We start from the raw sequence: 55,865 nt of genomic DNA, 5'->3' as shown, positions 1-55,865 counted from the left end.
GGGCGACGAGATACATGGCTTCGAGATCGTCGGCGAAACGCTTGCGCACGCCGGGACGGATCACCTTGATCGCCACCTTGCGCCGTTCCCCGTCACGGGTCTCGACCTCGCCGGGATGCACCTGGGCAATGGAGGCTGCGGCGATGGGCGCGCCAAACTGGGTGAACAGCTCGCCTACGGGCCGGCCGAGCGATCCTTCGATGCACGCCTTTGCCGCCTCAGGCGGGAAGAAGGACATCCGGTCCTGCAGCGCGGAGAGGTCCAGCGCAAATTCGGTGCCGACGACGTCGGGTCGGGTGGCCAGGAACTGGCCGATCTTCACATAGGACGGTCCGAGCCGCGCCACGGCCTTGGCCAGCCGATCGGAGCGCTCGCGGTCGAGCGCCTTCTGGCGGGCGAACAGGCCGGCAAAGGACTTTGCCATGCGAATGGCGGGCGGCAGGTCGTCTGCCGGCAGGGCGGAGATGACGCCTTCGCGCACCAGAACCCAGCCCACCTGCGCCAGGCGGAAATATGCGCCGATCGTGCTCATGCGATCAGATTTTCCAACCGGAATGCAGCGCGGCGATCCCGCCGGTATAGTTGGTGAAGGTCACACGGGAGAAGCCGGCCTCTGAGATCATGGTGGCAAAATCGCGCTGGTTGGGGAACTTGCGGATCGATTCCACCAGATACTGATAGGGTTCGCTGTCGCCGGTGATCATCTTGCCGAAGCGAGGGATGGCGTTGAACGACCACTGGTCATAAAACCGGTCCAGCAACGGCATTTCCACTTCGGAAAACTCCAGAACCAGCAGCCGTCCGCCGCGCTTCAGCACCCGGTGGGCTTCCTTCAGCGCCACATCGATGCGCGGCACATTGCGGATGCCGAAGGCGATCGTATAGGCGTCGAAACTGTTTGCGTCGAAGGGCAGGTCTTCCGCATTGGCCTCCACGAAGGTCAGATTGGGCGACAGGCCCTTCTTCTCGGCCCGTTCAGCGCCAACGCCCAGCATCGAGCCGTTGATGTCGAGCACGGTCGCATGCGCCTGGCGACCCGAAGCCTCGACGATCCTGAAAGCGATATCGCCGGTGCCGCCAGCCACATCGAGAACGCGATAGGCCGGATCCTTGCGCGGGTTGAGCGCCGCGACCATCGCGTCCTTCCAGACCCGGTGCAGCCCCGCCGACATCACGTCGTTCATGATGTCGTAGCGTTTGGCGACCTTATGGAAAACCTCGTTGACGAGACCCTGCTTTTCCCCTTCCGGGACATCACGGAACCCGTAAGAGGTTTCCATGCCGCCTTGGGCTGACGTGCGGCTTTCGGCCATTGGGGTACTCCATTGTCTGGCTTGGTCGAATTGACCATAGCGAAATCGTTCGCGGCGCGCTATCTCTGCCGCCGGAATGCCGGCTGCGGCACCTTGGCGCTGCTCTATAGAACAGATCGGCCGGTGCATAGAAAGAAAGATAGGCACGGAAACGCCTGATGCCAGAGTTGCCCGAAGTAGAAACAGTCCGGCGAGGACTGACGCCCGCCATGGAAGGCGCCTTCGTGACGCGGCTGGAATTGCGACGGCCCGACCTGCGCTTTCCCTTGCCGCAAGATTTCGCCGAGAGCGTGCAGGGGCGCCGCATTCTCGGTCTGGGACGCCGTGCCAAATATCTGCTGATCGACCTGGACGATGGCGCCACCATCATAGCCCATCTCGGCATGTCCGGCTCGTTCCGCATCGAGGATGCGGATGCGGCTGAGACGCCCGGTGTCTTCCATATGGAACGCTCGAAGGACGGCAAGCACGATCACGTGGTCTTTCATTTGGAGGACGAACGTGGGCAGCGGCGGGTGGTCTATAATGATCCCCGTCGGTTCGGCTTCATGCTCTTGGCCGCGCGCCGGGACCTCGACTCTCATCCATCCCTGATGGGGCTTGGCCCGGAGCCGGTGGGCAACAGCCTGAGCGCCGATCTGTTGGCGGAACGCTTTGCCGGCAAGAGCCAGGGCCTGAAGCAGGCCCTGCTCGATCAGCGCAACATCGCGGGCCTCGGCAATATATATGTCTGCGAGGCCTTGTGGAGGGCGCGGCTCTCCCCGACGCGACCGGCTGCAACCGTCGTGACGCCGACGGGGCGCCCTAGGAAGGAACTGAGCCTGCTGACCTCAGCCATCCGCGAGGTGATCGCCGAGGCGATCGAGGCGGGCGGCTCCTCCCTGCGCGACCATATCCAGGCGGACGGCACGCTCGGCTATTTCCAGCATCGCTTCAGCGTCTATGACCGCGAGGGCGAACCCTGCCCGGCCTGCGGCACGCCAATCCTTCGGGCAGTCCACGGCGGGCGATCATCTTTTTACTGTGATATATGCCAGAGATAGAGCTGGTGAGTGAGCATGGGAGCGACACATGAGCTATGAAACCCTTCTCTTGGAAACCCGCGATGCCGTGGCGATCATCACCCTGAACCGGCCGCAGGCGTTGAATGCGCTGAATGCCAAGGTCCTGACGGAACTGCGCGCGGTGCTGTCGGCGCTTCAGGCGGATGCCGCCATCGGCGCCGTGGTTCTGACCGGCTCGGAAAAGGCCTTCGCCGCCGGTGCCGACATCAAGGAAATGCAAGAACTCGATTTCGTCGATATGTATATGGGCGACTTCATCGGCGGCTGGGACGAGGTCGCAGCCTTCCGCAAACCCATGATCGCGGCCGTTTCCGGCTTTGCGCTGGGCGGCGGCTGCGAGCTTGCCATGATGTGCGATTTCATCATCGCCTCGACGACCGCCAAGTTCGGCCAGCCGGAGATTACGCTCGGCGTCATTCCCGGCATGGGCGGCACCCAGCGGCTGACGCGCGCCGTCGGAAAGGCCAAGGCGATGGATCTCTGCATGACGGGCCGGATGATGTCTGCGGAAGAAGCGGAACGCTCGGGCCTCGTCGCGCGCGTGGTTGCGCCCGAGACGTTGATCGATGAGGCGGTGGGGGCCGCGGCCAAGATCGCCTCCTTCTCGCAGCCGGCCGTGCGCATGATCAAGGAAAGCGTGTCGCGATCCCACGAGCTGACGCTCGCGGAGGGCATGCGCTTCGAGCGGCGACTGTTTCACTCCCTCTTCGCCACTGAGGACCAGAAGGAGGGGATGGCGGCCTTTGTCGAGAAGCGCAAACCGGCCTTCAAGAACCGCTGAGACTGGCAAAGGGATTCCGCAGAATCTGCGTTGACGGCTCCGTCAATTCCCGCTATATGCCCGCCCACAGTCAGGGAAGCCGATGGCTTCTCGAAATTTGCTCCCGCATCGCTGGTGGAACAGGTCGCATGACTTGGCGCGGCAGGTGAGGGTTTTGGATCGAATTGAAGAGAGGCATAAATGGCCAATACATCCTCGGCTAAGAAGGCGACCCGCAAGATCGCTGGCCGGACTGCAGTCAACAAGATGCGCCGTTCGCGCGTGCGCGGCTTCATCCGCAAGGTTGAAGAAGCCATCGCATCGGGCGATGCTGCACTGGCAAAGGATGCCCTGACGGCGGCTCAGCCGGAACTGCATCGCGCAGCCACCAAGGGCGTGATGCACGCCAACACCGTATCGCGTAAGATCTCGCGTCTGGCGCATCGTGTGAAGGCTCTCTCGGCCTAATTTTTAACATATTTGTTAAGACTAATGAGCCTGGTCGCTTGACCGGGCTTTTTTGCGTTTTCATTCTATCCGCTGGACAAGCCGTTCTCGTTTGACATTTACGTGTCATTGCAATGACAGATTTTATCTTTTGATTTCAATGGGTTATTGGAGGACCCCGAGGGCGGGCAAGCTTCACTTAACGGCAGGTGGCGCTGGTTTTGAGTCAAGCGGATTTTTATTTTTTTTGTTCGCCTGGGAGTTCCATAGCCTGCTTTTTGCAAAACCCTTGATTCAAAACGGATTCTTTTTTCCATTTTTGTGACATGCAAAATGGGCCTCCGGAGTCAACGGGCATCCCTTAATTTTGCGTAAAATTCATTGTTGATCTTGGCTTTTGATCCTGCCTAAATGACCTCCAGCAAGGGGCGCGGGAACGGGACAACCGGAACCTAAGAACTCTTGGGAGAAGTCGGATCGCCACTCCGTTCAGGGGAGGTTTGGTTCGGTTTCGCTTTTTTCAGACAGCGTTTGAGGTTGAGCCGGAATCCATCAAGATTTCCGGGACGGTGACTTTTTGATGTTGGCGGCAACTTTCGGGTTCTGCGTCAGTTTGGAAGGAGAGGTAGGATCTGTCGTCATGACGAGGATGACGAGGGAGCCGAGCAGGGTGAGCAATGGAGTGATCCGGTGTTGAAGCCGGATATGGGAATTGCATCGTGATGCCACGTTACGAGGACGGGGCATCGGATGGGGCGGTCAGTGATCAGCTGGCGGCCGAAAGAATGAAATTTTGGAAGGCGGCAAAATGCAATTGAATGTCAAGAATACCGGTGCTGTGGCTGAGGGTCACGGGCATCAGGTGCTCAATGCCGTTTGTTCTGGAGCGGCAGGGGAAAAATCCGAAATGAACAGCGATGCTTTGTTTGAGCGTTTCAGCGCGCGGCTGAGGGCTCAGGTGGGCCCTGACGTTTTTTCCAGCTGGTTCGGGCGGCTGAAGCTGCATTCGGCCTCGAAGAGCGTGGTCCGCCTGACGGTTCCGACGACGTTCCTGAAATCGTGGATCAACAACCGTTATCTTGATCTGATCACCAGCATTTTCCAGGACGAGGATCCCTCGATCCTGAAGGTTGAGATCCTTGTCCGCAGCGCCAGCCGCGCGGGTCGGTCGACACCGGCTGACGATGCGCCACAGGTGGTCGAGCCGACATTGCCGGTTGCTCCCGCCCGCAAGACCGCACCCCAGTCCATTGGCCAGATGGTCCAGCCATCCGCGGCGCCGACCGGTCGTGCAGCGCCTGCAGGCCCCTTCTTCGGCTCGCCGCTCGATTCCCGCTACACCTTCGATGCGTTTGTCGAAGGCGCATCCAACCGGGTTGCCCTCGCTGCGGCCAAGACCATTGCCGAGGCCGGTGCCGGCGCGGTTCGCTTCAACCCGCTGTTCATCCATTCGTCCGTCGGCCAGGGCAAGACCCATCTGCTGCAGGCGATCGCCAATGCGGCTGTCGAAAGCCCGCGGGCACCGCGCGTGGTCTATCTCACCGCCGAATATTTCATGTGGCGCTTTGCCACCGCCATTCGCGACAACGACGCCCTGACGCTGAAGGACACGCTGCGCAACATCGATCTGCTGATCATCGACGACATGCAGTTCCTGCAGGGCAAGATGATCCAGCACGAGTTCTGCCATCTCCTCAACATGCTGCTCGACAGCGCCAAGCAGGTGGTCGTTGCTGCCGACCGCGCGCCGTGGGAGCTGGAATCGCTGGATCCGCGGGTGCGGTCGCGCCTCCAGGGCGGTGTTGCCATCGAGATGGAAGCCCCCGATTTCGACATGCGCCTTGATATGCTCAAGAGCCGCCTTGATGTCGCCCGCAAGGAAGATCCGAGCCTGGAGATCCCGGAAGAGATCCTGGCCCATGTGGCTCGCAACGTGACCAGCAGCGGCCGCGATCTGGAAGGTGCCTTCAACCAGCTGATCTTCCGTCGCTCGTTCGAGCCGTCGCTGTCCATCGAACGTGTCGATGAATTGCTGGCCCATCTGGTCGGCGCGTCCGAGCAGAAGCGCGTTCGCATTGAAGATATCCAGCGGGTCGTGGCACGCCACTACAATGTGTCGCGGCAGGAACTGGTCTCCAACCGCCGCACGCGCGTCATCGTCAAGCCGCGCCAGATTGCTATGTATCTGTCGAAGACCATGACGCCGCGCTCCTTCCCGGAAATCGGCCGCAGGTTCGGCGGACGCGATCACACCACGGTGCTGCATGCGGTCCGCAAGATCGAGGAACTGATCGGCGGCGACACCAAGCTCAGCCATGAGATCGAGTTGCTCAAGCGCTTGATCAACGAGAACAATGCCTGATTTGGCGCAGTCGATCTGCTGATGATGCCCTGAAAGCCCGTGCCCAGCGCGGGCTTTTGTCTGTTAAGCCCTCGGGGAGTGCAGGAGACACAGATGCCAGCAGGACCAGATGCGACTTTGCAATTCTACGCGGGAGAGGCGCAGACCTATGCCCGTCGCGGCCGCAAAGCCCAACTCAAGCGCCTCATGCCCTTCTGCGACCGGTTGCCGGCGGGAGGCCGCATCCTCGAACTCGGCTGTGGTGCCGGCGAGGATGGCGAGGCCATGCTGAAGCTCGGCTTCGATGTGTCGCCGACGGATGGCACGCCGGAATTGGCCGCACTGGCGCAGCAGCGCCTGGGTCGGCCTGTGCGGGTCCTGCGGTTCGAAGATATCAGCGAGATCGAGGCCTATGATGGCGTCTGGGCCTGTGCCTGCCTTCTCCACGTGCCCCGCGCCGACCTGTCTGGCGTTCTCGCGCTGGTCCGCCGGGCGCTGAGGCCGGCCGGCTGGGAGGATGTCGCAATCGATCGGGAGCAGGGCTCCGGCTATGACGGCGAACCCACGGATTGGCTGCATGTGACGGCGGTGAAGTAGCCCTGCTCAGCAGGCAAGATCCGCGACCACGGCGTCGAGGATCAGCATGCCCGCTGGCGTGCAGCGCAGACGGGAATTGCCGAGCCTTTCGATGAAGCCATGATCCAGCAGAACCTGCTCGCGCGCCGGATCCGGGTCCCGGCCCGACAGCTGCTGCCAGCGGGCGAGATCGACCCCCTCGCGCAGCCGAAGACCCATCAGCAACAATTCGTCGGCCTGTTCCTCGTAGCCGAGCAGGTCCTCGGTGACCATGCCATGGCCGTGGGTCTCGACCGCTTCCAGCCAGCGTTCCGGGTGGCGCTCGGTCGCCGTCGCCAGCTTGTCGCGTCCGCGTGTGAGCCGGCCATGGGCGCCCGGACCGATGCCGGCATAATCGCCATAGCGCCAATAGGTCAGATTGTGCCGACTTTCGGCACCGGGCCGGGCGTGGTTGGAAACCTCATAGGCCGGCAGCCCCTCGCTGGCGGTGATCGCCTGGGTGGCTTCGTATAGTTGCGCCGCCTGCTCCTCATCTAGCATCGGCAGCTTTCCAGCCTTGTGCAGGCCGTAGAAAGGCGTGCCTTCCTCGATCGTCAACTGATAGAGCGAGAGGTGATCGACCGCATAGGAGATCGCCTCGCGCAGTTCCCGGTCCCAGGCATCGATGGTCTGGCCGGGCCGCGCATAAATGAGGTCGAAGGACATGCGGGGAAAGATGTCACGGGCGAGCCGGATGGCCTTCAGCGCGTCCGCCACGTCATGCAGGCGGCCGAGGAATTTCAGATCCTTGTCGTTCAGGGCCTGCACCCCAAGGGAGACACGGTTGACGCCAGCGGCCCGGTAGCCATGAAAGCGCGTGGCTTCCACGCTGGAGGGATTGGCCTCCATGGTGATCTCGATCCCATCAGGCACATGCCAGCAGGCCGCGATGCCCTCCAGAATGGCGCCGATGGTTTCGGGCTGCATCAGGGATGGCGTGCCGCCACCGACGAACACACTGGTCACGGTCCGGGGGCCGCTCAACTGCCGCATGCGGCCCATTTCCCGGAGGAATGCCGTGGCAAAGCGCTCCTGGTCCACCTGATGGTGGCGCACATGGCTGTTGAAATCGCAATAGGGGCACTTGGCCGCGCAAAACGGCCAATGGATGTAAACGCCGAAACCCGGCTCCCCGGTATCCGGCAGAAGGAGCGGCGAGGCGTTGAGCATCGTGGTCTAGGCCTCCAGGCAGGTTTCGACGAACAGTTTGAAGGCGCGGGCGCGATGGGAGAGCGCTTGGCGGTCCCCCGGCTTCCATCCGTGCTTCTGTTGTGCCGTCATTTCCCCGAATGTGGTGTCGTGGCCCTCGGGTTTGAAGACCGGGTCATAGCCGAAGCCGCTGGTGCCGCGCGGCGGCCAGACGATATGGCCTTCGACCTCGCCGCGGAACAGCTCGGTATGGCCATCCGGCCAGGCCAGGCAGAGCACGCTGACGAAACGGGCTGTCCGCTGCTCCGTCGTTGTCGCGCCCTTTTCGGCGAGCGCCTTCTCGACCTTTTCCATGGCCATGGGGAAATCGCGGCTGCCATCCGCGCGCTCCGCCCAGTTTGCCGTATAGACGCCGGGCGCGCCATCAAGCGCATCGATGACCAGCCCGGAATCGTCGGACAGGGATGGCAGGCCGGAGGCTCGCGCCGAGGCCAGCGCCTTGATTGCAGCGTTTTCCTCAAAGGTCGTGCCGGTTTCGTCAGGCTCGGCAAAATTCAGTTCGGCGGCCGATTTCGCCGAAAAACCCAGCGGTCCGATCAGATCCGCGATCTCGGCAATCTTGCCGGCATTGTGGCTGGCGACGACAATCGTCTTGGTATCGAGCTTGCGCATGGCAGTTCCTGTCAAAGGTCCCAAAGGGCCGGTTCGGCGCATTCAAGGCTATTGCCGGCTGGGTCGCGAAAATAAATGGAGCGGGCGCCGTTCGGCCAGCGAAAATCCGACTCGATAGCGATGGCATGCTCGCCAAGGCGGCGCACGATATCGTCGAGCTGGGCGGGTTCGACACGAAAACAGGCATGCCCCGCGCCGGAGGTGCCATGGGTCGGAACCGGAAGGCTCCCCTGATGCGGCGGCTCCGAGGTCGCGGCCGGATTGAAGATCAGCAGCACGCCGGCCCCGCAGCGGAAGAAGACATGGCGACCGGGCACCGCAGTGATCTTGGATAGACCAAGCACGCCGTCATAGAAGGCCTCTGCCGCCTCGAGATCGGCCGCATAGAGGGCGGTTTCCATGATGCCGCGGATCGGGGTCTCCATGTCTGATGCCTCCGTCAGGCGATCGCCTGCTTCTGCAGGGCCACCAGGTCGGCAATGCCGGATTTTGCCAGCCGCAGCAGCGTCAGGAATTCTTCTTCACTGAAAGGCGCGCCTTCGGCCGTGCCCTGCACTTCGACGATCGCCCCGGAGCCGGTCATGACGAAATTGGCGTCTGTCTCGGCCGCCGAGTCCTCCAGGTAATCGAGGTCGATGACCGACTGCTTGGCAAAGACGCCGCAGGAAATGGCGGCCACATGATCCTTGAGAACCTTCTCGACCTTGATCATGTTGCGCGTTTCCATCCATTTCAGGCAGTCGTGCAGCGCAATCCAGGCGCCTGTTATCGACGCCGTGCGGGTGCCGCCATCGGCCTGGATCACATCGCAGTCGATCGTGATCTGTCGCTCGCCGAGCGCCTCCAGGTCCACGACGGCGCGCAGCGAGCGGCCGATCAGGCGCTGGATTTCCTGCGTGCGTCCGCCCTGCTTGCCGGCTGCGGCCTCACGCTTCATGCGCTCGCCCGTGGCCCGCGGCAGCATGCCATATTCGGCCGTGACCCAGCCCTTGCCGGTATTGCGCAGCCATGGCGGCGTCTTTTCTTCCAGGCTCGCCGTGCACAGCACATGGGTGTCACCGAACTTGACGAGGCATGAGCCCTCGGCGTGCTTGGAAAAGTTACGCTCGAACGAGACCTTCCGCATCTGCTCGGTTTTTCTGCCTGATGGTCGCATGGTGCTCTCCCGGATATCTCTTCAATCTCGCCTTGGTCGGCCTGGACCCGCTTGAACCTGGCGATTCTGCGGGCCTTCCATTGGCTCTAGGGGGCACGCGCGCGTTTTGCAAAGGAAAAGCGGGTAAAAGCCCGACGCCACGCCGTCTAAATTCTCTTTTGCGATTGCGGTGGAATGACTATATTCATGTCAAAGGCAATGAACGGGCGTAATCGCGCGGCATGGAGTTTCAGACGGCAAGCATCAGTGACGCATCGGGCACCTTGGACGAACGCTCGCGGGAGATCTTTCGACGTATCGTCGAAAGCTACCTGGAATCGGGCGAGCCGGTGGGTTCCCGCAACCTGTCGCGGCTCCTGCCGATGTCCCTGTCGCCGGCATCGGTCCGCAATGTCATGAGCGACCTGGAGGACCTGGGGCTGATCTACTCGCCCCATGTCAGCGCCGGCCGCATGCCAACCCAGATAGGACTGCGTTTTTTCGTTGATGCCTTCATGCAGGTCGGCGATCTCTCGGCCACCGAGCGCGACGCCATCGACCGGCAAATCCGCCCCTCAAGCCCCGACCAGCCGATGGAAAGCCTCCTGACCGAGGCAAGCCGTATGCTGTCGGGCCTGTCGCGCGGTGCTGGCTTGGTGATCGCGGCGAAGAGCGATCCGGTGCTGAAGCATGTCGAATTCATCCGGCTGGAACCGACCAAGGCCCTCGCGGTGCTCGTCGGAGAGCACAACCAGGTCGAAAACCGCATCATCGATTTGCCGGCCGGCATCACCGCATCCCAGCTGACCGAAGCCGCCAATTTCTTGAACGCGCATATGGCCGGGCAGACTCTGGGCGAGTTGCGCGGCCAGATCCTGAAGCTTAAGCAGCAGGTCGCCAGCGAGCTCGATACCCTGTCCCGCGATCTCGTGGAGCGGGGGCTGGCCATCTGGTCCGGCGGTTTGGATGAGCAGAAGCCGACGCGCCTGATCGTGCGCGGCCGGGCAAACCTGTTGGAAGGATTGGCCGGTTCGGACGATATCGACCGGCTGCGGCTCCTGTTCGATGACCTCGAGCGCAAGGAGAGCCTGGTCGAGATCCTGAACCTAGCCGAGAGCGGTCCCGGGGTTCGGATCTTTATCGGCTCCGAGAACAAGCTGTTCTCGCTGTCCGGATCCTCGCTGATCGTCGCACCTTATCGCGACGACGAGGACCGCATCGTCGGCGCCGTCGGCGTCATCGGTCCTACCCGTCTCAATTACTCCCGGATCGTACCCATGGTCGATTACACAGCGCAACTGATGGCGCGGTTGTCTCGTCGCACGCGATGAGCGGGTTTGACCCGCAGCGACGCGCGGCGCACTCTTCTTTGCCGCGCAAGCCTTGATTTTTTCACGCAAAACCATGATATCGGGCTCGGTTTTCAATATCACTTGGAGAACGTCATGACCGACGAGGCAAACAAGAACGGACCTGACGCTGAGGCCACCGAACAGCTCAACGACGCCGCGTCAGCGGGAGAGGACACAACGATGTCACCGCAGGAAGACGACGCGCTGGAAGCGTTGAGGGCCGAGAACAGCGATCTTCGCGACCGCTTTCTCCGTCTGGCCGCCGAGATGGACAATCTGCGCCGCCGCACAGAGCGCGAACTGAAGGACGCCAAGAGCTACGCCATCGCCAACTTCGCCCGCGATATGCTGGCCGTATCCGACAATCTGCGTCGTGCCATTGATGCTGTGCCGGCTGAAGCTCGTGCTGCCGCGGAAGCTGGCCTCACGGCCCTGATCGAAGGTGTCGAAATGACCGAGCGCGGCATGCTGTCGACCCTGGAACGCCATGGCGTTCACAAGATCGACGCCGAGGGCCAGAAGTTCGATCCGAATTTCCATCAGGCCATGTTCGAAATTCCCAACCCGACCGTGCCCAACAATACCGTCATGCAGGTCGTGCAGCCGGGCTATCGCATCGGCGAACGGGTCTTGCGTCCGGCCATGGTGGGCGTGGCAAAGGGCGGCCAGAAGCTCGACACCGTCGAGCCGGGTACAGCCCCGGTCAACGAGCGCGACGCCTGAAAATGGTCATCTTCTGAAGATTGATATCTGACGCCGCCGATTTTGCGGCCTTTTCCCTTGGGATGAAAGGCTTTAGGCGGCGTTGGAGGCCTGCTCCTCATTGAGGAAGGCATAAATGGCCGTGGCGGAATCTGTCGCGCGCAGCTTCGCCACCAGGTCCTGATCCCGCAACACGCGGGCGATCCTGGACAGCGCTTTCAAATGGTCTGCACCGGCCCCTTCGGGTGCCAGGAGCATGAAGATCAGGTCCACAGGCTCGTCGTCCAGGGCCTCGAAATCGATCGGCGCTTCAAGGCGCGCGAATATCCCGACAATCTTCGGCAGGTTCACAAGCTTGCCATGGGGTATGGCGATGCCATGACCGACGCCGGTAGACCCCAGCCGTTCACGCTGCAAGATGACGTCGAATATCTCCCGCTCGGAATGCCCTGTCAGCTTCGCGGCCTTACCAGCGAGTTCCTGGAGTAACTGCTTCTTGGAATTCACTCGCAGGGCGGGAAATATCGCATCTTGTTGCAGCAAATCTGCCAAGGCCATCGTAAAATCCTTTATGCCGCCTGGACCAGGGTGAGGGAAGCGACGGCTTGCGTCGCCTCCCAAGGCCACTCAGCCCTTGATATTGGCGGAATCGATCCAGCCGATATTGCCGTCCGTGCGGCGATACACAATATTCAACTCTTCGGTGCCCGGGCTGCGGAACAGCAGGATGGGCTCGTCTGTCATGTCGAGAGCCATGACGGCATTGGCGACCGACATGGTGCGAAGCTTCTTGGTGCTTTCCGCCACGATGGTGGGCGCAAAGTCCTCTGGAACTTCGTCATGCTCTTCAGCAACACTGTCCATGACCGTGTAGGCAACTTCCGCATGGGCATTGCCGTGGCCGTTCGTATGGTGGTCCTTCAGCTTGCGCTTGTAGCGGCGAAGACGCTTTTCGATGCGCTCGGCTGCCATGTCGAACGCAACCTGCGGATCGGTGGCTTCGCCCGCGGCGTGGAGATTGACCCCGCTATCCAGGTGGATGGCGCAATCTGCCGAAAAACGCGACGCCGACTTCGTCACCGTGGTCTGGCCCGAATACCCCCCGTCAAAGTACTTCGTGACCGCCTCTGCAATCCGCCCCTCGATCCGCTGCCGGAACGAGTCGCCGATTTCCATATGTTTGCCGGATACACGCACACTCATGGAGTTTCCCTTCTTATCGTGATTTGCGGGTATCAGTTTACGCCAAGCCAAGCGCGCATCCAAGCTTTTCAAGCGCCAATCGTGAACGATCACTTATGTACCGGCGGCAAGCTGGAAAATACCGGCCGGTCACCCGGTGATCCGCAAATTGACCATCGGGCGCGGCGCGGCTTCTAGCCCCCGTGCCCGGGAAAGTCAACTTACCCTCACCATTCTACCACGGATCAAGGGCACCACGTGCCTGTCAAGGCCTCATACTTTGGGAGGATGGATCAATTGGCGGCGGCCTTGGCGACGGCGCGTTTTTCCCGGCGGCGCTGGACGGACGAGGGTATGTTCATGGCTTCGCGGTACTTGGCAACGGTGCGGCGGGCGAGGTCCACGCCACCATCCTTCAGGGTGTTGACGATGTCATCGTCGGAAAGCACCGCATCGGGCGATTCCTGCGCGATCAGGGCACGGATGCGATGGCGAACCGCCTCTGCCGAATGGTTATCCCCACCTTCCGCCGAGCCGATCGAGACGCTGAAGAAATATTTGAGTTCGAACAGGCCGCGGGGGGTCAGCATGTATTTGTTCGAAGTCACGCGGCTGACGGTGGATTCGTGCATCTTGATGGCATCCGCCACCGTCCTGAGGTTCAGCGGCCTGAGGTGATCGACGCCATGGCGCAGAAAGGCATCCTGCTGGCGAACGATCTCGGTGGCGACCTTCATGATCGTCTTGGCGCGCTGATCGAGGCTCCGCGTCAGCCAGTTCGCATTCTGCAGGCACTCGGACAGGAAGGCCTGGTCGCCATCGCGGCTTGTGCCGTTCTTCGTCACCGAGGCGTAATAGGTCTGGTTCACCAGCACCCGCGGCAGGATGTCCGGGTTGAGCTCCACGATCCAGTTTCCATCGCTTGAGCTGCGGACCATGATATCGGGAACAACGGCCTCACTGGGGCTGTGCTCAAAGCCTGCACCCGGCTTGGGATTGAGCTTCCGGATCTCCGAGAGCATGTCGAGCAGGTCTTCCTCGTCCACGCCGCAGAGCTTTTTGAGGGTGCTGAAGTCCCGCTTGGCCAGCAATTCCAGATTCTGCACCAGCGCGGCCATGGCCGGATCAAGCCGGTCGCGTTGTGCCAGCTGGATCCCCAGGCATTCGCTAAGCGAGCGGGCAAAGACGCCGGGCGGATCGAGCGTCTGCAGCGTTACGAGAATCCGATCCATCGCCGCCGCGTCCTTGCCGAACCGGTTGGCGACCTCCTCCAGGTCAGCCCGCAGATAGCCGGCTTCATCCAGCTGGTCGATCAGCGACAGCGCTATCAGGCGATCTCCGGGATCCGCCAGTGCAAACGGGATTTGCTGGTTCAGATGGTCGCGGAGACTGGTCTGCCCGGCCACGAAATCATCGAGGTCGTAGGACTCGCCGGTGTCGCCACCGCTGCCCGGCATCGACTTCCACTGTCCCAGCAATTCAGGCGCATCGGCGCGGGGCGGCGGTGCATCATCGCCAAACACGCTGTCGAAATTCGCGTCCAGCCGATCCCCGAGGCCGTCTCCCTGCGCGGCCTCATACCAGTCGCTGGCAAGGCCGTTTGCCGAGGTCTCGCTTGTCCCGCCTTCACCCTCGCCGGAATCGGCATGGCCCGCATCCTCGATCCGCGGCGCATCTGTGCCCAAATCGCCATCATCTGATGACAATTCAAGCAGCGGATTTTTCTCTACTTCCTGCGCGATAAACTGGATCAGCTCAAAATGCGTCATCTGAAGCAGCTGAATCGACTGCATCAGCTGGGGTGTCATGACCAAAGACTGGTTCTGGCGCAGGAAAAGATTGGCGGACAGTGCCATGGCGGACGCGAAACTCCCCTTCGATTCCCCTTGGAGGCGAGCCCGCATGTCTGAATTCGGGCCAAATTCCAATTGGCCCAAAAATTGCTTTTTTAGAGAGTTTGGTCAAGCCGTCCCGTGTTGCCGGGCCGAATTTCTTGTTACGCCGCGCTTACAGGCTGAACTTGTCGCCGAGATAGAGACGCCGGACATCCGCATTGTTGACGATGTCGTTGGCACGGCCGTGTGTCAACACTTCACCCGCATGGATGATATAGGCGCGGTCGATCAACCCCAGGGTCTCACGCACATTGTGGTCCGTGATGAGAACGCCGATGCCGCGGGCCGTGAGGTGGCGTACGAGATTCTGGATATCGGACACCGAGATCGGGTCGACGCCGGCGAATGGCTCGTCCAGCAGCATGAATGTCGGATTGGTCGCGAGCGCGCGGGCAATTTCCAGTCGGCGGCGCTCGCCGCCTGACAGCGCGACGGCCGGCGATTTCCGGAGCTTTTCGATGTGGAACTCGGCCAGCAGCGAATCGAGCTGATGCTCGCGCTCGGCCTTGTTCTTGTAGTGAACCTCCAGCACCGCGGTAATGTTCTGCTCCACCGTCAGCCCGCGAAAGATCGAGGCTTCCTGCGGCAGGTAGCCGACGCCAAGACGGGCCCGCCGATACATCGGCAAGGCAGTCACGTCGTTTCCATCAAGCGCGATGGTGCCGAGATCGACGGGCACAAGGCCGGTGATCATGTAAAAGCACGTGGTCTTGCCCGCACCGTTTGGCCCGAGCAGCCCGACGGCCTCTCCGCGCCGGACGACAAGCGAAACGCCGTTCACCACCCGCCGCGTATTATAGGTCTTGGTCAGGCCATGGGCGATCAGCGTGCCGTCATAGCGCGCCTTATCAAGCGGTTTGTCGGCGTTGGGCGCAGGCTGCGCGCCAAATCGCTCGGTGATCTTCGAAACAAAGGGAAGTTTCACGTTGATGCCGGTCTTTATGGCTTGCGCTGCGACTTGGGGTCCAACTGGATCTGGACCCGCTTGCCGCAGCTTTCGAGTTTAGCCTGCCCGGTCTCCATTTGGACGGTAAGCCGACATCCGACGAACACGTTCTGCCCCTCAGACAGCACGACCTGCTTGCCCTCCAGCACGAAGGTCTGGCTGGTCATGTCGAAGTGCCCGGTATCGGCGGTTGCCTGCTGGGTTTCGGTCGACAGGAAAACCTTGTCGAGCACGTCGATCGTGTCGATGTCGGTATTGCCTCCTGATACGGACGAGCCTTCGCCCTTGTAATGCACGATCATGCGCCCGGCACGAAGCTGCGTTGTGCCCTGGACTGCCTTCACATTGCCCGTGAATTCGGCCACCTTCTCCTGCTCGCGGATCTGCAACTCGTTGCTTTCAATCTGGATCGGCTCGTCTCCGGACAGCTTCAAGCCGTTCATGCTTGTCGATGTGGAGGACTGCGCATATGCGGCGGACAATGCGCCCGCGGAGAGAGCAAAAACCACGGCGAAGACGCCGGCCTGCAGTGTCGTGTATCGATTGAGCATGGTCATGACGGGTCCGGCGTTTTCGTGTCTTGCTTGCGGATGGTCGAGGGGTTCGCATTCATGCGGACATTACCCGCAAAGGTGATGATCCGCCCCTTATCTGTCATCTTCAACGACTGCGCAACAATCGACATGCTTTCGTTGGAAATAGCGACGGGGGTATCCGCTATGAGATTCCCACCTTTGATATCGAGATGCGCTGACTGAAACTTTGCCTCAAGGCCGCTGCTCATCCGGACGGTGAAGGGCTTGTCGAGATCAAGCTTGTCGGTGGCGCGGTCGAATATGCCGCTGAGCGCCTCGACGCGGGCGATGAGCTTGTCATTGACCGGGACGGCGGCGTTGATGTCCTCAAGCGAAATGATGTTCGGGTTCTTGATGTCCTGCAGCGCCCGCTCGGCCCGCATCGAATAATTGATGCCGTCTGAGTTTCGTCCCGACACGGCCGGCTTTTCCATCACCACCTTGCCGTTTTCGATTCGTGCAGATTCGATCTTCAGGTTCTCGGGCAGGAAGGCCCGAACCGCGGAAACGGCAATGAACGACATGGAAATGGCCAACGCGGCAACGGGCAAGAGCACCTTCAGCCGACGCACACGCGCCGAATGGGCCAGCGCCTTTTTATAGGCGTCTTGCACACGCGGCCTGGCCGAGCCGGCCCTATCGTCGACAACGCTGTTGGACATTAAGCTCCCTTTGATTCCCGGTATCCGGCAGGCGCCAGACCTAGCGCTGCCCCGGTCCGTCCATACGGCCATAGCAGGCCGAAGCCGAACATACCGGTAGCCAATATGGAGATTAACCGGGCGCGAACAAGGCGGGCAACAGGTTTTTACATCACGAGCGCGTTGCTGGCGCTCTTTTGTAAGAGGCGCGGTATTCAAGATTGATTATTCGATGCTCTTGTGATGTTTTACGCCTTTATCGGAAGGCCTTGATAGCCTTCAATCAATCTCGGCTGCCCAATTTGTGACGGTGGCCACCACAAGAAAACTGTCAGGGGGCGATCGTGATCAAGTCCGAACTGGTGCAGATTGTTGCGGCGAGAAATCCGCATCTCTACCATCGTGATGTCGAGAACATCGTGAATGCCGTGCTGGACGAGATCACGGATGCCCTGGCTGCAGGCAACCGGGTCGAGTTGCGCGGCTTCGGCGCCTTCTCGGTCAAGAACCGCCCATCGCGTTCGGGACGGAACCCCCGCACCGGCGAAACCGTTTTCGTCGAGGAAAAATGGGTGCCCTTCTTCAAGACGGGCAAGGAATTGCGCGAACGTCTCAATCCGGGCATGGAAGACGAGCCCGACGAATAACGCTGCAGGATAGGCCGCAGGCGAAGATCCTGTAGTCGATCATTGGGCCGCCATCTAGAGTTTGGGCCCTTCGTGCAGGCAGGGCAAGGAGACACGCTATGCTGAAAAAACTGGTCAATCTGCTGTTCGTGGTGCCGCTTGCGATCATCCTGATCGTGCTGTCGGTGGCCAATCGCCAAAGCGTGACCCTGGCGTTCAACCCGTTCCAGCCCGCCGATAGCGTTCTCTCGCTCACGGCGCCGTTCTTCGTCTTCCTTTTCCTGTCCGTCGCTTTCGGCATTCTGATCGGCTCTGCCGTGACCTGGTGGTCGCAGGGCAAGTATCGCAAGCGTGCACGCAACGAAGCCCGCTCTGCCATCAAGTGGCAGTCCGAGGCCGATCGGCTGAAGGCGCGCGCCGAACCGGCAGCGCCGGAAGGGCTCGCACGCCTCTCTGCAAAGTGACTTGCCGGCTGCCCGCCTTACATGACGCCTTCAAAACAGCTTTTCCCGCTGCCGGGGGAATGCTAAGGGCTGGCGCTTGAGCCATACTGACAATGCGGGACATGAACGTGAAGGACAAACAGCGCCGGCCGGCGCCGCCCGCGGGCAGGCGTGACGACAAACCCGGACGCAAGCCATCTGCGGCGACCGGCAAGCCGCGCTCGCAGGGTCAGAAATCTGTCCCCAAGGCGATCGATCGGCCGGTAATTACCCCGGAGCCTGGCCCCGTCACGGAGCGCGTGCTGACTCTGCGCAGCGGCGAGCGCCCGGCTGAACGCGTGCCGCTCATTCTGCATTCCGACGGGGCAGGCGACTTCCACCTGGTCGACAGCGGCAACGGCCTCAAGCTGGAGCAATACGGTCCCTATCGCATCGTGCGGCCGGAGGCCCAGGCGCTGTGGCCGCGTGCCTTGCCCGACCACGTCTGGGAGGCGGCCGACGCGATCTTCACCGGCGATACCGAGGAAGATGGCATGGGGCGCTGGCGCTTTCCGCGCCACGCGCTCGGCGAAACCTGGCCGCTTTCGCTGCTGGACGTCGATTTCCACGGGCGCTTTACCGCATTCCGCCATGTCGGCGTTTTCCCTGAGCAGATCGCCCACTGGGCCTGGATGAAACAGGCCGTCGAGCAGGCCGGGCGACCGATCAAGGTCCTGAACCTCTTTGGCTATACGGGCGTGGCGTCGCTGGTCGCCGCCGCCGCTGGCGCCGAGGTCACCCATGTCGATGCATCGAAGAAGGCGATCGGCTGGGCTCGGGAGAACCAGTCGCTCAGCCGCCTGGACAAGGCCCCGATCCGCTGGATCTGCGAGGACGCGATGAAATTCATCCAGCGGGAGGAGCGCCGTGGCCATCGCTACGACATCATCCTCACCGACCCGCCGAAATTCGGCCGCGGCCCCGCCGGCGAAGTCTGGCAGTTGTTCGACCACCTGCCCGCCATGCTCGACATTTGCCGTGAATTGCTGGCGCCAAAGGCGATTGGATTGGTGCTGACGGCCTATTCCATCCGGGCGAGCTTCTATTCCATTCACGAGTTGATGCGCGAAACCATGCGCGGCAAGGGCGGACTTGTGGAATCGGGTGAACTGGTCATCCGCGAAGCCGGTCTGGATGGCAAGACGCCGGGCCGTGCGCTCTCTACTTCCTTGTTCAGCCGCTGGGTGCCGAAATGACGAATCACGATACCAGGCAGGACGGTGCGCGGCGCGTGGGGCAGGTCAAGGAAGTGACCAGCCTTGCCAATCCCATCGTCAAGGACATCAAGGCGCTGTCCCAGAAGAAGGCGCGCGACGAGGCCGGCACCTTCCTCGCGGAAGGCCTGAAGCTCATCATCGATGCGCTCGATCTGGGCTGGACTATCCGCACCCTCATCTATTCCAAGGCGGCCAAGGGCAAGCCTCTGGTGGAGCAGGTCGCGGCCCGCACGGTCGCCGCCGGTGGCCTGGTGCTGGAGGTCAGCGAAAAGGTCATGGGCTCGATCGTGCGTCGCGACAATCCGCAGATGGTCGCCGGCGTTTTCGACCAGCGCTGGAAGCCGTTGAAGGATGTATCGCTCAAAGCTGGAGAGACCTGGGTTGCGCTGGACCGGGTGCGCGATCCCGGCAATCTCGGAACGATCATCCGCACGGCCGATGCCGCAGGCGCATCCGGCGTGATGCTGGTGGACGAATGCACGGATCCCTATTCGATGGAGACGGTGCGCGCCACCATGGGCTCCATGTTCAACATTCCGCTGGTGCGGACGACCTCGCAGGCCTTTCGCGAGTGGAAGAAGTCCTCGGGCGTGCAACTCGTGGCGACGCACCTGGCGGGCGCCGTGGATTATCGCAAGATCGACTACGCAAGAGCGCCGGTCGTGCTGCTGATGGGCAACGAACAGTCCGGCCTGCCGGAGGATCTGGCCAAGGCAGCCGATCGCCTGGCCCGGATTCCGCAGCAGGGGCGCGCCGATTCGCTCAATCTCGCAATCGCCACCGGCATCATGCTGTTTGAGGCGCGACGCCACCTGCTGGTATTGGACGAGGCTCGATGACGGAAACCCGCGCATTGTTTTCCCGGCCGGGTGCGGCCCTGGCACTCATCCTCGTGGCGCTGGTTCTCGACCAGGTCATCAAGGCGGCTGTGGAGGCCTACCTGCCTTTGCAGGAACCCGTGCATGTCATCCCGATGCTGGCGCTCTACCGGACGCATAATCTCGGCGTCGCCTTTTCCATGCTGTCAGGCATGGATGGCTGGTTTATCGTCGGCATGCGGCTGGCGATCGTGGCGCTAGTGCTGTGGCTGTGGCGTAGTACCGATGTGACGCGGCATTTCGCCCATCTCGGCTATTCGCTGGTCATTGCCGGCGCCCTGGGCAACCTCGTGGACAGGTTCGTCTATGGCCACGTGATCGACTACATCCTGTTTTACACCGAGACATGGTCCTTCGCCGTCTTCAATCTGGCCGACAGCCTGATCACCGTCGGGGCTGGAGCCGTGATCCTCGATGAATTCATCATGTCGCGGCGGGCGAAGGCTTAAAATCTCGATACTGTTGGCTCAATTGGCTTTTTCGTATTACTTGGCAGGCGATGTTATGTCGCGCTTGTCACTCTCTTGTCGCACTTAAGTGTTTATTGGCCCTAATTTATTCGGTTTGGACGATTCTCATGACCCTGGAACTCTTGAATCGCGGCATTGTTCTGGATGGCGCAAGCCCGCTGTCTTCAGAGCAGACACCGGAAGAGAGTGGCTATCTCGGCCGCATCGGCATGCTGGAAACCCGGCTGGCACGCACCGAGCGCGAAATCGATGCCGCGCAGGCGGTGCGCTACCGCGTCTTTGTCGAGGAAATGCATGCGCAGCTGCCGCCTGATGTGGCCCGCCGCAAGCGCGATATCGACTCCTGGGACGCGATCTGCGACCACCTTCTGGTGCTCGATCGCTCCATCGAGGGCGACACCGAAGACCAGATCGTCGGCACCTACAGGCTGCTGCGGCAGGACGTAGCGACACAGAACGGTGGCTTCTATTCAGCTTCGGAATTTGCTCTCGGCGAGCTTCTGGAGCGTCACCCGGACAAGCGTTTCATGGAACTGGGCCGCTCCTGCGTGCTGCCGCAATACCGCACCAAGCGGACCGTGGAATTGCTGTGGCAGGGCTGCTGGGCCTATGCGCTAAAGCATGACATGAATGCCATGTTCGGCTGCGGCTCCTTCCCCGGCACTGTGCCGGAGGAGCATGCGCTGGCCCTGTCCTTCCTGCATCACAACGCGCTGGTGCGCGGAGAGTGGATGGTCAAAGCCCGTCCCGAGCTCTACCACACCATGGACCTGATGCCGGTGGAGGCGATCAACGCGCGCAAGGCGCTTACGGCACTGCCACCGCTCATCAAGGGCTATCTGCGTCTCGGCGCGATGGTCGGCAGCGGCGCCGTGATCGATCACGCCTTCAATACCACCGATGTGCTGATCGTCCTGCCGATATCGAGCATTTCAGATCGCTATATCAGCCACTTCGGTGCTGACGCCGGACGCTTCGCAAGCTAGCAGCAGGCAGACACCGTCGGCAGTTCGCGTGAAATCGATGCGGGCCGCACGGCGATGGCTGCCGAACGCTTCACGGAACGAGAGACCGGTGGGGTCGCCTCTGGTGGCACCACAAGATCTGCCAGTTCGTATGGGCTCATGCGGCTAATAGCCGGATGGGCCAGCGGGTCCTGCCGCCAGTTCGCCTGGTCGCAAGAACTCGGCTGCCGGCTCTGCACCCAATCCAAGAAAATCTTTAGCATGGCCTTATCCTTCCAAAGCGAAAAACCGCCGCGAATGGACGGATAATCAAACCGCTGACTCCCAAATTCAATTGAGATTATCGGTTGGCTCCTGTAGCTTTTCTATATGCGTAATCTCAATCAGGTGCATTTGAACGGCTTGCGTGCGGTGGAGGCGGTGGGTCGGCTTGGTTCGCTGCAGGCAGCCGCCGACGAGCTGGGCGTGTCGGTCGGCGCCGTCAGCCAGCAGGTGATCAAGGCGGAGCATCAACTGGGGCATCAGCTTTTCGAGCGGCAACCCAAGGGCATGGTACCGACAGAGCTCGGCCAATCGGCATTGCCCCGGTTTGCCGAAGCGTTCCGCCTGCTGTCGACTGCCGTCTCCGCCCTCAAATGCCGCGATGACAATGTCCTGACGATCTCGGTCGCCCCGGTCTTTGCCGCACGATGGCTGGTCTATCGGTTGTCGGAGTTTTCAGAGCGCTATCCCGACATCAACATCCGGCTCGACGCCACGACGCAACTGGTCGACCCGACAGGCTCCGATATCGACCTCTGCATTCGCGTCGGCAAAGGTCAGTGGCCCGGCGTGCGCTCGGAATTGCTGTTGCAGCAGAAAGTCTTCCCGGTTTGCGCACCGGCAATTGGCGAAAAGCTGAAGACGCCGGAAGACCTCTTGAACCTGCCGGCGGTTATCGACGGACGCGCCATGTTCAGCTGGGATGTCTGGCTGGGATCCGTCGGTCTTGCCGGTCGGGCCATCAAGGCGCGCCACGTCTTCAACGAGGCCTCGCTTTGCCTGGATGCCACCATCGCGGGGCAGGGCGTGATGCTGGCCTGGCAGATCGTCGCCTCCCATGCCATCCAGGCGGGCCAATTGGTGGCGCCCTTCGGCCCATGGGTGCCGACAGGTGACGGGCACTATTTCGTCACCGCGGAGGGAATGCGCGGCATACCCAAGGTCGAGGCCTTCAAGAGATGGATCAGGGAGGCCATGCAGGAAGACATGCAGCGGCTGGAGCAGGCGGCCTTGCGGCGTTAGGCGCCTTTTGTGAAACCGGCGAGAATGGCCTTAGTTCCGCCTGAAGTCGCGTCCGTATGATGTGTGAAACGTCTCGGAGCGATCATGCTGACTGCGCATCTTCCCTCAGGCTACTGCCTGGCACGTGCCATCTCGCGCAAAGTGCCCCATGTCTACCCGGCAGCACCGCTCGGCGCGATCTTCCCCGATTTCGACATGTTTTTCTTCCTGTTCGTCGACGGGCAGACGATCCATCATCACCGGTACTGGGTGCACATTCCGTCCTTCTGGATTGCTATATCAGTGCTCGCACTGCCGCTGCTCTATTATACGGGTTATCTGCGCACCGGGCTGGTGTTCTTTGCCGCGATCGCCATGCACCTAGTGCTGGACAGCATCTGCGGCGGCATCATGTGGCTTTGGCCGTGGAACGATCGCCTATACGAAATGGTGACCATTCCAGCGACCTACAGCAACTGGATCCTGTCATTTGTGCTGCACTGGACCTTCCTGCTGGAAATCGCAGTCTGGGTGACGGCCATCGTGCTGTGGCGAAACAGGACAAGCGGTTCAGGTCTCCGACCGGTCGCGCACCCGCCGGAGACCTGAGGCTTTCAGTCGCCGGCGTTGTAGGCTGCGATGGTCGCCATGTTGACGATATCGGTGTCCTTCGACCCCATTTGCGCGATCTGCACCGACTTTTCCAGGCCGACCAGCAAGGGGCCGATGACGGTGGAGCCGCCAAGTTCCTGCAGCATGCGGGTCGAGATCGCGGCGGAATGGATCGCCGGCATGACCAGCACATTGGCGGTGCTGGACAGGCGGCAGAAAGGATACTGCTCCATGCGGTGATGGTTGAGCGCCACGTCGGCCCCCATCTCGCCGTCATATTCGAAGTCCACCCGCCGCTTGTCGAGGATCTTCACCGCCTCGCGCACACGCTCGGAGCGTTCCCCGGTGGGATGGCCGAAGGTGGAATAGGCGAGGAGCGCCACGCGCGGCTCGTAGCCCATGCGGCGCGCAAGGCCTGCCGCTTCCTCGGCGATATCGGCCAGCTCTTCAGCGGTCGGCATATCGTGAACCGCGGTATCGGCCACCAGAACCGTGCGGCCGCGGGCCAACGCCAGCGACACGCCGATCACGCGATGCCCCGGCTGCGGATCGATGCAGCGGCGAACATCCTCGAGCGCGGTCGAATAATTTCGCGTCGTGCCCGTCACCATCGCATCGGCATCACCCAGCGCCACCATGCAGGCCGCGAAGTGGTTGCGGTCGGTGTTGATCAGCCGCTGGCAATCGCGCAGCAGGTAGCCCTTTCGCTGCAGCCGGGTGTAGAGATATTCGGTATAGGCCTCGACCCGGGTTGAAACGCGGGCATTGACAAGCTCGATCCCCGGACGGTCCAGGTCGATGCCGGCCCGCTCTGCGGTCGCCTTCAACGGTTCGTCGCGGCCGAGCAGGATGGCGGTGCCGAGCCCCTGTGTGGCAAACGAGATCGCCGCGCGCATGACCTGTTCTTCTTCACCCTCGGCAAAGACCACGCGCTTGGGATATTTTCGCACCCGCTCATAGAGCCGCTGCGTCGTCGCCGCGATCGGGTCGCGCCGCGCCGAAAGCTCTTGCGCATAGGCGTTGAGGTCCTCGATCGCCTTTTGCGCGACGCCACTTTCCATCGCCGCATGGGCGACTGCAACCGGGATTGCCGAGATCAGGCGCGGATCGAAGGGAACCGGGATGATATATTGCGGGCCGAAGCGGGGCCGATTGCCCTGATAGGCCGCGGCGACATCGTCAGGCACGTCCTCGCGGGCGAGGCTTGCCAGAGCACGGGCGGCGGCGATCTTCATCGCATCGTTGATCTGCCGGGCGCGAACGTCAAGCGCGCCGCGGAAGATATAGGGAAAGCCAAGGACGTTGTTGACCTGGTTCGGATAGTCCGAACGCCCTGTTGCCATGATGGCGTCGTCGCGGATCTCGTGCACCTCTTCCGGGGTGATCTCCGGATCGGGATTGGCCATGGCGAAGATGATCGGTTTCGGCGCCATGTCGCGGATCATTTCGGCGGAGAAGGCGCCCTTCTGGGAGAGGCCGAACACCACGTCGGCGCCCTTCATCGCCTCTGTCAGGCTGCGGGCGTCAGTCTTCACCGCATGGGCCGACTTCCACTGGTTCATGCCTTCGGTGCGGCCCTGGTAGATGACGCCCTTGGTATCACAAAGCGTGATATTGTCGGGCGTGAAGCCCATGCTCTTGATCAGCTCGATGCAGGCGATGGCGGCCGCACCCGCTCCGTTGCAGACCAGCTTGGTGGTCTTGAAGTCGCGGCCGGTCAGTTCCAGCGCGTTGATCAGGCCGGCCGCCGCAATGATCGCGGTGCCGTGCTGGTCGTCGTGGAATACGGGGATGTCCATCAACTCCCGCAGGCGCTGCTCGATGATGAAGCAGTCCGGCGCCTTGATGTCTTCGAGATTGATGCCGCCGAAGGAAGGGCCGAGATAGCGGACGCAATTGATGAATTCGTCGACATTTTCCGTATCGACCTCCAGGTCGATGCTGTCGACGTCGGCGAAACGCTTGAACAGCACCGCCTTGCCCTCCATGACCGGCTTGGAGGCAAGCGCGCCGAGATTGCCAAGTCCCAGGATCGCCGTGCCGTTCGAGATCACCGCGACCATGTTTCCGCGCGTCGTGTAGTCGTAGGCCGTGGCCGGATCGGCGGCGATCGCCTTAACGGGGACCGCGACACCGGGGGAGTAGGCCAGCGACAGATCGCGCTGCGTGGCCATGGCCTTGGTCGGCGAAATCTCCAGCTTTCCCGGTCGTCCCTGTGCGTGGAAATCGAGCGCCTCCTGCTCGGTGACAGACGTACGGGTTCTCCCGACCTTGTCCTTCTGCGGCATGTTCCCTCTAACCTAGCTGTGGGCATCCGTCTTTGCGTATGCCCTTTGTTGTTGTCTTTGCTGTTCCGACGTCGTTAGTGTGGCACGACTTTTTCCCTCAAGAAAACAATTTGGCCGTGATAGTCAACCATGCTCCCGCAACCGAGGTTCTGAATGCTGCCGATCTCGCATCGGCCGAAAGCCGTGCCTCGGCGACGCCGATGATGGAGCAGTTCATCGAGATCAAGGCCAACAATCCGGGCTCGCTGCTGTTCTACCGGATGGGCGATTTCTACGAACTGTTCTTCGAGGATGCGATCGAGGCATCGCGCGCGCTTGGCATCACCCTGACGAAGCGCGGCCAGCATATGGGGCTTGATATCCCGATGTGCGGCGTGCCGGTTCATGCAGCGGACGACTACCTGCAGAAGCTGATCGCGCTGGGCTTCCGTGTGGCAGTCTGCGAGCAGGTGGAAGACCCGGCCGAAGCGAAGAAGCGCGGCGGCAAATCGGTCGTCCGGCGCGATGTGGTGCGTCTGGTGACGCCGGGCACGCTGACGGAAGACAAGCTTCTTTCGCCGTCCGAGTCGAATTACCTGATGGCGTTGGCGCGTCTGCGCGGTTCGGCTGCCTCGCAGATGGCGCTGGCCTGGATCGATATTTCGACCGGTGTCTTCCATCTGGCGGAAACCGATGAGACGCGGCTTCTGTCGGATATCCTGCGCATCGAGCCGCGCGAGCTGATCCTGGCAGACACGCTGTTCCACGATCCCGAATTGCGGTCGGTGTTCGATGTTATCGGCCGCGTAGCGGTTCCACAGCCGGCTGTCTTGTTCGATAGTGCTACCGCTGAGGGCCGCATAGCGCGCTATTTTGGTGTCGGCACGCTGGATGGTTTCGGCACCTTTTCAAGAGTGGAACTCGCGGCTGCCGCCGCGGCCGTCGCCTATGTCGAGAAGACGCAGATCTCCGAGCGTCCGCCGCTCGGCCTGCCGGAACGGCAAAATGCATCGTCGACATTGTTTATCGATCCGGCCACCCGCGCCAATCTGGAATTGGTCAAGACCTTGTCCGGCAGTCGCGACGGATCGCTGCTGAAAGCCATCGATCGCACGGTCACCGGCGGCGGCGCGCGCATGCTGGCCGAGCGGCTGATGTCGCCGCTGACGGATGCGGCCGCAATCGTCGAACGGCAGGATTCGATTGCCTTCCTTCTGAACAGTCCATCGCTGGCCGATGGCTTGCGGGCGCTGCTCAAGCAGGTGCCGGATATGCCGCGGGCCCTGTCACGCCTAGCGCTGGACCGGGGCGGCCCGCGCGATCTCGGCGCGATCCTCGCTGGCCTTGGCGCTGCGACCGAGATATCGGACCTGCTCGGGCGCCAGGGGCTTCTGCCGCAGGAACTCGCGGATGCCCATGCGGCGCTGCAGGCCCTGCCGCCGGCCTTGGCGGAGCGGCTGGCCGCCCGGCTCGCCGACGAGCTGCCTTTGTTGAAACGCGATGGCGGCTTCCTGCGGGAAGGGGCAAGGGCCGATCTCGACGAAGCCCGCGCGCTGCGCGATCAGTCGCGCCGCGTGATTGCCGGCCTGCAACTGCAATATGCCGAGGAAACCGGCATCAAGTCGCTCAAGATCAAGCACAACAACGTGCTCGGCTATTTCATCGAGGTCACGGCAAACAATGCCGGCCCTATGACGGAGGGTGAGGCGGCCAAGTCCCGCTTCATCCATCGCCAGACCATGGCCAATGCCATGCGTTTCACCACGACCGAATTGGCCGACCTCGAAAGCCGCATTGCCAATGCCGCAGGCCAGGCGCTCGATATCGAGCTCGCCGTATTTGCCGAAATGACCGCCGATGTCGTGGCCGCCGCCGAGCCGATCAAGCGTGCGGCCCGCGCCTTGGCCGTCATCGATGTCGCAGCCGGCCTGGCGGATCTGGCCGACGAGCAGGGATATTGCCGGCCCCTGGTCGATGACAGCAAGATGTTTTCGATCGTCGCCGGCCGCCATCCCGTCGTGGAGCAGGCGTTGAGGCGACAGTCCCAGGGGCCGTTCATCGCCAACAATTGCGACCTGTCACCCGGGCTCAACGAAACGCATGGGGCGATCTGGCTGCTGACCGGCCCGAACATGGGCGGTAAATCCACCTTCCTGCGCCAGAACGCTCTGATCGCCATCATGGCGCAGATGGGCTCGTTCGTGCCCGCAGGCTCCGCCCATATCGGCATTGTCGATCGGCTGTTCTCCCGCGTTGGCGCCTCCGACGATCTCGCTCGCGGACGCTCGACCTTCATGGTCGAGATGGTGGAGACGGCCGCGATCCTCAACCAGGCAGGCGAGCGGGCGCTGGTGATCCTCGACGAAATCGGCCGCGGCACCGCCACCTTCGACGGCCTGTCGATCGCCTGGGCGGCGGTCGAGCATCTGCATGAGGTCAATCGCTGCCGGGCGCTGTTTGCCACGCACTTCCATGAATTGACCGCACTTTCCGAAAAGCTCGGCCGGCTCTCCAACGCCACGATGCGGGTGAAGGAATGGGAGGGCGATGTCGTCTTCCTGCATGAGGTCGGACCCGGCGCCGCTGATCGGTCTTACGGCATCCAGGTGGCACGCCTTGCAGGCCTGCCCGCCTCTGTCGTGGCGCGGGCGCGCGATGTCCTGACCCGCCTGGAAGACGGCGATCGGAAGAACCCCGCACACCAACTCATTGACGACCTGCCGCTCTTCCAGGTCGCCGTGCGGCGCGAGGAGGCGGCCAAGGCAGGCCCCTCAAAGGTCGAGGAAGCCTTGAAAGCGCTCGATTTGGACGACATGACGCCTCGTCAGGCACTGGAAGCGCTGTATGGTCTGAAGAAACAACTTGGCAAGGCTTGACCCCTAATATGCCTGTCTTCGGCGCGGCAATCTTGCTATAGCGCCTGCCAACGCGCATCTCCCGAAGCGCGCCAACACGGACAAGACGCCAGAGCCCATGGCTAGAACAGACGTAGAATACGGCGATCTGATCGATATCGCCGCCCTCAGAGCCGAATGCGATGCCGTCGCGACGCCCCTCAAGGGCAGTTTGCTGGAAATACGCACCGCTTTGCTGCCCATCCTGAAGAAGGCCTATACCGACGGCAGGGAGGTCGCGCGCACGCGGCTGTATGAGAATGGGCATGGGCTTGCATGCGCAACGTCGCTGTCCTGGCTGCAGGATCATTTGATCCGCGTGATCCTCGGCGTCGTGACGACCTATGTCTATCCCGACAATGCCGACCGCATTGCCGTGGCGGCGGTCGGCGGATACGGCCGTGGAACGCTGGCGCCGGGGTCTGACATCGACCTTCTGTTCCTGCTGCCGCCGAAGAGCGGAACGGAGATGAACAAGGCGGTCGAGTTCCTGCTTTATCTTCTCTGGGATATCGGCTTCAAGGTCGGCCACGCCACCCGGACGGTGGACGAATGCCTGCGGCTTGCCAAGTCCGACATGACGATCCGCACCGCCATCCTCGAAACCCGCTTCGTCTGCGGTCGCGAGGATCTGGTCCGCGAACTGGCGAAGCGCTTCGATGACGAGGTTGCAGCGCGTACCGCACCGGAATTCATCGCCGCCAAGCTTGCCGAGCGTGACGAGCGTCACCGCAAGGCCGGTGACACCCGCTATCTGGTCGAACCCAATGTCAAGGAAGGCAAGGGCGGCCTTCGCGACCTCAACACATTGTTCTGGATCGCCAAATACAATTACAGCGTCCGCGACACGGCAGAGTTGGTCAAGCTGGGGGTCCTGTCACGCCAGGAATTGCGCCTGTTCCAGAAGGCCGAGGATTTCCTCTGGGCCGTGCGCTGCCACATGCATTATCTCACCGGCAAGCCGGAGGAGCGCCTGTCCTTCGACATCCAGTCCGAGATCGCCCGCAACCTCGGCTACCAGGCCCGTCCGGGCCTCTCGGCGGTCGAACGTTTCATGAAGCACTACTTCCTGGTGGCGAAGCAGGTGGGTGACCTGACCCGCATCGTCTGCGCCACCCTGGAGGAGCAACAGGCCAAGGCAGCGCCGGGGCTGACAGCCGTATTTGGACGCTTCGCCAACCGCCCGCGCAAGATACCGGGCACAATCGAGTTCATTGAGGACAAGGGCCGTATTGCGCTCGCCAATCCCGACGTCTTCAAGCGCGATCCGCTCTCGATCATGCGGCTGTTCCATGTCGCGGACTTGAACGGACTGGAGTTCCATCCGGATGCGCTGAAGGGTGTCACCCGTTCCCTGTCCCTGATCGACAACACATTCAGGGAGAGCGCGGAGGCCAATCGCCTGTTCTTCGCCATGCTGACGTCGAAGCGCGACCCCGCGCTGATCCTGAGACGCATGAACGAGGCCGGTGTGCTGGGGCGTTTCCTGCCGGAATTCGGCAAGATCGTCTCGATGATGCAGTTCAACATGTATCATCACTATACCGTCGATGAGCATCTGATCCGCACCGTCGAAGTGCTCTCGGAAATCGACAAGGGCCTGGCGGATGAGCCCCATCCTCTCGCTGCCAAGCTGATGCCGGGCATCGAGGACCGGCAATCGCTGTATGTCGCTGTGCTGCTGCATGACGTTGCCAAGGGGCGGCAGGAAGACCATTCGATTGCCGGTGCCCGCGTCGCGCGCAAGCTCTGCCCCCGGCTTGGCTTGACGCCGAAGCAGACCGAACTGGTGGCCTGGCTGATCGAGCAGCACCTGCTGATGTCGATGGTTGCCCAGACGCGCGATCTGCATGACCGCAAGACCATCACCGACTTTGCCGAGAAGGTGCAATCGCTCGACCGGCTGAAGATGCTGCTGATCCTGACGGTCTGCGATATCAGGGCCGTGGGGCCCGGTGTCTGGAACGGCTGGAAGGGACAGCTGCTGCGCACGCTCTACTACGAGACCGAGCTTTTGTTATCCGGCGGATTTTCCGAAGTCTCGCGCAAGGAGCGCGCCAAGCACGCCGCGGAATCGCTGACCAAGGCTCTGGGCGACTGGAGCCAGAAGGACCAGAAGACCTATACCAAGCTGCATTACGAACCCTACCTGCTCTCCGTCGATCTGGAGGATCAGGTTCGCCACGCGCATTTCATCCGGCAGGCGGACAAGTCCAAGCAGGCGCTGGCCACGATGGTGCGCACCCATCAGTTCCACGCGATCACCGAAATCACCGTTCTGTCGCCCGACCATCCCCGGCTGCTGTCGATCATCGCTGGCGCCTGCGCGGCGGCGGGCGCCAACATCGCCGACGCCCAGATCTTCACGACCTCCGACGGCCGCGCGCTCGATACGATCCTGATCAATCGGGAATTCCCCATCGATGAGGATGAGATGCGCCGCGCCGCCTCCATCGGCACGATGATCGAGGGCGTGCTCTCGGGCAAGAAGCGGCTGCCTGACGTGATCGCTACCCGCAGCAAGGGCAAGCGCAAGAACAAGACCTTCACCATCGCTCCGCATGTGACGATCTCCAACACCCTGTCGAACAAGTTCACCGTCATCGAGGTGGAGTGCCTGGACAGGATCGGCCTTCTGGCCGAGATCACCGCGGTGCTGTCCGACCTGTCGCTCGACATCCATTCCGCCCGCATCACGACCTTCGGTGAAAAGGTCATCGACACCTTCTATGTGACTGACCTGATCGGCCAGAAGGTGACCAACGACAACCGGCAGGCCAACATCACCGCGAGGCTGAAGACGGTCATGGCAGAGCAGCCGGATGAGTTGCGCGACCGCATGCCCTCCGGCATCATCGCGCCCACCCCGCCGCGCGGGGTTCTGGTGCAGAAGAGAAACAGGGCCTGAGCATGAGCCTTCTCAAGAAGCTGGCCACGGTCGGCGGCGCAACGCTGGGCAGCCGGGTCTTCGGTTTCGCCCGCGAAATGCTGATGGCCAGCATGCTGGGTACCGGCCCGGTGGCGGATGCCTTCAACGTCGCCTTCCGCTTCCCCAACACCTTCCGCAGGCTCTTTGCCGAAGGCGCCTTCAACTCCGCTTTCGTGCCGCTCTTCGCCAAGGAGATCGAGGCGGGCGGCATGGAAGGCGCCAAACGCTTCTCCGAGGAAGTCTTCGGCGTTCTGTTCACGGTGCTGATGGTGCTGACCATCGCCATGGAACTCTCCATGCCGTTCCTAGTGCGCACCGTGATTGCCCCTGGCTTTGTCGACGATCCTGAAAAATTCGACAACACGGTCGCCATGGCGACCATCATGTTCCCCTATCTCGCCTGCATGTCGCTGGCGGCCATGATGGGCGGCATGCTCAACTCGCTGCACAAATACTTTGCTGCGGCCATTGCACCCGTCTTTCTCAATATCATTCTGATCGGCGTGCTCGGCTATGCCTGGTACGGCGGCCACGACACGGTGACGGTGGGGTATGGCCTCTCCTGGGGTGTCATGGCAGCCGGTCTTGTTCAGCTTGCCATTGTGTGGATCGCGGTGCGCCAGGCCGGCATGGCCATCGGCTTTCGGCGGCCGCGCTTCACGCCGAATGTCCGCCGCCTGCTGATCCTGGCGCTGCCGGCCGCCATCACCGGCGGCATCACCCAGATCAACCTGTTGATCAATACGGCGATTGCCTCCGCGCAGGACAGCGCGGTGACTTCGCTTGTTCTGGCCGACCGCATCTACCAGCTCCCGCTCGGCGTCTTCGGCATCGCAGTTGCCACCGTGCTCCTGCCGGAGCTCTCCCGTGCGCTGCGCGCCGGTCACCGGGTGGAGGCGGACAACCTGCAGAACCGCTCGGTGGAATTCGTGATGTTCCTGACATTGCCGGCGGCGGCCGCGCTGCTGGTCATGTCCGAGCCGATCATCCGTCTGGTCTACGAACATGGCCGCTTCTCACCCGAATCGACGCCTGTGGTCGCCGGTATCCTGGCGATATACGGACTGGGACTGCCCGCCTTCGTGCTGATCAAGGCCTTCATTCCCGGCTTCTTTGCCCGCGAAGACACCCGCACGCCGATGATCTTCGCGGCCATCTCCGTCGTGACCAATGTCTCGCTGGCGCTCTACCTCTTTCCGCGCATGGGGGCGGAGGGTATTTCGACCGCCGAGATTGTCGCCGGTTGGGTCAATGCCATCCTGCTCTTCGCAACACTGGTCTGGCGGGGACATTGGGGCCGGGATATCCCGTTGCTCACCCGCATTCCCCGCCTGATGGTGGCAGCAGCGGTCATGGCCATCGGCTTGCATTACGCCATTGAGTGGCTGGCCTACCCGCTATCGACGGCCGCACCACTGCTGATGCGGGTCGGCACGCTTGGGGGCCTCATCCTCACGGCCATGGTGGTCTATTTCACGCTGGCCTTCGCCAGTGGCGGCGCAAGCCTCAGGATGCTCCGCGACAACCTGAAGCGCAGGCCCCGGCCAGATGCGGACGAGACCGCGACCAAGGAGATGGAACCATGACATCTCGCCGGATCGCCACGGTCAGCCTTGTTGTGGACGACTACGATCGTGCCAAGGCCCATTACTGCAATGACCTTGGATTTGAGTGCCTTGCTGATCAGCCGCTTCCCGATGGCAAGCGCTGGCTTGTGGTCGCGCCGTCGTCTGACGGCGGCGCGGGCCTGCTTCTGGCCAAGGCCGAGGGCGAGGCGCAGCGCGCCGCGATCGGCAACCAGACCGGGGGCCGCGTCGGCTTCTTCCTCCATACCGACGATTTCGCCCGCGACCACGGCCGGTTCCAGGCGGCTGGCATCCGCTTCCATGAGGAGCCGCGCCACGAGGTCTATGGCACCGTGGCCGTGTTCGAGGATCTCTATGGCAATCTCTGGGACCTGATCCAGCCGGCCTGAGCATGGACGGCGCCGCCTGCCTCTTGATTGTGCGATAGGCGAAGTGCATAAGCGCCACCGTTATCAATCGCGAGCCCAGGCCTTCCACCCGCCTGTCGAGGACATCATGAGCGAATTCAAGCCACTGGTTTTTTCCGGCGTTCAACCCACCGGCAATCTGCATCTCGGCAACTATCTTGGTGCCATCAGGAAATTCGTAGCGTTGCAGGCCAATAACGACTGCATCTACTGCGTCGTCGATCTGCATGCCATCACCGCACAGCTGGTGCATGAGGACATGCCGAACCAGATCCGGTCGATCACCGCGGCGTTTCTGGCAGCCGGCATCGATCCGCAGAAGCACATCGTCTTCAACCAGTCGGCCGTGCCGCAGCATGCGGAACTCGCCTGGATTTTCAATTGCGTCGCGCGCATCGGCTGGATGGAGCGCATGACCCAGTTCAAGGACAAGACCGGCGGCAAGAATGTCGAACAGGTGTCGCTGGGGCTGCTCGCCTATCCGAGCCTGATGGCCGCGGACATTCTCGTTTATCGCGCCACCCATGTGCCTGTCGGTGACGACCAGAAGCAGCATCTGGAACTCGCCCGCGATATCGCCATGAAGTTCAACCTGGACTTCGCCGATCGCATCCGGGCGTCCGGTACCGGCGTCGATATCACGGTTGGCGAAGAGCCCGTGCATGCCTATTTCCCGATGGTCGAGCCGCTGATCGACGGACCGGCGCCGCGTGTCATGAGCCTGCGGGACGGCACCAAGAAGATGTCGAAGTCCGACGCTTCGGATCTCTCGCGCATCAACCTGATGGATGATGCCGACACGATCTCGAAGAAGATCAAGAAGGCCAAGACCGACCCCGACGCATTGCCGAGCGAAGTCGAAGGCCTCAAGGGTCGTCCGGAAGCCGACAATCTCGTGGGCATCTTCGCCGCATTGTCCGACCGCACCAAGGCCGACGTGCTTGCGGAATTCGGCGGACAGCAGTTCTCCGTCTTTAAGCCGGCCTTGATCGATCTGGCCATCACGACGCTCGCTCCCGTGAATACGGAGATGCGTCGGTTGATGGCCGATCCTGGCCATATCGACGCGGTTCTGCGCGATGGTGGTGCACGGGCTCGGGCGCGGGCTGAGAAGACCATGAAGGAAGTCCGCGACATCATCGGCTTCGTGCAGTAAGGTCCATGCGTCGCGGCGGGTAAACCGGAGCCCGCCGCAGGGCGGCAGAAGCATGATCCGGGGGCGGGGGAAGACCATGGTTTCAACGCGCCTGTCACGTCAGGAAGGCCATCGGCGAAAGTTCATGGCCGTCATCGACGGGACACCGGAATGTTATCGCGCGGTGCATTATGCCGGGCGTCGTGCCAAGAATTCCAATGGCGGGCTGGTGCTCTTGTACATCATCCCCGATGGCGAGTTCCAGCAATGGCTTGGCGTCGGTGAGATCATGCGGGCCGAGGCGCGGGACGAGGCGGAGACCTCGATGGCGCGGGCGGCCCAGACCGTGCGGGAGACGATCGGCATCGAGCCGGAGATCGTGATCCGCGAGGGCAGCGCAGCGGCCCAGATCCACAGCCTGATCGAAGAAGACCGGGATATTGCGATCCTGGTGCTGGCGGCAGGATCGGCCAAGGATGGACCGGGGCCTCTGGTGTCCATGATCGCCGGTCGAGCGGCGGCCTTTCCTATTCCGGTCACGGTGTTGCCGGATACGCTCACAAACGAGGAAATCGACGCGCTCTGCTGACTTTGGCGCGCGACAAATATCAAATCTGGCCTTGAAGCAGGGTTTGATCAGGCATATTTTGGAAATATTCTAAACAGAACGGCCTGACATGGCCGACGGAGATTCCGATGTTTATCCAGACTGAAGCCACGCCGAACCCGGCCACCCTCAAGTTCCTGCCTGGCAAGGTTGTCATGGAATCCGGCACCGCGGATTTTCGCGATGCGGCCAGCGCTGAAATTTCCCCACTCGCGACGCGCATCTTCGCGGTCCCTGGCGTTTCCGCTGTTTATTTCGGCTATGACTTCGTCACCGTGACGAAGGAAGGCCCGGAATGGCAGCACCTGAAGCCGGCCATTCTCGGCGCCATCATGGAGCATTTCATGAGCGGCACGCCCGTCATGGCCAAGGCCGGCGGTGCGGAGCAGGACGATCTGGAAGAAGAATTCTTCAATGCCGGCGATGAGACCATTGTCGCCACCATCAAGGAATTGCTGGAGACGCGGGTCCGTCCGGCCGTTGCGCAGGATGGCGGCGATATCACCTTCCGTGGCTTCCGCGATGGCAAGGTCTACCTCAACATGAAGGGCGCATGCTCCGGTTGCCCCTCGTCCACCGCGACCTTGAAGCACGGCGTGCAGAATCTGTTGCGCCATTTCGTGCCCGAGGTGCAGGAAGTCGAGGCGGTCTGACTCCAGGCCGAGCGCACAGATGATCCTTCTTGCCATCGATACCGCCGGCGCTGACTGCGCCGCCGCTGTCTATGACAGCGGTCGCGGTATCGTGCTTGCCGAGCAGACCGAGACCATCGGCAAGGGACATGCAGAACGGCTGATGTCCCTTATCGACGCCGTGATGGCCGAAGCCGGCCTGAAATTGGCCGCGGTCGAGCGGGTAGCCGTGGTGATCGGTCCGGGTTCGTTTACCGGCATTCGCGTCGGTGTCGCCGCGGCGAGGGGCCTTGCTCTCGCGCTCGGTGTGAAGGCCGTCGGCGTGTCTACTCTGGCCGTCATCGCTGCCGAAGCTTTGGAGCGCCGGGGCGATGCGGATGATCGCCCGGTCATCGCCGTTATGGATGCCAAGCGCGACGAACTGTATCTCCAGGCTTTCGCTTCGTCGGGAGCGGTGCTTTCTCCGCCGACGGTCGCCTCGATGGAGGAGGCGAAGGACCTGGCCGCGGCCTATCCGGGTGCTGAGCTTGCCGGTTCGGGCAGCTGCTTGCTGTCCCAATCTGCTGACCCGGGCGGCGCCGACCGCTTCCCGATCCGGCTTGTCGCCCGCCTGGGCGTGTCTTCCACGGACCAGCCGAAGCCGCTCTATCTGCGGGGTCCTGACGTTCGTCCACAGGAAGGTTTTGCCGTCGCACGAATTTAGCTCGGCTTGACAATCTTCGCTCGGGTTGACGTTCCGGAAAGGGCCGCCGGGTATGATGGGTTGATCGAATTCCGGCCATTTGCCGATTCGAGAGGCAAACAGACCTGGAACCGCAATGTCAGACAGCTTTTTTTCCCGCAAACCCGAATTCGAAATCGTCGACATGGTCCCGGAAGATTGTCCGGAAGTATCTGTCCTGCACGGACAGCGTTTCGCCAGGCCCTGGGGTGATGGCGAATTCCTGAGCCTGCTGCTGCAGCCGAATGTCTTCGGCTTCGTCGCGCGCCAGACCAATGCGCTGATCTTCAAGCCGCCGATGGCCGGCTTCGTGCTCGCCCGTGAAGTGGCGGGCGAGGCGGAAATCCTGACGGTCGCGGTTCATGAAAAGCAGTCGCGTCATGGACTTGGCTGGCGGCTGATGCAGGCGGCGATCCGGCATGCAGAAGCGAGCGGCGGCCAGGAAATGTTCCTGGAGGTCGATGACGGAAACGCCGCCGCCATTGCGCTTTATCGCAAGCTCGGCTTCGAAAAGGCGGGAGAACGCCCTGCCTATTACGAGGACCGCAAGGGCCGGAAATCGGCGGCGCTTGTCATGAAGCGCGATCTTCGGTAACTGCCTAGGCATTCCGGCGCTCATGCAAAGCGGCTAATATCCGGAACATCTTTAGTTTGATGCGGGATGCCATGACGGAAACGGTCAAATCGCTGGAGGAACTCTGCGTCGAGCGCGGTATGCGCATGACGGAGCAAAGGCGTATCATTGCCCAGATTCTCGAGGGCTCCGACGATCATCCCGATGTCGAGGAATTGCATCGCCGCTCGGTCAAGGTCGATGCCCGCATCTCGATTTCGACCGTCTATCGCACCGTGAAGCTGTTCGAGGATGCCGGCATCATAGAGCGCCATGACTTCCGCGACGGCCGCTCCCGCTATGAGACCGTGCCCGAAGCCCATCACGATCACCTCATCGATCTCAAGACCGGCGTGGTGATCGAGTTCCATTCCCCCGAGATCGAGGCCTTGCAGGAGCGGATCGCCCGCGAATATGGCTTCCGCCTTGTAGACCACCGGCTTGAACTCTATGGCGTGCCGCTAAAAAAGGAAGACAAGTAGAGCCATGGGCATATCGGCGGGTGACTGCGCGTCATGAGTTCGTTGCGCATCGGCTTCGTTGTCTTGGGCCTTGCCTTGCTGGCGCTGCTTCTTGCTCCAGTCCAAATCATTGGCCTTTTGTTTGACTTCCGTTATCGCCGTCGTCTGCCCCGTGTCTGGCACCGCGCCGCCTGCTGGATGCTGGGTATTCGCATCCATGTCCATGGTGAACCCGACCGCCGCCGTCCCCTGATGCTGGCCGCCAACCATGCCTCATGGAAGGATATCCTGATCCTTGGCAGTCTCTGCGACGTCGCCTTCATTGCCAAGACGGAGGTCAAGAGCTGGCCGGTCTTCGGCCTTCTCGCCCGCTTGCAGAAGACGATTTTCGTCACCCGCGAGGACCGCCGCCGTACCGGCGACCAGGTCGGCGAGATCGCCCAGCGCATGGCGGACGGCGAAGTGGTCGTGCTGTTTCCGGAAGGCACCACCTCGGATGGAAACAGGCTGCTCGGCGTGAAATCCTCGCTTTTCGGGGCAGCAGCGGCGGCACTGCCGCTCGCGCCAGAAGGCGTGGTGCACATCCAGCCTGTATCCATCGCTTATACGCGCGTCTATGGCATGCCGATGGGGCGCTATCATCGCCCTATCGCCAGTTGGCCGGGGGATGTTCAACTCGTGCCCCACCTTCTGGGGGTGCTCCGGGCGGGTGCCATCGATGTGGATGTCACCTTCGGTCCGGTCATGGATTGCACCTCTCAGACCAACCGCAAACAACTCAGCGCCGGCATCGAGCAGGAGATCCGCCGCATGCTGCAGCATCACCTGATGGGACGCCATCTGCGCAAGATGTGATCCGCGATCTTTTTGGTTTTATCGCGGACGAAAACACACTAAATAGCCGCCATGACCCAAGATCTCGCAAGTGATATCGCCCCAGACAGGCCGGCGCCCCTGACCAATAGCCGCAAGGTCTTCATCAAGACCTATGGCTGCCAGATGAACGTCTATGACAGCGGCCGCATGGCGGACGCTCTGGCGGCGGATGGCTATGTCTCCACCGAGGTCATGGAAGACGCCGATCTCGTGCTGCTGAACACCTGCCATATTCGCGAGAAGGCCGCCGACAAGGTCTATTCGGCGCTGGGCCGCCTGCGCGAGACGAAGAAGGCACGCGCCGCCGAGGGTCGCGAATTCATGATCGGCGTCGCCGGCTGCGTGGCGCAGGCCGAGGGCGAGGAGATCTCGCGTCGGGAACCCGCCGTCGATGTCGTGATCGGTCCGCAGACCTATCACCGGCTGCCACAGGCCCTGCAGCGCGCCCGCACCGGCGAACGCGTTGTCGATACCGAATATGCCCTGGAGGACAAGTTCGAGCATCTGCCCGATCCGGTGAAGACCGCCGGCAAGCCTCGCAATGTCACGGCCTTTCTCACGGTTCAGGAGGGCTGCGACAAGTTTTGCACCTTCTGCGTCGTGCCTTACACGCGCGGTTCTGAAGTCTCCCGCCCGCTCGACCAGATCGTGGCAGAGGCCGAAAAGCTGGTGGCCAACGGTGTGCGCGAACTGACCTTGCTGGGCCAGAACGTCAATGCCTGGCACGGCACCGCTGCTGATGGTTCGGCATTGGGACTGGGCGATCTCCTGTATCGTTTGGCGGAAATCGAGGGGCTGGCCCGCCTGCGCTACACGACGAGCCATCCACGCGACATGGATGATGTCCTGGTCGAGGCGCATCGCAAGCTCGACAAGCTCATGCCCTATCTGCATCTGCCGGTGCAGGCCGGCTCTGACCGGATCCTGAAGGCGATGAACCGTCGCCACAAGGCAGAGGAATACATCCGCCTCATCGAGCGCATCCGGGCCGCTCGTCCCGATATCGCGCTCTCGGGGGATTTTATCGTCGGCTTCCCGGGAGAAACGGACGAGGATTTCGAGGCGACGCTCGATCTGGTCCGCCGCGTTCGTTATGCCCAGGCTTATTCCTTCAAGTATTCCACCCGTCCGGGCACGCCAGGCGCTGATCTGAAGGATCAGGTGGCCGAGGAGGTCAAGACCGAACGGCTGGCGCGGCTCCAGGCTTTGCTCTTGGAACAGCAGCATGAATTCGCCGAGTCTTGCGTTGGAAAGGTGATCGATCTCCTGCTGGAGAAGCCTGGACGCATGCCCGGACAGCTGATCGGACGCTCTCCATGGCTCCAGTCTGTGAATGTTGATGCAAAAACATCGCAAATCGGTGACATTATAAAGGTACGAATCACCTCAACCGGACCAAACAGCTTGTTTGCCGAGGTGGCAGAGAGCTAGAGTGGGGCCCGGATCGGACAACGAGCAGGAGCCTCGCCGCTTGAACGCACAAGAATTGGTATCTTCACAACCGCGCAATTCCCGCAACACAGTGACCGACGCCAATCACTTTATCTTGACGTTCGAGAACAACAGGTTTGCCAGCGAGCTGTTCGGGCAGTTCGACCAGAACCTGAAGCTCCTGGAGGAGCGCCTGAGCATCGAGGCGCGCGCGCGGGGTAATTCCGTTTCCATTTCCGGCGATCTGGTGGCCACCAATCAGGCACGACGGGCGCTCGATTTCCTGTATGCCAAGCTGCAGAGCGGCGGATCCGTCGAGATCTCCGATGTCGAAGGTGCGATCCGCATGGCGGTGGCGGCTGACGATCAGTTGAGCCTGCCGACGATGGAGCGCAAGGCGAAGCTGTCGATGGCCCAGATCTCCACGCGCAAAAAGACCATCGCCGCCCGCACGCCGACGCAGGATGCCTATATGCGGGCGCTGGACCGCTCGGAACTGGTTTTCGGCGTTGGCCCGGCCGGTACCGGCAAGACCTATCTTGCGGTGGCGCATGCCGCGCAGCTGCTGGAGCGTGGTGTGGTCGATCGCATCGTGCTGACGCGCCCTGCCGTGGAAGCCGGCGAACGTCTCGGCTTCCTGCCGGGCGACATGAAGGAAAAGGTCGATCCCTATCTGCGCCCGCTCTATGACGCGCTCTACGACATGATGCCGGGCGATAAGGTCGAGCGCGCCATTACCGCCGGCGTCATCGAAATCGCGCCGCTTGCCTTCATGCGCGGGCGCACGCTTTCCAATGCCGCCATCATCCTCGACGAAGCACAGAACACCACATCGATGCAGATGAAGATGTTTCTGACGCGTCTGGGTGAAAACGGCCGCATGATCATCACCGGCGATCCGAGCCAGGTGGACCTGCCACGCGGCGTGAAGTCCGGTCTGGTGGAGGCCCTGCAGATCCTGAATGGGATCGAGGGCATTTCGGTCGTCCGCTTCAAGGATACGGATGTGGTCCGCCATCCGCTCGTAGGGCGCATCGTGCGGGCCTATGACGCGCAATACGCCGTTCACGACGAAAGCGAGCAGCTCGACCGCTAGGTAGGGCGACGAAATCAATGCCCGAATTCGACATACAGATCTCGATCGAAGCCGACGGTTGGCAGCCGGAGCAGGAGCTGGAGGCGCTGGCCTCCCGCGTGTTCCAGGCGGCTGCGGCTTATATGATCGCTGAGGAAAAGCAGCCGTTCCCACCTCATGGCACGGAAATTTCGCTGGTCTTCACCGACGATGCCGCCATCCGCGAGGTCAATGCCGAATGGCGCGGGCAGGACAAGCCGACCAATGTGCTGTCCTTTCCGGCCTATCCGCTGACCCCGGGCGGCATGCCGGGACCCATGCTCGGCGACATCATTATTGCCCGGGAGACGGTGGCACGGGAGGCCGATGATCTGGAAAAGCCCTTTGCGGATCATCTGACCCATCTTATGGTACATGGATTCCTCCATTTGTTCGGCTACGATCATATGAATGACGCAGAAGCCGAGATAATGGAGAGCCTCGAGACTGGAATTTTGGCCACGCTCGGCCTATCTGACCCCTATGCAGGCCAAGGCCTGGTTTGATAGCTTGGTAACATGAACGATTTGACGACAAGACCGGCCGGACGGGCCGCAGAGGATCGCGATAGCGGATCCTCAGACGAGGGCGGAAGTCCTTTACGAACCGAGGGTGGCAGACCCCAGTCTTCATTCTGGGGCCGCGCCGCCCGGTTGTTGCGACCTTTGCAAGGGTCAAGCCTTCGTGAAAACCTCGCGGACGCGCTCGTCAATGACGCTGGCGCGGGCGACGCTTTTTCTCCGGAAGAGCGCGCCATGCTCCACAACATCCTTCGCTTCCGCGAGGTGCGTGTCGAGGACATCATGGTTCCACGGGCCGATATCGAAGCCGTGGACCAGAATGTCAGCCTGGCGGAACTGCTGACGCTGTTCGACGAGTCAGGGCGGTCGCGAATGCCGGTCTACCGGGAGACCCTGGACGATCCGCGCGGCATGGTCCATATCCGCGATCTCCTGTCCTACCTGACAAAACAGGCGCGCAACAAGCGCCGCAACGGGGCGAAAGCCGCCGCGTCAGAGCAGCCGGACGGCGAAAAGGCGGAAAAAACACCACGGACACCCAGGCCGGAATTTGACCTTGCGCGTGCAGACCTGTCGAAAACCGTGGCAGAAGCCGGTATCATCCGCAGCATCCTCTTTGTTCCTCCGTCCATGCAGGCGTCCGACCTCATGTCCCGCATGCAGGCGGCCCGCACCCAGATGGCGCTCGTGATCGATGAGTATGGCGGCACGGATGGATTGGTGTCGCACGAAGACATCGTGGAAATGGTCATCGGCGATATCGATGACGAGCATGACGACGAAGAGGCCTTGTTCACCCGGATCTCTGACGATGTCGTCATTGCCGACGCCCGTATCGAGCTGGAAGAAATCGCAGAGGCCATAGGCCCAGACTTCGACATCCGCGATCAGATCGAGGACGTCGACACACTGGGAGGGCTTATCTTCTCCGAACTGGGGCGCATTCCCGTTCGCGGGGAGGTGGTTCAAGCATTGCCAGGCTTCGAATTTCATATTCTCGACGCCGATCCGCGCCGGGTGAAGCGGGTCAGGGTCATTCGCAAGCGTCCGGCCGCCCGCCGTCGCCAGAGCAAAGGCGAGATGGAACTGAACGGGCCTGCGCAGGATCGACCATTGGATCGCGGTCCCGAAGAGGGTCCGCAGAGCGAAGGTGCCGTATCTGACGCCTGATTCTTGTCGGGCACGTTTTTCAATCGCGCGCTACATCTCTTGCGCCAGTCCGTGGACAGGCGCAGAAGCGTCGGCCGGGACAAATCCCCGTTTTTTTGAAAGACTGCCGGCGAGTTGATTCGCCGGAACTGAGAGGATGCGCATGGAAGGTCTTGCTGGCAGGATCATGCTGACCTGGGGCCTGCGGCGGTTCCTCCTGACCTGGCTGGCCGGTGCTGTTGCGGCCCTTGGCATGCCCCCCATCGGCTTTTTCGCCGCGATGTTCCTCTCGTTCACGCTGCTGGTCTGGTTGCTGGATGGCGCGACCGGCGGGCCGGAAAGCGGCTTCTTCGGCACGCTACGGTCTGCCTTTGTCATCGGATGGACCTTCGGCTTCGGCTATTTCGTGGCAGGACTCTGGTGGCTGGGCAATGCGCTGATGGTCGAGGCGGACGAGTTCGCCTGGGCATTGCCACTGGCGATCCTTGGTCTGCCGGCGGTGCTGGCGGTTTTCTATGGCCTGGCCACCCTGCTGGCGCGGGTGCTGTGGACGGATGGCCTGGGGCGGATCGTGGCACTCGCCGCCGGCTTTGGCCTTGCCGAATGGCTGCGCAGCGTCGCGGCCACGGGATTTCCCTGGAATGCGATCGGCTATGGCGCCATGCCAATCCCGGTCATGATGCAATCGGCCCATGCCATCGGTGTTTTTGGGGTCTCGGCACTTGCCGTCTTCGTCTTCGCCACGCCAGCCTTGATCGCCACGGGCAAGGGCATGCGCCGAGGGATTTTTCTGGCCGTCATCGCCACAGCGGCCCATTTCGGCTACGGCGCCTATCGCCTCCAACTGCCTGAACCTGATGAGGCAGATCTCAAGACCGTGCGCCTGGTCCAGCCTGTCATCGACCAGGCAGTCAAGCTTGAAAACGACGACCGGGAGGCAGTCTTCGCCGAACATCTGCGCCTGTCCCAGCTTCCGCCTGAGGACGGGGGCAAGCGTCCGGACCTCATCGTTTGGCCGGAGACCTCCATCCCCTTCATCCTGACGGAAAACCCCGACGCCTTGACGCGGATCGCCGACATACTCGAACCCGGCCAGGTTCTTCTGACCGGGGCCGTGCGATCGGAAGATCAGGGGCCGGGCAATCCGCCTCGCTACTACAATTCCGTGTATCTGATTGATGATCAGGGCCAGATCTTGGCGGCCAGCGACAAGGTGCATCTGACCCCGTTCGGGGAATATGTTCCCTACGAGGCCTTGCTGCGCAGGCTGGGTGTCAACAACCTCGTCAGCCTGCCCGGTGGGTTCTCCGCGGCCGCGGCCCGCAGCACGCTCAAGCTGCCGGACGGGCCGGAATTATACCCACTCATCTGCTATGAAATCATCTTTCCGGATGAGATGGATGTACAACTTGAGCGCGCAGGTGCTATACTCAACATTACCAACGACGCCTGGTTTGGCAATACGCCCGGACCCTATCAGCATTTTCTGCAGGCCCGGTTGCGCGCCGTAGAGAATGAAGTCCCTGTCATACGAAGTGCGAACAGTGGTATTTCAGCAACAATTGATACACGCGGTCGTATTATCTCGGGTGTCGGATTTAATGTAAAGGCAATCCAAGATTCAACCGTCAATTTTAAAACTGTTCCAGATCGGAACATAACGTTTGCACAACGTAATTTCTGGTTGTTATTGGCCGCTCTTTCGGCATTTGCATTGATTTCACGTCTGGGTTTTATTTTTCGGAAGAATTGACCAAAAACCCCTAAAATTGCATAGTGACTGTGACCGCCGGACTGGAAGTATGCTTTAGGTTGCGTTGCAATTCATACACGCTACGATAGGGCCATCCCACAAGCAGGCCGGGTGACGGGCCAAAATTACCAACTGTTGTCAGGATCAAATCATGATCGAGAATAAGAAGAAGCCGAATCCGATTGACATCCACGTCGGAAGTAGGATTCGGCTTCGCCGTACGATGCTTGGCATGAGCCAGGAAAAACTGGGCGAGGCGCTGGGCATCACGTTTCAGCAGATTCAGAAATACGAGAAGGGCACCAACCGCGTTGGTGCCAGCCGGTTGCAGAACATCTCGAGCATTCTCAATGTTCCCGTCTCCTTCTTCTTCGAGGATGCGCCGGGCGAGCAGGCCGGTGGTCCAACCGGGATGGCAGAGGCTTCGAGCTCCAACTATGTGGTCGACTTCCTGTCGTCCTCCGAAGGCCTGCAGTTGAACCGCGCATTCGTGAAGATCGGCGATCCCAAGGTGCGCCGCCGGCTGGTGGACCTGGTCAAGGCCCTGGCCGCTGAAAGCGACGGCGAGTAACCTCCAGCGACACGGTATCGGGCGGCCTGAGAGCCGCCCTTTTTTGTTGCGCGGCTATTGTCTGTCCGCGCGGCACAAGGCGGATGACCCGCCTGATATTGCCCACATAAAGATATATTTATGTCGTTGTGCGCTTGTTTTTCGCCCTCGAACTGAATATTGAGAACGAAGCTTGTTCTTTGAGGGGAATCCCGCATGCGCGCTAACTATCTTTTCACCAGTGAATCCGTTTCCGAAGGTCATCCGGATAAGGTTTGTGACCGTATTTCCGACGAAATCGTCGACCTGGTTTATCGCGAAGCCGCCAAGACCGGCATCGACCCCTGGACCGTGCGCATCGCCTGCGAAACGCTTGCAACCACCAACCGCGTCGTGATCGCCGGTGAAGTGCGTCTGCCTGCCAGCCTCCTGAAGAAGGACAAGGATGGCAACATCGTCAAGGATCCCTATGGCGAGCCGGCGGTCAATCCCTCCAAGTTCAAGTCGGCTGCGCGCAAGGCGATCAAGGACATCGGCTACGAGCAGGATCGCTTCCACTGGAAGAATGTCAAGATCGACGTGCTGCTGCACGCCCAGTCGGCCGACATTGCCCAGGGCGTTGACAAGGCAGCCGACCAGCAGGGTTCCGAAGGCGCTGGCGACCAGGGCATCATGTTCGGCTACGCCTGCAAGGAAACGCCGGAACTGATGCCGGCGCCGCTTTATTACTCGCACCGCATTCTCGCCCTGCTGGCAGACGCCCGCAAGAAGGGTGTTGGCGAAGCCGGCAAGCTCGGCCCCGATGCCAAGAGCCAGGTGACCGTGCGCTATGTCGATGGCAAGCCGGCGGAAGCCACCTCGATCGTCCTGTCGACGCAGCATCTCGACGAGAGCTGGGATTCGGCCAAGGTTCGCTCGGTTGTCGAGCCCTATATCCGTGAAGCTCTCGGCGACCTGAAGATTGCCGACGATTGCGCCTGGTACATCAACCCCACCGGCAAGTTCGTGATCGGTGGTCCTGACGGGGACGCCGGCCTGACCGGTCGCAAGATCATCGTCGACACCTATGGCGGCGCAGCACCCCATGGTGGCGGCGCTTTCTCCGGCAAGGACACGACCAAGGTCGACCGCTCCGCAGCCTATGCCGCGCGCTATCTGGCCAAGAACGTCGTGGCCGCCGGCCTCGCCGACAACTGCACCATCCAGATTTCCTACGCCATTGGCGTGGCCCAGCCGCTGTCGATTTATGTCGACCTGCATGGCACCGGCAAGGTGACGGAAGATCAGGTCGAAGCCGCGATCCGCAAGGTCATGGACCTCTCGCCGACCGGCATCCGCAAGCATCTCGACCTGAACAAGCCGATCTACGCCAAGACCTCCGCCTATGGCCATTTCGGCCGCAAGGCTGGCCGCGATGGTTCGTTCTCCTGGGAGAAGCTTGATCTCGTCAAGCCGCTCAAGGACGCCATCAAGGGCTGATGATGTCGCAGGAGCGCCGCAACAGGTCGACCGAAGCCTTTTTCGGTCGACGCAAGGGAAAACCCCTTAGGGACCAGCAGGCGGCGCGCCTGGAAAACCTGATGCCCACGCTGGCGGTCGATCTGTCGACCCCCGCGCCGGCTGATATAAAGTCGCTATTCCGGCACCCCGTCACGGCTGTGCGGCTCGAAATCGGATTTGGTGGCGGGGAGCATCTCGTCCATCGGGCAACGGAGAATCCCGAGACCGGCTTCATCGGCGTGGAGCCTTTCGTCAATTCCATGGCGAAACTGCTGGCCAGCGTCGAAGAAGCTGGGCTGAGCAACATCAGAACCCATGATGACGATGCGACGCAGCTTCTTGATTGGCTGCCGGCCGGTTGCATAGACCAGATCGATCTTCTCTATCCCGATCCCTGGCCGAAGCGGAAACACTGGAAGCGCCGCTTTGTTTCGCAGGTCAATCTTGAGCGATTTAATCGGGTGCTGAAGCCCGGCGGATTGTTCTGCTTTGCATCCGATATCGATACCTATATCGACTGGACGCTGATCCATTGCCGTGACCATGGCGGTTTTGACTGGACGGCGCGCAACGCGTCGGACTGGACCACGCCTTTTGCCGGTTGGCCTGGAACGCGCTACGAGGCCAAGGCGAGGCGAGAAGGCCGGGGCTCGGCCTATCTCACGTTCAAGCGTATCGAGAAAAAAATCCAGCGATAGTCAGTGCAGGCTGACGGTCTTCAGGTCGTCCTCGGCAGCCTTGAAGAAGGTGCTGGAGCGATTATCCGTCAAGAGGATGGGTGTGCCGTCAGCGGCAAACAGGGCCCAGAGGTCCAGGTTGGGATCGATCTCCGGGGCTTCAGGAAAGCACCGGGAAACCTCTTCGACACGCATTTTTCTGATGTAACCGACTTCGCCCGCGCCAATATGCGCCAGTTCGGATTGCGACAGTCGGGCATTCGCTTCTTTTAACAACATTCCGATTCTCCACCAGATGCAGGGAGCACGGCATTCAGGCCGTTGAGCCTATAGTGAAGGAGAAATGTTAATTTTCCGCACCACATGGGTCGAACTGGGATCGGTCAATTCAATGATCAGCAATCCCTTGCGCAGCGAGGCACCGACCACGTCCATGCCGTCCTTGAGCTGGAAGCTGCGCTGGAACTGGCGGCGGGCGATGCCGCGGAAGAGGAAATCGCCATCGTCCCGCAGTGTCTGGCGGCCGCGAATGATCAGCTGGCCCGCTTCCACGAGAACCTCCAGCTCGTTCTCCGAAAAGCCGGCAACGGCCAGCGTCAGGCGCAACCGCTCGGTCTCGTTGTCGTCCTTCCGCACGAGGCGCTCGACGTTGAATGGCGGGTAGCCGTCGCCGCTGCGGGCGATTTCGGCAAGCACGGCCGCACTGGCATCGATGGCAAGCAGGATCGGCGTCCCGGCGACCTTGGTGCGGCTCATGCAGTTTTATCCTTGCCCCGTCCTTCATATGGCTGTGAGGCCAATGTGGGGTCGCTGCGGAGCGGTTGCAAGACGGGAGGCGCTTGACAAGGCATTTGCGCCGCGTGCAACAAGCAGCGGACAAAACGAGGTATTCCCATGACAGACATCCGCAAGATCATCATTGATACCGATCCGGGACAGGACGATGCCGCCGCGCTGATGCTGGCCTTTGCCAGCCCGGCGGAGCTGGAGGTGCTGGGCGTGACCGTGGTGGCGGGCAACGTGCCGCTTTCCTATACCAGCAGGAACGCGCGGATCGTCTGTGAGCTCTCGGGCCGGTCGGACATGCCAGTTTATGAGGGTGCGGTGAAGCCGCTCGAGCGGCCGCAGGTCACCGCCGAGCATGTGCATGGCAAGACCGGCCTCGATGGCGCCGAAGTGCCGGAGCCCGTGATGCGGGTTCAGGCCCAGAATGCCGTGGATTTCATCGTCGAGACCCTCAGGCGGGAACCGGCCGGAACAGTAACGCTCTGCACGCTGGGACCGCTGACCAATATCGCCATGGCCCTGATGCAGGCCCCTGACATTGCTCCGCGCGTTCGCGAACTGGTCATGATGGGCGGTGGATTCTTCGAAGGCGGCAACATCACGCCGGCGGCGGAGTTCAATATCTATGTCGACCCGCAGGCTGCGGACATCGTCATGAAGTCCGGCATTCCGATCGTCATGATGCCGCTCGATGTCACGCATCAATTGCTGACGACCAAGGCACGGGTGCAGCGCATTGCAGCGCTGGGCACGCGGCCGGCTGAGGTCATGGTTCAGTGGCTGCAGTTCTTCGAGCGGTTCGACGAGGAGAAATACGGGTCGGACGGTGGCCCGCTGCATGATCCAACCGTTATCGCCTATCTGCTGAAGCCGGAGCTTTTCTCCGGGCGCGATTGCAATGTCGAGATCGAGACGCGCTCAGAACTCACGGTTGGAATGACCGTTGTCGATTGGTGGCGCGTGACGGACAGGCCCGCCAATGCGCGCTTCATGCGCCATGTCGATGCGGATGGCTTCTTTGACCTGCTGATCGAACGGTTCGGCCGCCTGGGCTGAAATGGCGACAGACAGGCCGGTGCGGTCCTGCGCACCGACCCGTTGGTAAAGGTAATTAAAACTCCTGCCAGTCGGCCTCGACAGCCGCGGCGGAGCGTGCTGATCCCGCCGCCTGCCGTTGTGCCGGGCGCCTGGCCGGGGCTGCCGGTTGAGCCGAAGCGGTGGGAGCGCGCATCGCTGCGGCCGTGGCGTGAAGCGGGTTCCGCGTCTGGCTGTCGGAAACGGCAAACCGGCTCACCAACTGCCGCAAGCCCTCGGCCTCGCCACTCAACACGCGGCTTGCGGCCGTGGTCTGCTCGACCATCGCGGCATTCTGCTGGGTGACTTGGTCCATCTGGTTGACGGCGGAATTCACTTCCTTGAGGCCTGTCGCCTGTTCGCTGGCCGAGGCTGAAATCTGGCGGACCAAATCGTTGATCTGCATGACCTGATCGGCGATCTTCTGCAGGGCGCCGCCGGCACGGCCGACCAGTTCCACCCCGTCATTCACCTGGGCGCTCGAGGCGTTGATCAACGTCTTGATTTCTTTCGCCGCACCGGCCGAACGCTGCGCCAGTTCGCGGACTTCCTGGGCCACGACGGCGAAGCCCTTGCCCGCCTCGCCGGCGCGCGCCGCCTCGACGCCTGCATTCAGCGCAAGCAGGTTCGTCTGGAAGGCGATCTCATCGATCACGGCGATGATGCGCGAGATCTCCTGCGACGACTGGGCAATGCCTTCCATTGAAGCGACAGCTTTGCGCACGACATCTCCGGATTTCTCGGCGTCCTGACAGGCGGTGCTGACCGTGTTTGCCGCCGCATTGGCATTGTCGGCACTCGAATTGACCTGTTCCGTCAGCTCATTGAGGGCCGCAGCAGTCTCTTCCAGGCTGGCCGCCTGCTGTTCTGTACGCCGGGAAAGATCCATCGCACTGTCGCTGATCTCGCTCGTTCCGCTGCCGATGTGGTCGACGGCGGCGCGCACCGCCAGGATGGTCTCTTCCAGGCTGGCCACGGCGCCGTTGAAATCCTCCTTCAGCTGCGCATATTTGCCCGGAAAATCCTCTTGGATGCGATAGGTCAGCTGCCCGCGGGAAAGTGCTGCCAGTCCGGCTCCCAGAATGGAAACGATCCGTTGCTGCAGTGCCGCAGCGGCATTTCGCTCGCTTTCAGATTGACTGCGCTCCGCTTCCACATTCTGCCGCTGCGTGGCTGCTTCCGCCTCCAGCGACCGAGCCTCGGCAAGGCGATGACGAAAGCCTTCCAGGGCCTTGGCAACCATTCCGACTTCGTCGTTGCGATCCTGTCCGGCGACAGCGGCGTCATATTGCCCGTCGCGAAGCCGATCTACGGAGCCCACCAGGCCATGCAGAGGCGCCTGCACAAACCGCCGGACCGCCAGCCACAGGGCCACCACCACCGCCACCAGGACGATCAGTCCGCCAAGCACCATCAGATAGGTCTGGTCATTCACTGCACCGTTGATCGCGCTGTGCGGAATATCGACCATCACGGCCCAGGTGGCATTCACGCCGGGAACGGCGAAGGGATAGACAAGACGATCGTAGCTTCCCATGGCTTCCGAGCTGAGATCGGTAATGATGGTGGCCTGGCCCGATTTCAGGCTGCTGTTCAGGACGTCAGCCGCCTTTTCCTCATACGGCTTCATCAGCAGCTTGTCGTCGGGGGCAACCAGCCATTGCCCGCCCTGGCCGACCAACAACACGCGGCCATTGCCGAAGGGGGTCAACGCCTTCAGCTTCTGCGACAGAGCTGCAAGAGAGATGTCCACCCCGGACACGCCGATAAATTTGCCTGCGGAAAAGACGGGGTAGGCGATCGACGTCATGGTCGTTGGGACCTCAGTACCTTCTGCAAGGTAAGGCGCCGTGATTGCACCCTTGCCGCTCTTGGCGGCCAGGGCATACCATTCCGCGGCATAATCGTTCTTGAACGTCGAGAATTGTATGCCGCCCGCCTGGGTCTTGGACCAGTAGGGGGTGAAGACACCGTTGTCGTTGCCACCAAGTTCGAGATTCTTGACGACGTCTTCCTGGCGGCCGTCAAAGGCCTTGATCTCCTCGCAGAACCAGCTGCCGAATGCGAAGGCGTTCTGCTCCACATTGGCCTTGAGGATATTGATCGCCCCTTTGCGGTCGAAGGACTGCTGCTCATGGCCGCGGCCGAGCACGCCGGCCATGGAGCGAGCGGCACTCGCAAGCGCTCCGACATCGCCGGCCACTTCGCTGGCAATTGCCTTGGCTTCGCTATCCGCCTGATCCATGGTCAGCGATTGCACCCGATCGCGTGTTTCAGAGATCAATACCAAGTTGGAAAGCGCCAGCACGCAGGCAATCGCGATGCCGGTGACGATCAGCAGCTTGGCTGCAATCGACTTCGAACGAAAGAGGTTCATCTCAAGGTGCCTCGCAAGACGGACGCCGCCGGGCTCCGGCGGTCACGCAATGGATCGGTTTCGCCCGGTCATAGGCTGTCTTTGTGGCAAGCATCGCCGACGCCGAAGGCTACCTTGAAGATGTTTAACGCCGTCTAAAAGACAGCGGCATTCTGTTGCACTGCACTCAAACCATCCGGCGGTTGACGTCCTCAGCCAAGGGGATCGACGGCTGCGCCCCGTGCTTCAGGCAGGCGAGCGAGCCGGCGACGGCCGCCCGCTCCAGCGCCGATTGAAAGTCCAGCTTCTGATCGAGCCCGGCTGCAAAATAGCCGCAGAAGGTATCGCCGGCTCCGACCGTGTCGACCGGCTCGATCTTGAGCCCCTTGGCGGTGTGGATTTGACCTTCATGGATGGCGATCACGCCATCGGCGCCAAGCGTCACGATCAAGGTCTGCCGCGTCTCCGCATGCAGGCTCTTGAGCGCTGACAGCCTGTCCTCCGCCGTCATGTCATCCTTGCCCGCCAGCCGCTCGAATTCCGTCTCGTTGGCGATGACGATATCGGCCATTCGGCCCAGGCGGGCAGCATCCGCCGTCAGCGGGGCGATATTTATGACCGTCGTGACACCGCGCACGCGTGCCTGGCCAAGCGCGCGTTCCACGGATGCGGCAGGAACTTCCAACTGCAGCATCAGAATGTCGCCAGACGCCATCGAGGCGATGGCTGCATCGGCATCCGCCGGGGTGAGCGTTCCATTGGCGCTGGCGACGACGGCGATGACATTCTCGCCCTTGTCATCGACCAGAATATGGGCGGTTCCCGTTGGCAGGCTGCTGCGTGCCACCGCGCCGAGATCAGCGCCTGCTTCCTTCAGCAGCGCAAGCGCCGGTTCGGCAAAGCCGTCATTGCCCACGGCGCCGATCATCCGCACGCCGGCACCGGCCCGCCGGGCAGCCAGCGCCTGGTTCGCGCCCTTGCCGCCGGCCGCCGTGGTGAAGGCGTGGCCTGCCACGGTTTCGCCGGGCAAAGGCAGGCGCTCCACGCTGGCAATCAGGTCCATGTTGATCGAACCGAAGACTGTAATCATCTGCTGTCATGTCCTTGAGAATATTCTGATGACTTTGGCCGCAAGCCTCAGTCCTCGTCAACCACCCTGAGCTTCAGCAAGCCGGTTCGGCTCTCGGCGGCGCGATCGGGCACGGGAACGGGTGCAGGCGTGGGCGATGAAGGCGGGGAAATCGCCTCGAACTCCAGAGCCTCGATCTTGGCGCCGCGTTTCGTGATCTTGTCGGCCGATGTCATGATCATCTCGACATCGCGCTGTGCCGCAAGGAAATGGGCCTGAAGCTTGCGGGTCCGGTCATCAAGGCGGCCGAGATCTTCCATCAGATGCAGCACTTCGCCCTGGATCAGATGCGCCTGCTCGCGCATCCGCTGGTCCTTGAGAACCGCCTGGATCACCTGAAGCGACAGCATCAGTAGGGATGGCGAGACGATGACGATCTTTGCCCGCTGCGCCCGCTGCACGACGGTTTCGAAATGCTCGTGGATCTCGGCAAAGATGGATTCCGACGGCACGAACAGGAAGGCCATGTCCTGGGTTTCGCCGGGGATCAGGTATTTCTCGGAGATATCACGAATATGCACGTCCATATCGCGACGGAACTGCTGGGCCGCTGTCTTGCGATCCTCGGCATAGTCGCTGTCGCGAAAGCTGTTCCAGGCCTCCAGCGGAAACTTGGCATCGATGACAAGCGGCGGTGCGTCGTTCGGCATGCGCACGGTGCAGTCAGGTCGCGAGCTATTGGACAATGTCGGCTGGAACTCGAAGGCGCCCATCGGCAGCCCGTCGCTGATGATGGCTTCCATGCGCGACTGGCCGAAGGCGCCGCGGGTCTGCTTGTTGGACAGAATCGCCTGCAGGCTCACCACATCCTTGGCCAAGGACTGGATGTTGTTCTGTGCCGCGTCGATGACGGCCAGACGCTCCTGCAGCTTCAGCAGGTTTTCATGGGTGGACTTGGTCTGTTCATTGATCGACGTGCCGAGGCGATGGGTCATGCCATCAAGCCGCTGGCTGATCGCCTGGTTGAATTCGGCCTGGCGGTTGCCGAACACTTCGGAAATCGCCGCCAGCCGCCCCTGCATCTCCGCCTGCGAGCGCAGGAGATCTGCCATGCGCGCCGCGGCTTCCGCCTCCCGCCTTTGTGCCTCGATCGCGACCTCTTCCCGCAGGCGCCGGCCGCGCAGGGTGAGAATCAGCGCCGTCAAAAGCACCAGCAACACGAGTGCAGCCGCCGTCACCACAATGAAAAGCGGTGAAATTGCCTGGTCGCCGATGAATATCTCGGGAAATGCGGATGGCGCAGCTGTTTTTTCCATAGCCAAATTACCTATCAGATTCTTTCAACGATGCCAGATCAAAGGGGGAACGGTCATTGATAAACAAGGCTGTATTTAAACTAGGAAGGGTGGATTGCGCGAAACTGCGGTTTTGCACTCACACTTGAAAAACAAGTGGTTTTATTTTCCTGAATGACTATTCTAGCCACAATCAAAAATTGAAATGGCCCATTTTTGGACTTGTCCGCAAAAGCCTTGTTTTGCGGGGCTTCCGAAGGTTCTTATTTTAGAAACTACAGAAATAACCTGCTAAAAATCATAGTTTCCGGAAGGAAAATTTAAAACCTTCCGTTGTCTCATACCAAAAATGGGCGGGCTTTATGGTCGGCAGCCCTCGGGGCTGCGAGACATATGGGGAATGCGATGACGGCCGATGGCAAAACTTTATTGGCAAAGAACATCGAGAGAATGAAGCTGGACGATACATCGCGCGGTGTCTTGCGCGATATCGGGCCGACCGTCTCACGCAATCTGGATGCTGCGGTCAAGGTGCTCTACGGGCGCCAGTCGGCGACGCCGGGTAAGGAGCCAGCACTCAGCGACGCCAAGCGGAGTTCGGTTATGAAACGCCATCAGGATCATGGTTCCATGGTCATGACCGGCCGTTTCGACGATGCCTATATTGAAAGTGCGAAGAAACTGAAGATGGCCCAGTCCGAGGCAGATTTCCAAACCGACTACCCGATCGATGGCTATGGCCTGTTCCTCGAGAAGCTCGTGACATCGCTGATCTGCGAGCGCTGGCCGTCCCGCTTCGGCCGCAAGAATGCGCCAGTGCTGGCCACGGAAGTCGGCGTCTTGATCCGCGCTGCCATGCTCGACCTGAACATGCTGGTGGCGCAGCGCTTTGAAGAGGTGAAGCTGCAGAGCGTGGCAGCGGAGCAGCAGAACGAACATATGGAGCAGGCCCGCCTCGAGGCGTTGGCAGCCCTGGACGAGGTGCTGCCCAAGTTGGCCGTGGGCGATTTCGAGACAAAGCTTCCGGAAGTCATGCCGGAAGGGTTCGAAGGGATGGGCGAGAGCTACAACGGTTCCGTTGAAAAGCTGCGTGGCACGATCGGTACCGTGCGCGGTGCCGCGGAAGAAATTCTCCGCTCCACGACAGGCATTTCGGATGCCGCCGGGCATCTTGCACAAAGAACCGAGCAGCAGGCGGCAGGTCTGGAGGAGAGCACCGCAGCACTGCAGGAACTCACCCAGAACGTCGCCCTGACCGCAGATGGTGCCCAGCAGGCGGCGGCCGTGGTGGAAACCGTGCTGGCCGAGGCCAAGACCTCGGGTTCAGTAGTGACCAAGGCGGTAACCGCCATGGGCGCCATCGAGAAATCCTCCGAAGAAATTGCCAAGATCATCGGCGTGATCGACGAGATCGCGTTCCAGACGAACCTTCTGGCGCTCAATGCCGGCGTTGAAGCGGCCCGGGCCGGGGACGCAGGCAAGGGCTTTGCCGTCGTGGCGCAGGAAGTCCGATCGCTGGCCCAGCGCAGCGCCGATGCCGCCAAGGAGATCAAGGGGCTGATCTCCCAGAGCACGACACAGGTTCAAAGCGGTGTCGGGCTGGTGAACACGACCGGCGAGGTCCTGCAGAACATCATCGTCCGCATCGGCGAAATTAACGACATCGTGGCCGGCATTGCAACGGCCGCCGCCGACCAGTCGAGCGGTTTGCGCGAGGTTAACGCCGCCATTGCCGCCATGGACACCAATACCCAGCAGAATGCGGCCATGGTCAGCCAGACCAGCACGCAGACCAGCCACCTGCGCGAGGAGGTGGAGCGCCTCTGCCGCGCACTCCGTGGCTTCAAGACCCGCGGAAAGCGCGCCGATTCAGCGGCAGCACCCCATCGCCGGGGTGTCGAGCATCCCGCGGCACCGATGAAGGCCGCAAGCTAAATTGATATCAGATAAGCGTATATCGGAGCAGATGCCCCAGGGTCGCCCATGATCCCTGGGGCAACAGGCGATTTCGCGACCTCCGTTTACTGGACATTCATCAAATTCCCGGATTCTAAAATCGGCAGCCGATGAGCGCGGTGTTTTCCGCGATCCTTGGTCGATGTAATTGAGTTATAAAGAGATTTCGAAAATGAATGAAAAGTCCGACCAGGCGCTGAAAGA

At 61.5% G+C, this 55,865-nt stretch carries 56 protein-coding genes (2 of these 56 cut by a window edge); 37 read left to right on the top strand and 19 right to left on the bottom strand.

The annotated features are described in order from the left end of the window. Both ubiB and ubiE read right to left on the bottom strand, forming a co-directional pair. A protein-coding gene (ubiB, locus tag B9A97_RS19420) for a 2-polyprenylphenol 6-hydroxylase (protein ID WP_084367319.1) crosses the window boundary here: on the bottom strand, positions 1-532 show its beginning. The gene continues 1,046 nt to the left of window position 1, outside the view; 532 of the gene's 1,578 nt are visible here — the first part of the coding sequence; its start codon is at positions 530-532; its stop codon lies beyond the left edge, outside the window. Between the two features lie 4 nt (positions 533-536). Then, positions 537-1,313 (bottom strand): bifunctional demethylmenaquinone methyltransferase/2-methoxy-6-polyprenyl-1,4-benzoquinol methylase UbiE, encoded by a 777-nt coding sequence (gene ubiE / locus B9A97_RS19415; RefSeq protein WP_084367316.1) that lies wholly within the window; start codon positions 1,311-1,313, stop codon positions 537-539. A 158-nt stretch (positions 1,314-1,471) separates the two neighbouring features. On the opposite strand from ubiE, the gene mutM reads away from it, so the two are divergent. From mutM to B9A97_RS19390, 5 genes are all read left to right on the top strand, one after another. After that, entirely contained in the window at positions 1,472-2,356 is an 885-nt protein-coding gene (gene mutM / locus B9A97_RS19410; RefSeq protein ID WP_084367313.1) for a bifunctional DNA-formamidopyrimidine glycosylase/DNA-(apurinic or apyrimidinic site) lyase, read from the top strand. A gap of 28 nt (positions 2,357-2,384) precedes the next feature. Next, positions 2,385-3,158, top strand: coding sequence for an enoyl-CoA hydratase (locus tag B9A97_RS19405; RefSeq protein WP_084367310.1), 774 nt, complete (start codon positions 2,385-2,387; stop codon positions 3,156-3,158). Between the two features lie 180 nt (positions 3,159-3,338). Next, complete coding sequence (gene rpsT, locus B9A97_RS19400; protein WP_084367308.1) at positions 3,339-3,605, top strand: 30S ribosomal protein S20; 267 nt, start codon at positions 3,339-3,341, stop codon at positions 3,603-3,605. Between the two features lie 787 nt (positions 3,606-4,392). Next, on the top strand, positions 4,393-5,946 hold the full coding sequence (gene dnaA, locus B9A97_RS19395; RefSeq protein WP_084367305.1) for a chromosomal replication initiator protein DnaA: 1,554 nt from the start codon (positions 4,393-4,395) through the stop codon (positions 5,944-5,946). Positions 5,947-6,039: 93 nt separating this feature from the next. After that, on the top strand, positions 6,040-6,522 hold the full coding sequence (locus B9A97_RS19390; protein WP_084367302.1) for a class I SAM-dependent methyltransferase: 483 nt from the start codon (positions 6,040-6,042) through the stop codon (positions 6,520-6,522). Positions 6,523-6,528: 6 nt separating this feature from the next. On the opposite strand, the gene hemW is transcribed toward B9A97_RS19390, so the two are convergent. From hemW to rph, 4 genes are read right to left on the bottom strand one after another with little or no spacing between them, the layout of a single operon-like run. Next, entirely contained in the window at positions 6,529-7,710 is a 1,182-nt protein-coding gene (hemW, locus tag B9A97_RS19385; protein WP_084367299.1) for a radical SAM family heme chaperone HemW, read from the bottom strand. A 6-nt stretch (positions 7,711-7,716) separates the two neighbouring features. Then, the gene (rdgB, locus tag B9A97_RS19380) at positions 7,717-8,361 is read right to left on the bottom strand and encodes an RdgB/HAM1 family non-canonical purine NTP pyrophosphatase (protein WP_084367296.1); all 645 of its coding nucleotides are present in this window, start codon (positions 8,359-8,361) and stop codon (positions 7,717-7,719) included. 11 nt (positions 8,362-8,372) lie between these two features. After that, positions 8,373-8,786, bottom strand: coding sequence for a VOC family protein (locus B9A97_RS19375; protein ID WP_084367294.1), 414 nt, complete (start codon positions 8,784-8,786; stop codon positions 8,373-8,375). A 14-nt stretch (positions 8,787-8,800) separates the two neighbouring features. Continuing rightward, on the bottom strand, positions 8,801-9,517 hold the full coding sequence (rph, locus tag B9A97_RS19370) for a ribonuclease PH (RefSeq protein WP_084367291.1): 717 nt from the start codon (positions 9,515-9,517) through the stop codon (positions 8,801-8,803). Positions 9,518-9,738: 221 nt separating this feature from the next. Between rph and hrcA the strand changes: the two genes are divergently transcribed. Both hrcA and grpE read left to right on the top strand, forming a co-directional pair. After that, positions 9,739-10,827 (top strand): heat-inducible transcriptional repressor HrcA, encoded by a 1,089-nt coding sequence (gene hrcA / locus B9A97_RS19365; protein ID WP_084367288.1) that lies wholly within the window; start codon positions 9,739-9,741, stop codon positions 10,825-10,827. Between the two features lie 114 nt (positions 10,828-10,941). Beyond that, on the top strand, positions 10,942-11,571 hold the full coding sequence (gene grpE, locus B9A97_RS19360; RefSeq protein ID WP_084367285.1) for a nucleotide exchange factor GrpE: 630 nt from the start codon (positions 10,942-10,944) through the stop codon (positions 11,569-11,571). A 72-nt stretch (positions 11,572-11,643) separates the two neighbouring features. Here the strand turns inward: grpE and ptsN are convergent, their stop codons facing one another. From ptsN to lptC, 6 genes are all read right to left on the bottom strand, one after another. Continuing rightward, the gene (gene ptsN / locus B9A97_RS19355; RefSeq protein ID WP_084367282.1) at positions 11,644-12,108 is read right to left on the bottom strand and encodes a PTS IIA-like nitrogen regulatory protein PtsN; all 465 of its coding nucleotides are present in this window, start codon (positions 12,106-12,108) and stop codon (positions 11,644-11,646) included. A 69-nt stretch (positions 12,109-12,177) separates the two neighbouring features. Next, positions 12,178-12,753 (bottom strand): ribosome hibernation-promoting factor, HPF/YfiA family, encoded by a 576-nt coding sequence (raiA, locus tag B9A97_RS19350; protein ID WP_084367279.1) that lies wholly within the window; start codon positions 12,751-12,753, stop codon positions 12,178-12,180. A gap of 272 nt (positions 12,754-13,025) precedes the next feature. Beyond that, complete coding sequence (gene rpoN / locus B9A97_RS19345) at positions 13,026-14,588, bottom strand: RNA polymerase factor sigma-54 (RefSeq protein ID WP_084367276.1); 1,563 nt, start codon at positions 14,586-14,588, stop codon at positions 13,026-13,028. A 151-nt stretch (positions 14,589-14,739) separates the two neighbouring features. Beyond that, the gene (gene lptB / locus B9A97_RS19340; RefSeq protein WP_179145344.1) at positions 14,740-15,528 is read right to left on the bottom strand and encodes an LPS export ABC transporter ATP-binding protein; all 789 of its coding nucleotides are present in this window, start codon (positions 15,526-15,528) and stop codon (positions 14,740-14,742) included. A gap of 38 nt (positions 15,529-15,566) precedes the next feature. Next, positions 15,567-16,130, bottom strand: coding sequence for an LptA/OstA family protein (locus tag B9A97_RS19335; protein ID WP_084367270.1), 564 nt, complete (start codon positions 16,128-16,130; stop codon positions 15,567-15,569). Continuing rightward, the gene (gene lptC, locus B9A97_RS19330; RefSeq protein ID WP_084367267.1) at positions 16,127-16,810 is read right to left on the bottom strand and encodes an LPS export ABC transporter periplasmic protein LptC; all 684 of its coding nucleotides are present in this window, start codon (positions 16,808-16,810) and stop codon (positions 16,127-16,129) included. The genes B9A97_RS19335 and lptC overlap by 4 nt, the downstream gene beginning before the upstream one ends. 323 nt (positions 16,811-17,133) lie before the next feature. Here lptC and B9A97_RS19325 point away from each other — a divergent pair, with 323 nt between their 5' ends. The 6 genes from B9A97_RS19325 (at position 17,134) to B9A97_RS19300 (ending at position 21,448) form a co-directional block, all read left to right on the top strand. Continuing rightward, complete coding sequence (locus B9A97_RS19325; protein ID WP_084367264.1) at positions 17,134-17,436, top strand: integration host factor subunit beta; 303 nt, start codon at positions 17,134-17,136, stop codon at positions 17,434-17,436. A 98-nt stretch (positions 17,437-17,534) separates the two neighbouring features. Further along, the gene (locus tag B9A97_RS19320) at positions 17,535-17,879 is read left to right on the top strand and encodes a LapA family protein (protein ID WP_084367262.1); all 345 of its coding nucleotides are present in this window, start codon (positions 17,535-17,537) and stop codon (positions 17,877-17,879) included. 101 nt (positions 17,880-17,980) lie between these two features. Further along, positions 17,981-19,093, top strand: a complete 1,113-nt coding sequence (locus B9A97_RS19315) for a class I SAM-dependent methyltransferase (protein ID WP_084367376.1) — start codon at positions 17,981-17,983, stop codon at positions 19,091-19,093. Beyond that, positions 19,090-19,953 carry a TrmH family RNA methyltransferase gene (locus B9A97_RS19310; protein WP_084367259.1) on the top strand — a complete coding sequence of 288 codons (864 nt, stop codon included), beginning with the start codon at positions 19,090-19,092 and terminating at the stop codon, positions 19,951-19,953. Before B9A97_RS19315 ends, B9A97_RS19310 begins: the two co-directional genes overlap by 4 nt. After that, entirely contained in the window at positions 19,950-20,441 is a 492-nt protein-coding gene (gene lspA, locus B9A97_RS19305) for a signal peptidase II (protein ID WP_084367256.1), read from the top strand. Before B9A97_RS19310 ends, lspA begins: the two co-directional genes overlap by 4 nt. A gap of 128 nt (positions 20,442-20,569) precedes the next feature. Further along, on the top strand, positions 20,570-21,448 hold the full coding sequence (locus tag B9A97_RS19300; RefSeq protein WP_084367253.1) for a l-ornithine N(alpha)-acyltransferase: 879 nt from the start codon (positions 20,570-20,572) through the stop codon (positions 21,446-21,448). Here the strand turns inward: B9A97_RS19300 and B9A97_RS29500 are convergent. Further along, positions 21,445-21,690 carry a hypothetical protein gene (locus tag B9A97_RS29500; protein ID WP_143530595.1) on the bottom strand — a complete coding sequence of 82 codons (246 nt, stop codon included), beginning with the start codon at positions 21,688-21,690 and terminating at the stop codon, positions 21,445-21,447. The genes B9A97_RS19300 and B9A97_RS29500 overlap by 4 nt on opposite strands. 106 nt (positions 21,691-21,796) lie before the next feature. On the opposite strand from B9A97_RS29500, the gene B9A97_RS19295 reads away from it, so the two are divergent. Together B9A97_RS19295 and B9A97_RS19290 are read left to right on the top strand one after the other, a co-directional pair. Then, positions 21,797-22,711 (top strand): LysR substrate-binding domain-containing protein, encoded by a 915-nt coding sequence (locus B9A97_RS19295; protein ID WP_084367251.1) that lies wholly within the window; start codon positions 21,797-21,799, stop codon positions 22,709-22,711. 84 nt (positions 22,712-22,795) lie between these two features. Beyond that, positions 22,796-23,299 carry a metal-dependent hydrolase gene (locus B9A97_RS19290; RefSeq protein WP_084367248.1) on the top strand — a complete coding sequence of 168 codons (504 nt, stop codon included), beginning with the start codon at positions 22,796-22,798 and terminating at the stop codon, positions 23,297-23,299. A gap of 5 nt (positions 23,300-23,304) precedes the next feature. On the opposite strand, the gene B9A97_RS19285 is transcribed toward B9A97_RS19290, so the two are convergent. Further along, on the bottom strand, positions 23,305-25,590 hold the full coding sequence (locus tag B9A97_RS19285) for an NADP-dependent malic enzyme (RefSeq protein ID WP_084367245.1): 2,286 nt from the start codon (positions 25,588-25,590) through the stop codon (positions 23,305-23,307). 116 nt (positions 25,591-25,706) lie between these two features. Here B9A97_RS19285 and mutS point away from each other — a divergent pair, with 116 nt between their 5' ends. From mutS to trmB, 19 genes are all read left to right on the top strand, one after another. Continuing rightward, positions 25,707-28,445 carry a DNA mismatch repair protein MutS gene (gene mutS, locus B9A97_RS19280; RefSeq protein WP_244564293.1) on the top strand — a complete coding sequence of 913 codons (2,739 nt, stop codon included), beginning with the start codon at positions 25,707-25,709 and terminating at the stop codon, positions 28,443-28,445. Positions 28,446-28,542: 97 nt separating this feature from the next. Then, a complete protein-coding gene (locus tag B9A97_RS19275; RefSeq protein WP_084367239.1) occupies positions 28,543-31,371 on the top strand; it encodes a [protein-PII] uridylyltransferase in 2,829 nt (942 codons plus the stop codon). Positions 31,372-31,373: 2 nt separating this feature from the next. Then, positions 31,374-32,978, top strand: a complete 1,605-nt coding sequence (murJ, locus tag B9A97_RS19270) for a murein biosynthesis integral membrane protein MurJ (protein ID WP_084367236.1) — start codon at positions 31,374-31,376, stop codon at positions 32,976-32,978. Continuing rightward, complete coding sequence (locus tag B9A97_RS19265; protein WP_084367233.1) at positions 32,975-33,367, top strand: VOC family protein; 393 nt, start codon at positions 32,975-32,977, stop codon at positions 33,365-33,367. The genes murJ and B9A97_RS19265 overlap by 4 nt, the downstream gene beginning before the upstream one ends. A gap of 106 nt (positions 33,368-33,473) precedes the next feature. Then, positions 33,474-34,541: a tryptophan--tRNA ligase gene (gene trpS / locus B9A97_RS19260; protein ID WP_084367231.1), complete on the top strand. Its 1,068-nt coding sequence runs from the start codon at positions 33,474-33,476 to the stop codon at positions 34,539-34,541. A 76-nt stretch (positions 34,542-34,617) separates the two neighbouring features. Beyond that, positions 34,618-35,109 carry a universal stress protein gene (locus tag B9A97_RS19255; RefSeq protein WP_084367228.1) on the top strand — a complete coding sequence of 164 codons (492 nt, stop codon included), beginning with the start codon at positions 34,618-34,620 and terminating at the stop codon, positions 35,107-35,109. Between the two features lie 107 nt (positions 35,110-35,216). Further along, a complete protein-coding gene (locus B9A97_RS19250) occupies positions 35,217-35,780 on the top strand; it encodes a NifU family protein (RefSeq protein WP_084367225.1) in 564 nt (187 codons plus the stop codon). A gap of 19 nt (positions 35,781-35,799) precedes the next feature. Then, positions 35,800-36,462: a tRNA (adenosine(37)-N6)-threonylcarbamoyltransferase complex dimerization subunit type 1 TsaB gene (gene tsaB, locus B9A97_RS19245; protein WP_084367222.1), complete on the top strand. Its 663-nt coding sequence runs from the start codon at positions 35,800-35,802 to the stop codon at positions 36,460-36,462. Between the two features lie 115 nt (positions 36,463-36,577). Beyond that, the gene (locus B9A97_RS19240) at positions 36,578-37,075 is read left to right on the top strand and encodes a GNAT family N-acetyltransferase (protein WP_084367219.1); all 498 of its coding nucleotides are present in this window, start codon (positions 36,578-36,580) and stop codon (positions 37,073-37,075) included. 71 nt (positions 37,076-37,146) lie between these two features. Next, complete coding sequence (locus B9A97_RS19235) at positions 37,147-37,575, top strand: Fur family transcriptional regulator (RefSeq protein WP_084367375.1); 429 nt, start codon at positions 37,147-37,149, stop codon at positions 37,573-37,575. A 33-nt stretch (positions 37,576-37,608) separates the two neighbouring features. Next, positions 37,609-38,409, top strand: coding sequence for a lyso-ornithine lipid O-acyltransferase (locus tag B9A97_RS19230; RefSeq protein ID WP_084367216.1), 801 nt, complete (start codon positions 37,609-37,611; stop codon positions 38,407-38,409). Between the two features lie 51 nt (positions 38,410-38,460). Then, positions 38,461-39,861 (top strand): tRNA (N6-isopentenyl adenosine(37)-C2)-methylthiotransferase MiaB, encoded by a 1,401-nt coding sequence (gene miaB, locus B9A97_RS19225; RefSeq protein ID WP_084367213.1) that lies wholly within the window; start codon positions 38,461-38,463, stop codon positions 39,859-39,861. Positions 39,862-39,901: 40 nt separating this feature from the next. Then, on the top strand, positions 39,902-40,957 hold the full coding sequence (locus B9A97_RS19220) for a PhoH family protein (protein WP_084367210.1): 1,056 nt from the start codon (positions 39,902-39,904) through the stop codon (positions 40,955-40,957). A 17-nt stretch (positions 40,958-40,974) separates the two neighbouring features. Continuing rightward, positions 40,975-41,481 (top strand): rRNA maturation RNase YbeY, encoded by a 507-nt coding sequence (gene ybeY / locus B9A97_RS19215; RefSeq protein WP_084367208.1) that lies wholly within the window; start codon positions 40,975-40,977, stop codon positions 41,479-41,481. A gap of 12 nt (positions 41,482-41,493) precedes the next feature. Beyond that, positions 41,494-42,666: a hemolysin family protein gene (locus B9A97_RS19210; protein ID WP_084367203.1), complete on the top strand. Its 1,173-nt coding sequence runs from the start codon at positions 41,494-41,496 to the stop codon at positions 42,664-42,666. Positions 42,667-42,808: 142 nt separating this feature from the next. Beyond that, positions 42,809-44,398 carry an apolipoprotein N-acyltransferase gene (gene lnt / locus B9A97_RS19205; RefSeq protein WP_084367373.1) on the top strand — a complete coding sequence of 530 codons (1,590 nt, stop codon included), beginning with the start codon at positions 42,809-42,811 and terminating at the stop codon, positions 44,396-44,398. 151 nt (positions 44,399-44,549) lie between these two features. After that, positions 44,550-44,969: a helix-turn-helix domain-containing protein gene (locus B9A97_RS19200; protein ID WP_084367200.1), complete on the top strand. Its 420-nt coding sequence runs from the start codon at positions 44,550-44,552 to the stop codon at positions 44,967-44,969. Positions 44,970-45,164: 195 nt separating this feature from the next. Further along, on the top strand, positions 45,165-46,427 hold the full coding sequence (metK, locus tag B9A97_RS19195; protein WP_084367197.1) for a methionine adenosyltransferase: 1,263 nt from the start codon (positions 45,165-45,167) through the stop codon (positions 46,425-46,427). Between the two features lie 2 nt (positions 46,428-46,429). Further along, complete coding sequence (gene trmB, locus B9A97_RS19190; RefSeq protein ID WP_179145343.1) at positions 46,430-47,146, top strand: tRNA (guanosine(46)-N7)-methyltransferase TrmB; 717 nt, start codon at positions 46,430-46,432, stop codon at positions 47,144-47,146. On the opposite strand, the gene B9A97_RS19185 is transcribed toward trmB, so the two are convergent. Next, a complete protein-coding gene (locus tag B9A97_RS19185) occupies positions 47,147-47,404 on the bottom strand; it encodes a BQ00720 family protein (RefSeq protein ID WP_084367191.1) in 258 nt (85 codons plus the stop codon). A gap of 48 nt (positions 47,405-47,452) precedes the next feature. Continuing rightward, complete coding sequence (locus B9A97_RS19180) at positions 47,453-47,881, bottom strand: Hsp20 family protein (RefSeq protein ID WP_084367188.1); 429 nt, start codon at positions 47,879-47,881, stop codon at positions 47,453-47,455. A gap of 138 nt (positions 47,882-48,019) precedes the next feature. Between B9A97_RS19180 and B9A97_RS19175 the strand changes: the two genes are divergently transcribed. After that, entirely contained in the window at positions 48,020-48,967 is a 948-nt protein-coding gene (locus tag B9A97_RS19175) for a nucleoside hydrolase (protein ID WP_084367186.1), read from the top strand. Positions 48,968-49,022: 55 nt separating this feature from the next. Here the strand turns inward: B9A97_RS19175 and B9A97_RS19170 are convergent, their stop codons facing one another. From B9A97_RS19170 to rmuC, 3 genes are all read right to left on the bottom strand, one after another. Further along, a complete protein-coding gene (locus tag B9A97_RS19170; protein WP_084367183.1) occupies positions 49,023-51,362 on the bottom strand; it encodes a methyl-accepting chemotaxis protein in 2,340 nt (779 codons plus the stop codon). A 166-nt stretch (positions 51,363-51,528) separates the two neighbouring features. Further along, positions 51,529-52,431 (bottom strand): ribokinase, encoded by a 903-nt coding sequence (locus B9A97_RS19165; RefSeq protein ID WP_084367180.1) that lies wholly within the window; start codon positions 52,429-52,431, stop codon positions 51,529-51,531. Between the two features lie 47 nt (positions 52,432-52,478). Continuing rightward, entirely contained in the window at positions 52,479-53,726 is a 1,248-nt protein-coding gene (gene rmuC, locus B9A97_RS19160) for a DNA recombination protein RmuC (RefSeq protein WP_084367177.1), read from the bottom strand. A 372-nt stretch (positions 53,727-54,098) separates the two neighbouring features. On the opposite strand from rmuC, the gene B9A97_RS19155 reads away from it, so the two are divergent. Together B9A97_RS19155 and B9A97_RS19150 are read left to right on the top strand one after the other, a co-directional pair. Further along, on the top strand, positions 54,099-55,640 hold the full coding sequence (locus tag B9A97_RS19155) for a methyl-accepting chemotaxis protein (RefSeq protein ID WP_348532407.1): 1,542 nt from the start codon (positions 54,099-54,101) through the stop codon (positions 55,638-55,640). Positions 55,641-55,833: 193 nt separating this feature from the next. Then, positions 55,834-55,865, top strand: the 5' end (the start) of a protein-coding gene (locus B9A97_RS19150; protein ID WP_084367174.1) for a globin-coupled sensor protein. Its footprint extends 1,468 nt past the window's final position; 32 of the gene's 1,500 nt are visible here — the first part of the coding sequence; it begins with the start codon at positions 55,834-55,836; the stop codon falls past the right edge of the window.

It is taken from the genome of Rhizobium sp. RU36D (assembly GCF_900176345.1).
Classification (GTDB): Bacteria; Pseudomonadota; Alphaproteobacteria; order Rhizobiales; family Rhizobiaceae; genus Allorhizobium.
Note: the sequence above shows the minus strand (reverse complement) of the source record. Positions and strands in the feature narration are given on the sequence as shown.

What these genes read in the sequence shown, in the direction of transcription:
- B9A97_RS19235 (WP_084367375.1), top strand. Translation starts at nt 37,147, where the DNA reads ATGACGGAAACGGTCAAATCGCTGGAGGAACTCTGCGTCGAGCGCGGT.
- B9A97_RS19315 (WP_084367376.1), top strand. Translation starts at nt 17,981, where the DNA reads ATGAACGTGAAGGACAAACAGCGCCGGCCGGCGCCGCCCGCGGGCAGG.
- ubiE (WP_084367316.1), bottom strand. Translation starts at nt 1,313, where the DNA reads ATGGCCGAAAGCCGCACGTCAGCCCAAGGCGGCATGGAAACCTCTTAC.
- B9A97_RS19300 (WP_084367253.1), top strand. Translation starts at nt 20,570, where the DNA reads ATGACCCTGGAACTCTTGAATCGCGGCATTGTTCTGGATGGCGCAAGC.
- B9A97_RS19230 (WP_084367216.1), top strand. Translation starts at nt 37,609, where the DNA reads ATGAGTTCGTTGCGCATCGGCTTCGTTGTCTTGGGCCTTGCCTTGCTG.
- hemW (WP_084367299.1), bottom strand. Translation starts at nt 7,710, where the DNA reads ATGCTCAACGCCTCGCCGCTCCTTCTGCCGGATACCGGGGAGCCGGGT.
- trmB (WP_179145343.1), top strand. Translation starts at nt 46,430, where the DNA reads ATGTCGCAGGAGCGCCGCAACAGGTCGACCGAAGCCTTTTTCGGTCGA.
- rph (WP_084367291.1), bottom strand. Translation starts at nt 9,517, where the DNA reads ATGCGACCATCAGGCAGAAAAACCGAGCAGATGCGGAAGGTCTCGTTC.
- B9A97_RS19210 (WP_084367203.1), top strand. Translation starts at nt 41,494, where the DNA reads ATGAACGATTTGACGACAAGACCGGCCGGACGGGCCGCAGAGGATCGC.
- B9A97_RS29500 (WP_143530595.1), bottom strand. Translation starts at nt 21,690, where the DNA reads ATGCTAAAGATTTTCTTGGATTGGGTGCAGAGCCGGCAGCCGAGTTCT.
- B9A97_RS19320 (WP_084367262.1), top strand. Translation starts at nt 17,535, where the DNA reads ATGCTGAAAAAACTGGTCAATCTGCTGTTCGTGGTGCCGCTTGCGATC.
- B9A97_RS19405 (WP_084367310.1), top strand. Translation starts at nt 2,385, where the DNA reads ATGAGCTATGAAACCCTTCTCTTGGAAACCCGCGATGCCGTGGCGATC.
- B9A97_RS19290 (WP_084367248.1), top strand. Translation starts at nt 22,796, where the DNA reads ATGCTGACTGCGCATCTTCCCTCAGGCTACTGCCTGGCACGTGCCATC.
- B9A97_RS19240 (WP_084367219.1), top strand. Translation starts at nt 36,578, where the DNA reads ATGTCAGACAGCTTTTTTTCCCGCAAACCCGAATTCGAAATCGTCGAC.
- B9A97_RS19375 (WP_084367294.1), bottom strand. Translation starts at nt 8,786, where the DNA reads ATGGAGACCCCGATCCGCGGCATCATGGAAACCGCCCTCTATGCGGCC.
- B9A97_RS19275 (WP_084367239.1), top strand. Translation starts at nt 28,543, where the DNA reads ATGGCTAGAACAGACGTAGAATACGGCGATCTGATCGATATCGCCGCC.
- B9A97_RS19155 (WP_348532407.1), top strand. Translation starts at nt 54,099, where the DNA reads ATGGGGAATGCGATGACGGCCGATGGCAAAACTTTATTGGCAAAGAAC.
- lptC (WP_084367267.1), bottom strand. Translation starts at nt 16,810, where the DNA reads ATGTCCAACAGCGTTGTCGACGATAGGGCCGGCTCGGCCAGGCCGCGT.
- B9A97_RS19390 (WP_084367302.1), top strand. Translation starts at nt 6,040, where the DNA reads ATGCCAGCAGGACCAGATGCGACTTTGCAATTCTACGCGGGAGAGGCG.
- B9A97_RS19255 (WP_084367228.1), top strand. Translation starts at nt 34,618, where the DNA reads ATGGTTTCAACGCGCCTGTCACGTCAGGAAGGCCATCGGCGAAAGTTC.
- B9A97_RS19185 (WP_084367191.1), bottom strand. Translation starts at nt 47,404, where the DNA reads ATGTTGTTAAAAGAAGCGAATGCCCGACTGTCGCAATCCGAACTGGCG.
- mutM (WP_084367313.1), top strand. Translation starts at nt 1,472, where the DNA reads ATGCCAGAGTTGCCCGAAGTAGAAACAGTCCGGCGAGGACTGACGCCC.
- ptsN (WP_084367282.1), bottom strand. Translation starts at nt 12,108, where the DNA reads ATGGCCTTGGCAGATTTGCTGCAACAAGATGCGATATTTCCCGCCCTG.
- rpsT (WP_084367308.1), top strand. Translation starts at nt 3,339, where the DNA reads ATGGCCAATACATCCTCGGCTAAGAAGGCGACCCGCAAGATCGCTGGC.
- B9A97_RS19165 (WP_084367180.1), bottom strand. Translation starts at nt 52,431, where the DNA reads ATGATTACAGTCTTCGGTTCGATCAACATGGACCTGATTGCCAGCGTG.
- B9A97_RS19175 (WP_084367186.1), top strand. Translation starts at nt 48,020, where the DNA reads ATGACAGACATCCGCAAGATCATCATTGATACCGATCCGGGACAGGAC.
- B9A97_RS19170 (WP_084367183.1), bottom strand. Translation starts at nt 51,362, where the DNA reads ATGAACCTCTTTCGTTCGAAGTCGATTGCAGCCAAGCTGCTGATCGTC.
- rpoN (WP_084367276.1), bottom strand. Translation starts at nt 14,588, where the DNA reads ATGGCACTGTCCGCCAATCTTTTCCTGCGCCAGAACCAGTCTTTGGTC.
- B9A97_RS19310 (WP_084367259.1), top strand. Translation starts at nt 19,090, where the DNA reads ATGACGAATCACGATACCAGGCAGGACGGTGCGCGGCGCGTGGGGCAG.
- B9A97_RS19250 (WP_084367225.1), top strand. Translation starts at nt 35,217, where the DNA reads ATGTTTATCCAGACTGAAGCCACGCCGAACCCGGCCACCCTCAAGTTC.
- murJ (WP_084367236.1), top strand. Translation starts at nt 31,374, where the DNA reads ATGAGCCTTCTCAAGAAGCTGGCCACGGTCGGCGGCGCAACGCTGGGC.
- trpS (WP_084367231.1), top strand. Translation starts at nt 33,474, where the DNA reads ATGAGCGAATTCAAGCCACTGGTTTTTTCCGGCGTTCAACCCACCGGC.
- raiA (WP_084367279.1), bottom strand. Translation starts at nt 12,753, where the DNA reads ATGAGTGTGCGTGTATCCGGCAAACATATGGAAATCGGCGACTCGTTC.
- lnt (WP_084367373.1), top strand. Translation starts at nt 42,809, where the DNA reads ATGGAAGGTCTTGCTGGCAGGATCATGCTGACCTGGGGCCTGCGGCGG.
- dnaA (WP_084367305.1), top strand. Translation starts at nt 4,393, where the DNA reads ATGCAATTGAATGTCAAGAATACCGGTGCTGTGGCTGAGGGTCACGGG.
- metK (WP_084367197.1), top strand. Translation starts at nt 45,165, where the DNA reads ATGCGCGCTAACTATCTTTTCACCAGTGAATCCGTTTCCGAAGGTCAT.
- miaB (WP_084367213.1), top strand. Translation starts at nt 38,461, where the DNA reads ATGACCCAAGATCTCGCAAGTGATATCGCCCCAGACAGGCCGGCGCCC.
- B9A97_RS19265 (WP_084367233.1), top strand. Translation starts at nt 32,975, where the DNA reads ATGACATCTCGCCGGATCGCCACGGTCAGCCTTGTTGTGGACGACTAC.
- B9A97_RS19295 (WP_084367251.1), top strand. Translation starts at nt 21,797, where the DNA reads ATGCGTAATCTCAATCAGGTGCATTTGAACGGCTTGCGTGCGGTGGAG.
- grpE (WP_084367285.1), top strand. Translation starts at nt 10,942, where the DNA reads ATGACCGACGAGGCAAACAAGAACGGACCTGACGCTGAGGCCACCGAA.
- B9A97_RS19285 (WP_084367245.1), bottom strand. Translation starts at nt 25,590, where the DNA reads ATGCCGCAGAAGGACAAGGTCGGGAGAACCCGTACGTCTGTCACCGAG.
- rmuC (WP_084367177.1), bottom strand. Translation starts at nt 53,726, where the DNA reads ATGGAAAAAACAGCTGCGCCATCCGCATTTCCCGAGATATTCATCGGC.
- B9A97_RS19180 (WP_084367188.1), bottom strand. Translation starts at nt 47,881, where the DNA reads ATGAGCCGCACCAAGGTCGCCGGGACGCCGATCCTGCTTGCCATCGAT.
- B9A97_RS19200 (WP_084367200.1), top strand. Translation starts at nt 44,550, where the DNA reads ATGATCGAGAATAAGAAGAAGCCGAATCCGATTGACATCCACGTCGGA.
- B9A97_RS19335 (WP_084367270.1), bottom strand. Translation starts at nt 16,130, where the DNA reads ATGACCATGCTCAATCGATACACGACACTGCAGGCCGGCGTCTTCGCC.
- hrcA (WP_084367288.1), top strand. Translation starts at nt 9,739, where the DNA reads ATGGAGTTTCAGACGGCAAGCATCAGTGACGCATCGGGCACCTTGGAC.
- ybeY (WP_084367208.1), top strand. Translation starts at nt 40,975, where the DNA reads ATGCCCGAATTCGACATACAGATCTCGATCGAAGCCGACGGTTGGCAG.
- lspA (WP_084367256.1), top strand. Translation starts at nt 19,950, where the DNA reads ATGACGGAAACCCGCGCATTGTTTTCCCGGCCGGGTGCGGCCCTGGCA.
- rdgB (WP_084367296.1), bottom strand. Translation starts at nt 8,361, where the DNA reads ATGCGCAAGCTCGATACCAAGACGATTGTCGTCGCCAGCCACAATGCC.
- tsaB (WP_084367222.1), top strand. Translation starts at nt 35,800, where the DNA reads ATGATCCTTCTTGCCATCGATACCGCCGGCGCTGACTGCGCCGCCGCT.